The sequence below is a fragment of the Pseudomonas sp. FP1762 genome (assembly GCF_030687105.1).
Lineage (GTDB): Bacteria > Pseudomonadota > Gammaproteobacteria > Pseudomonadales > Pseudomonadaceae > Aquipseudomonas > Aquipseudomonas siliginis.
This window is the reverse complement of sequence record NZ_CP117458.1, coordinates 3,711,684-3,768,389: the sequence shown is the minus strand read 5'-3', so window position 1 is coordinate 3,768,389 and position 56,706 is coordinate 3,711,684. Positions and strand designations below refer to the sequence as shown.

Here is a 56,706-nt window from a genome sequence, read left to right as displayed (position 1 = left end):
TAGACGGCGTGGACTCTGACCCCAGTGACTTGTGCACTTTCACCGTGGAGGTGGAGGACCGGCCCGACGCCCCTCAATTCCAGCAACCGCAGGCGGGGGGCTTAACCTCACGGTATCCCTCCCTCAAGATCGCCGGCCTGCCAGGCGCGCTGCAAACCGTTCGTTTTGAGAACGGTGCGACGTTGCACGAAGAGACAGCGGGTGCAGACGGGATCCTGACATTCACAGTGGTGGAACCGTTGGATCCAGGCACCATTGTCCTTGAGGCTAAACAGGCCAGCGGTGGGACTGATTCGGATTGGAGCGCGCCGCATCGGTTTACGGTCAAGGCTGCCCCGTCAACTCCATCGATCGAAGCGCCACGGGCGAACTCCGAAACATCCCGCTATCCGAGGATTCGAGGCACAGGAGCAACGGGAGGTGAGATTGTCCTGCGTCATGCGCTTGATCCCAAGGAAGAGTTTGCCATCGTCGACGGTTCAACCCGGTGGAATTGGACCGCAGAAAAAGCGTGGCCCCTCGGAGACTACGCCGTGCAGGCCCGGCAGACATTCGACGGCGACTGGTCCGACTGGACTGAGGCTCGCTCCTTCAAGGTCAGCGAATCGCGGTATGCCATTGGCGACGCTACACCCGCCATCGGTACACCGGTGGTGGGCACCGAGCAGAGCGTGCTGTTGCGAATCCAGGTCATCTCCGGTGTCAGCGGGGAGGTAGCGGCTGGCGTGGAGGTGAAGTGGCGCGTCAATGGCGAGGAGGAATTGCTGGCGACAACGCAGACCGATGTCAACGGCTGGACCAGTTATCGCTATACACCTGAGACAGTCGGCAAGCATGACATTCTGGCGGACGTCACTCAGGATAACGCCGGTGTGATTTTGACCGAACTCTATGAAGTGAATGCCGTACTGGACGATGTCTGGGCGCAGGCAGCAGAGCTTTATCTGGACGGTGAGCGCGTCGACGCTGCAAGCGAACTCGTGCTGTTGAGAAAAAACCTGCCCTATAAGCTGGAGCTGAAGATTGCCGACGACAGTGTTTTGATTGGCTCTACCGTCACTTTGCAGAACTTCTGGGGCGCGAAGGAACGAGGCCTGACTTTCAACCCTGATCTGGGCACGCCGCTGACAATAAACAAAGGATCGTCAATCCATTGGTATATTTCTACCGAAGAGGCGAACAGTGGTTTTTATGGTTTGAGTCTGGCCAGTTCGATACTGCCCGACTGGGAGCTGCCCGGGCGAGTGGAAGCGGGGGATTTGGCTGACGCCGTGAGGTTTGATCTGGATGGGTTCCCCCAGGTGTTCGGTGGTGCCCCGGCGTACCCCTGCCTTGGGGCCACGCATACATTGACTTTGCGACCCCAGGACAGCAGTTTTTTGCTCGGCCAGGACGTGGTTCTGGAGTTGAGTGCGCAAGCGGCCGATCTAGGCGTGACCTTGAGTCCGAGCATTCCGCAAACGCTCGGCGAGGACGGGTTGAGCTGGTTGCTGAACTGCGTCGACAGTACCAGTGCCGGCGATTTCGCAGTCTGGTTGAAGGTGCCGGCGCTGGAATTCAGTTCGCTGGAGTTGCCCATGTCGCTGGCGCATAACAGTGCTGAGGTATCTGAAAGATTCGGCCCTCAGCAAATGGGAGGTTCGGCCTCGTTCTGGAGATATGGCATTCGCGCGGTTTCCACTTTCACGGGGCTGCCGGCGGGGGGAGTGCCGGTGACCGTCGCGGTGACTGGCAAGCCAACCATGGAAAATGTTACTGCTCGCGATGGCTGGATATTTATCAGCTACTACGACGGAGAGTCTGCAAGCCTGACCATTCGTAACCGCTATGGAAAGTAGTGGCTGAGCAAGCGTCGACAAGGGGAGTGAGGCGCGGTACTCGTCGAGGGTAGTTTGCTGTGCAACAAATCCCGGACAAAAAAAACGGCACCTGCGAAGGTGCCGTTTTCATGTGTAGCCAGATCAGCCGAGCAATCAGCCCGCCAGACCAGCCTGCTGTACCAGCACCAGCAATGGCTGCGGGTACACGCCCAGGAAGAAAGCGACCAGGGCGATGGCCAGCAGCATTACGCCGCCTGCCTTCTGTTCCCAGTGCAATTGGGCGTCGTGGCGACGCAGGTTTGGCTCGATCAGGTACAGGGTGACCATCACGCGCAGGTAGTAGAACACGCCGATGGCGCTGCCCAGTACCAGTGCGCCGACCAGCCACCACTGACGCGTTTCGACGCCGCTGGCGATGATGTAGAACTTGCCGATGAAGCCAGCGGTCAGCGGAATGCCGGCCAGGGACAGCATCATCACGGTGAGCACGGCGGTCAGATACGGACGGCGCCAGAACAGGCCGCGGTACTCGTACAGGGCGTCGGCGTCGCGGCCGTTGTACGGCGAGGACATCAGGGTGATCACGCCGAACGCGCCGAGGCTGGTGATGACATAAGTCACCAGATAGACGCCGATGGCTTCTACCGCCAGCCCCTTGCTCGCCACCAGTGCGATCAGCAGATAGCCGAAGTGCGCGATGGACGAGTAACCGAGCAGACGCTTGAGGTTGCTCTGGGTCAGGGCCAGCAGGTTACCGAACAGGATCGAGGCGACCGCGATAACGCTGAGCACATCGCTCAGCACACCACTGCTGGCAGCAGGGGAGAGCTGGAACAGACGCACCATCACCGCAAACACCGCGACCTTCGAAGCGGTGGCGAGGAACGCCGCCACTGGTGCCGGAGCACCTTCGTAGACGTCGGGCGTCCACAGGTGGAACGGTACCAGCGACAGCTTGAACGCCAGACCGATCAGCATCATGCCCAGGCCCAGTTGCGCCAGCGGGCTTGGCAGGCCGGTCGCGGCCAGGGCCTGACCGATGCCGACGAAGCTCAGCGAACCGGCGTCGGCGTAGAGCAGCGCCATACCGAACAGCAGGAACGCGGAACCGGCGGCCGACAGCACCATGTACTTGATGCCGGCTTCCAGCGAACGCTTGTTGAAAAAGGCGTAAGCGACCAGACCGTAGACCGGTACCGAGAGCAGTTCCAGACCGATGAACAACCCGGCCAGGTGCTGCGCGCTGACCAAAACCAGACCACCGGCGGCGGCCATCAGGATCAGCAGGTACAGTTCTTCGCGATTGCCCGGGTAGCCCGAACCGCCATCACCCAGATAGGCGTGGGCGAGGGTGACGCAGGCGAGGGTGGCGACCAGGATCATCGCCATGTACAGACAGGCAAACGCGTCGATCTGCAGCAACGGGGTCACGGCCAGAGGCGCGACTTTCAACGCAGGCAGGATCGAAAGCAGGGCCAGGTTCAGACCCGCCACCGAAATCAGGAAGGTCTGCGAGTGGTTGCGGCGCCAGGCGATTGCCAGCATCACCACGATAATGGTGAGGCTGGTGATCAACAGTGGCGCAAGCGCAATAAAGTGTTGAATCGTGAATTCCATAGCGCTCTTACCGGGCCGAAGCGAGTTGAGAGAAGGCGGTGCCGAGCCACTGCTGCACGCCATGCATGGTGGCGGCAGAGGTGTCGAGGAACGGTTGCGGGTAGACGCCGAGGTAAATCAGCAACACCGCCAGACCGAGCACCATGATCAGTTCGCGCGCGTCCATGCCGTGCAGCACCGCGTCGGATTTCGACGGTCCGAAGTAGGCACGGTGAATCATGATCAGCGAGTAGACCGAACCGAACACCAGACCGGAAGTGGCAATCGCCGTGACCCATGGAGCGCTGGCGAAGGAACCGATCAGGATCAGGAACTCGCCGACAAAGTTACCGGTGCCCGGCAAGCCCAGCGACGCCGCCGCGAAGAACAGGCTGATCGCCGGCAGGTAAGCGATACGTGACCACAGACCGCCCATCTCACGCATGTCACGCGTATGCAGACGCTCGTACAACTGACCGCTGAGGATAAACAGCGCCGCTGCCGACAGACCGTGCGCCAGCATCTGGATCACTGCGCCTTGCAGCGCCAGTTGGCTGCCGGAGTAGATGCCGATCAACACGAAGCCCATGTGGGAAACGGAAGAGAAGGCAATCAGACGCTTGATGTCGGTTTGTGCGAACGCCAGGAACGCGCCGTAGAAGATCCCGATCAGACCGAGGGTCATGGCGATCGGCGCGAACTCGGCCGAAGCGTTCGGGAACAGCGGCAGGGCGAAACGCAGCAGACCGTACGCAGCGGTTTTCAGCAGGATACCGGCGAGGTCGACGGAACCGGCAGTCGGTGCCTGGGCGTGAGCATCAGGCAGCCAGGAGTGGAACGGTACGACGGGCAGCTTGACCGCGAAAGCGATGAAGAAACCGAGCATCAGAATGTACTCGGTGGTCATCGACATCTTGGTTTTCAACAGGTCGGCGTAGTTGAAGGTGATCACGCCGGTGTTGTTGAAGTTGACCAGCACCAGACCGAGGATCGCCACCAGCATGATCAGGCCGGACGCCTGAGTGAAGATGAAGAACTTGGTCGCTGCGTAGATCCGGGTTTTCTTGCCGTCCGAAGAACTGTGACCCCAGAGCGCGATGAGGAAGTACATCGGCACCAGCATCATTTCCCAGAAGAAGAAGAACATGAACAGGTCGAGGGCGAGGAACACGCCGACGACGCCGCCCAGGATCCACATCAGGTTCAGGTGGAAGAAGCCAACGTGACGTTGAATCTCTTTCCACGAGCAGAGTACGGAGAGGATACCCAGCAGACCGGTCAGCAGGATCATCAACAGCGACAGGCCGTCGAGGGCCAGGTGCACGTTGATGCCGAAACGCTGGATCCAGACATGCTTGAACTCAAGCGCCCAGGTCGGATCGGCGCCCGGCGCCGGTGCGAATGAATAGTCACCGTGGGCCCACAGCCAGAGGCCGAGCGCGAGTTCCAGGGTCATGGTCAACAGCGCAATCCAGCGCGGGAGGGTGGCGCCGAAGCGCTCACCCATCCAGCACAGCAGGCCGCCGATGAAGGGGATCAGGATTAGCCAAGGCAGAATCATGACGGGCTCGTTTCCTTTCGCAAATTCGCAAGGTTCATATCAGACCGCTACCAGCACGATGGCGCCGATCACCAGCACGGCACCAGCAGCCATCGAGGCGGCGTACCAACGCAGTTGACCGGTCTCGGTGCGGCTCAGGGCAGTGTGACCACCCTTGGCCATACGCGGGATCAGACCGATGGTCTGGTCGAGCGGGTCTTTGCGCAGTACATGGCTGATCGCAAGGTACGGCTTGACGAACAGTTTGTCGTAGATCCAGTCGAAGCCCCAGGCAGCGAACCACCAGGCCGAAAGGAAACGGCCGATGCCGCTGTTGGCAATTGCCGTGACGAAGCGACGCTTGCCGAGGAACAGCAGCGCTGCCAGCAGGATACCGGCCAGGGCGATGGCGCCCGAGGCGATTTCCAGACTGTGCTTGGCTTCGCCACCGGCATGGCCAACGCTTTGCGGCAGTACGCCGTGCAGCGGTGGCACGATCATCGCGCCGACGAAAGTCGACAGCACGATCAGCACCGACAATGGCAGCCAGTGGGCAATGCCGTGGCCGGCGTGGGCTTCGGTCTTGGCTTCACCGTGGAACGCGATGAAGATCAGGCGGAAGGTATACAGCGACGTCATGAACGCACCGACCAGACCTGCGTAAAGCAGACCCTGGTTACCGCTGGCGAACGCTTCCCAGAGGATTTCGTCCTTGGAGTAGAAGCCTGCGGTAACCAGTGGCAGAGCGGCCAGCGCGGCACCACCGACGATGAAGCTGGCGTAGGCCAGTGGCAGTTTCTTCCACAGACCGCCCATCTTGAAGATGTTCTGCTCGTGGTGGCAGGCAACGATCACCGCACCGGAAGCAAGGAACAGCAGGGCCTTGAAGAAGGCGTGAGTCATCAGGTGGAAGATCGCGCCTTCCCATGCGCCAACGCCCAGCGCCAGGAACATGTAGCCGATCTGGCTCATGGTCGAGTAGGCGAGGATACGTTTGATGTCGGTCTGCACCAGCGCGGCGAAACCGGCCAGTACCAGAGTCACGCCACCGACGATGCCGACGAGGTGCAGGATGTCCGGCGCCAGCGCAAACAGACCGTGGGTACGGGCAATCAGGTAGACACCGGCGGTGACCATGGTCGCGGCGTGGATCAGTGCCGAAACCGGGGTTGGGCCGGCCATCGCATCCGCGAGCCAGGTTTGCAGCGGCAGTTGCGCCGATTTGCCGACAGCACCGCCGAGCAGCATCAGGGTTGCCAGAACGATCCAGAAATCGCCGACCTTGAAGTGCTCCGGCGCACGCACCAGCAGTTCCTGGACGTTCAACGTGCCCAGTTGCTGGAACAGGATGAACAGGCCGATGGCCATGAACACGTCGCCGATGCGGGTGACGATGAATGCCTTGAGTGCCGCGTTACCGTTGTTGCGGTTGCTGTAGTAGAAACCGATCAACAGGTACGAGCACAGGCCCACGCCTTCCCAGCCGAAGTAGATGAACAGCAGGTTATCGCCGAGGATCAGGAACAGCATGCTGGCGATGAACAGGTTGGTGTACGAGAAGAAGCGCGAGTAACCGTCTTCACCACGCATGTACCAGGACGCGAACAGGTGGATCAGGAAGCCGACGCCGACGACCACGCCGAGCATGGTCACCGACAGGCCATCCAGGTACAGCGCGAAGTTCGGCTGGAAACCTTCCACCGACATCCAGCGCCACAGCACCTGGGTGTACACGCCACCTTCCGGCGGCGCGACGTTGAATTGCCAGATCACGTAAGCGGTGACGATGGCCGACAGGCCGATCGAACCGACACCGATCAGCGCCGAGAGGTTTTCCGAGAAGCGGCCGCGCGAGAACGACAGCAACAGGAACCCGATCAGAGGGAATACGAAAGTCAGAAAGAGTAGGTTCATCCGCGCATCTCACTGGCAGCGTCGATATCGAGCGTGTGGAAGCGGCGATACAGTTGCAGCAGGATCGCCAGGCCAATACTGGCCTCGGCTGCGGCAAGGCTGATCACCAGGATGAACATGATCTGTCCATCCGGCTGCGCCCAGCGGGCGCCCGCAACGATGAAGGCCAGGGCAGAGGCGTTCATCATCACTTCCAGACTCATCAACACGAACAAAATGTTGCGGCGGACCATCAGGCCGACCAGACCAAGGCAGAACAGGATGCCGGCAACGGCTAAACCATGTTCGAGAGGGATAGCAGGCATGTCTTACTCCTTCGCCTCGTTACGGCCCAAATGGAACGCCGTGACGGCTGCGGCGAGCAGCAGCATCGAGGCGAGTTCGACCACCAGCAGGTACGGGCCGAACAGGCTGATGCCCACGGCTTTCGCGTCTACGGTGGTGTGGCCGATGGCCTGGCCGCTCTGGTGAGCGAACAGCACATACAGCAGTTCGGCCAGCAGCAGCGCGGCGAGGATCACCGGTCCTGCCCAGATGCCGGGCTTGAGCCAGGTGCGTTCCTGCTGCACCGAGGCGGGACCGAGGTTGAGCATCATCACCACGAACACGAACAGCACCATGATGGCACCGGCGTAGGCGATCACTTCCAGCACACCGGCGAACGGCGCGCCGAGGGCGAAGAAGGTCATGGCCACGGCAATCAACGAGATGATCAGGTAGAGCAGGGCGTGCACAGGGTTGGTGTTGGTGACCACACGCAGCGTGGACACCACAGCAATACCCGATGCGAAATAGAAAGCGAATTCCATCGTTCTTCCTTAAGGCAGCAAGCTCTTCACGTTGATCGGTTCGGCTTCGTTCTGCGCAGCGCCTTTCGGCTTGCCAGCGATTGCCATACCTGCAACACGATAGAAGTTGTAATCAGGGTTTTTGCCGGGGCCGGAGATCAGCAAATCTTCTTTCTCGTACACCAGGTCCTGACGTTTGAACTCGGCCATCTCGAAATCCGGGGTCAGCTGGATCGCGGTGGTCGGGCAGGCTTCCTCGCAGAGACCGCAGAAAATGCAGCGCGAGAAGTTGATCCGGAAGAAGTCCGGGTACCAGCGACCGTCTTCGGTTTCAGCTTTCTGCAGCGAGATGCAACCCACCGGGCAGGCCACGGCGCACAGGTTGCAGGCTACGCAGCGTTCTTCGCCATCGGGGTCGCGGGTCAGGACGATGCGGCCACGGTAGCGCGGCGGCAGATAGACCTGCTCTTCGGGGTATTGCAGGGTGTCGCGTTTGCGAAAGCCATGGCCGAAGACCATGACCAGGCTGCGCAACTGGGTACCGGTACCCTTAACGATGTCGCCAATATATTTGAACATGGGTCAAATCCTCACTGAACCGCAACCGCAGGCGTGTTCAACAACACAACCGCAGCGGTCACCAGCAAATTGATCAGGGTCAGTGGCAGGCAGAATTTCCAGCTGAAATCCATCACCTGGTCATAACGCGGACGCGGGATGGAAGCGCGCAGCAGGATGAACAGCATGATGAAGAACGCGGTCTTCAGTGCGAACCAGACGAAGGACAGTTGCGGCAGGATGCCGAACGGACCGTGCCAGCCACCGAAGAACAGGGTGACCAGCAGCGCCGAGATCAGGATGATGCCGATGTACTCACCGACGAAGAACATGCCCCATTTCATACCGGCGTATTCAATGTGGTAACCGTCGGCCAGTTCCTGTTCCGCTTCCGGCTGGTCGAACGGGTGACGGTGAGTCACGGCGACGCCAGCGATGAAGAAGGTACAGAAGCCGAAGAACTGCGGAATGATGAACCACAGGTTCTGCGCCTGGTACTCGACGATGTCGCGCATGTTGAACGAGCCGACCTGCACCACGATGCCCATCAGGGCCAGGCCCATGAACACTTCGTAGGACACGGTCTGCGCCGAGGCACGCAAGCTGCCGAGCAGGGCGAACTTGTTGTTGCTCGACCAGCCGGCGAACAGCACCGCATACACCGACAGACCGGCCATGGCGAAGAAGAACAGCAGGCCGATGTTCAGATCCGCCACGCCCCAGGTCGGGGTGATCGGGATGATCGCGAAGGCGATCAGCAGGGCGGACATGGCCACCACCGGTGCCAAAGTGAAGATCACCTTGTCGGCAAACGGCGGGGTCCAGTCTTCCTTGAAGAACATCTTCAGCATGTCGGCGGCGATCTGGAACATGCCGAACGGGCCAACGCGGTTCGGACCGTAACGGTCCTGCCACCAGCCCAGCAGGCGACGTTCGACAAAGCTGAGCAAGGCGCCCGCGACCACCACGGCCAGCAGGATCACGATGGCTTTGATGACCGTCAGGATCACATCGATCACTTCAGGGGTGAACCAGGTCATTGCGCTGCCTCCTGCAGACCGTCGACGGATACGCCGGCGAATGCCGGTGGAATGCCGGCGATGCCCGCAGGCAATGCCACCAGACCGGCGCCCAATTCTTCATTGATGCGCAGCGGCAGACGCAGGGTCTGGCCGGCAACGTTCAGGCTCAGCAGAGCACCGTCGTTGACGCCGAGGCGATCCGCTTCGGATTTCGCCAGAGCCACGTACGGAGCCGGAATGCGCTCTTGCACCGGCGCGGCTTTCGAAGAATTTTCTTCGCTGCCGAACAGGTGGTAGAACGGCACGGCCTGCCAAGTGCCCGGCGCCGGATTGAATGCGCGCGGAGCAGCAGCGAACCAGTTCAGCGAGTCGCCAGTGCTTTCGATCAGGCGCGTGCCCGGATCGCCAGCGCGCAGATGACCACCGACTTCGTCCTGGAACTTGTTCCAGGCTTGTGGCGAGTTCCAGCCCGGCGACCATGCGAATGGCACTTGTTGACGCGGTTCGGCGGAGCCCGAGTAACCTTCCATGGAGAAAGCGAACGCGGTGTCCTGGTCTTGCGGAGTGCGTGGTTCGTGAACGCTGATGTCGGCGCGCATTGCGGTGCGACCGGAGTAACGCAGCGGCTCACGGGCCAGTTTCAGACCCTTGATGCGGAAAGCAGCCGACGGTGCAGCATCAACGATGCGCGCCAGTTGCGCGGTGCTCGAGGCAACGGCAGCGGTGACGTGGTCGAGTTGCGTCCAGTCGATCGGCTGGTTCAGCAGGGTCGCGCGCAGGGCGTGCAGCCAGCGCCAGCCTTCGTGCACCAGAATGCTCGCGTCCATGTATTGCGGATCGAAAACCTGGAAGAAGCGCTGGGCGCGGCCTTCCTGGCTGACCAGCGTACCGTCGCCCTCGGCGAAGCTCGCCGCTGGCAGAACCAGGTGCGCGCGATCGGTGGTGGCGGTTTTCTGATGGTCGGCGACGATCACCACTTTCGCGGCGTTCAATGCGGCATCGACCTTGGCGTTGGCAGTGCGGGTGTACAGATCGTTTTCCAGCACGACGATCGCGTCGGCCTTGCCATCGATGACCGCTTGCAGCGCGTCGTCGACCGACTCGCCACCGAGCATGGCCAGGCCGAGGCTGTTGGCCTCCGGCACGATCAGGCTGATCGAACCGTTCTTCTCGCGCAGCTTCAGGGCCTTGGCGATGTTCGCGGCGGCTTCGATCAAGGCTTTGGAGCCCAGCGAAGTACCGGCGATGATCAGCGGGCGCTTGGCGGCGAGCAGGGCATCGGCGATGCGCTGCGCCAGTTCCAGGGCTTCGGTGTCCAGACCTTCAACGGCCGGCGCGCTGGCATCCAGCGCGTGAGCCACGGCGAAACCGATGCGCGCCAGATCGTCGGGAGCTGCGTGTACGCATTCTTCAGCGACGTCGTCGAGCTTGGTTTCGGCGAGGCTGGCGATAAACAGCGGGTTCAGCGCGTGCTGACCGATGTTCTTCACCGCCGCGTCGAGCCAAGGCTGGACGCGCATGGCTTCGGCCATGTCTTCAGCCTTGCCCTTGACCGACTGACGCAGAGCCAGCGCCATGCGCGCAGCGGTCTGGGTCAGGTCTTCACCGAGGACGAAGATCGCGTCGTGGTCTTCGATATCGCGCATGTTCGGCACTGGCAGCGGGCTGTCGTTCAGCACCTGAAGGACCAGACGAATGCGCTCCAGCTCGGAGGCTTCGATACCCGAATAGAAGTGCTCGGCGCCTACCAGTTCGCGCAACGCGTAGTTGCTCTCGAGGCTGGCGCGTGGCGAACCGATGCCGACGATGTTGCGTCCGCGCAGCAGGTCGGCGGCTTTGTCCAGCGCAGCGTCTAGGCTGAGCTTGGTGCCATCGGCCAGCAGCGGCTGACGTGGACGGTCAGTGCGGTTCACGTAGCCATAACCGAAACGGCCACGGTCGCAGAGGAAATACTGGTTCACCGAACCGTTGAAACGGTTTTCGATGCGACGCAGTTCACCGTAACGCTCGCCCGGGGAAATGTTGCAACCGCTCGAGCAGCCATGGCAGATGCTCGGGGCGAACTGCATGTCCCACTTGCGGTTGTAGCGCTCGGAGTGAGTCTTGTCGGTGAACACGCCGGTCGGGCAGACCTCGGTGAGGTTGCCGGAGAACTCGCTTTCGAGGGTGCCGTCTTCAACGCGACCGAAGTACACGTTGTCGTGGGCGCCGAATACACCGAGGTCGGTACCGCCGGCGTAGTCCTTGTAGAAACGCACGCAGCGGTAGCAGGCGATGCAGCGGTTCATTTCGTGGGAAATGAACGGGCCGAGTTGCTGGTTCTGGTGGGTGCGTTTGCTGAAGCGATAACGGCGCTCGTTGTGGCCGGTCATCACTGTCATGTCTTGCAGGTGGCAGTGACCGCCTTCCTCGCACACCGGGCAGTCGTGCGGGTGGTTGGTCATCAGCCATTCGACAACACTGGCGCGGAACGCCTTGGATTCTTCATCGTCGATGGAGATCCAGGTGTTGTCGGTGGCCGGGGTCATGCAGGACATGACGATGCGACCACGAGTGTCGTTCTCGTCGGTGTACTGCTTGACCGCGCACTGGCGGCAGGCCCCGACGCTACCAAGCGCGGGGTGCCAGCAGAAATATGGAATGTCGAGGCCCAGCGACAGACATGCCTGTAACAGGTTGTCTGCCCCGTCGACTTCGAGCGCTTTGCCGTCTACGTGGATAGTGGCCATGGTTCAAAGGTCTTCGTTGGCCCGGTGTCAGCGGGCGTGGCTAATGGAATCTTGTTATGCGTCCGAATCCAAACAGCCCCGGAGGGCGTCATCGGACGAAAGGCGAAGGGCACGGACCCTTCGCCTTTTTAAGCGTTTAAGCGCCGACTACGATCGGCCTTGCCAGAGGCGGGACGGCGGCGCTGACAGGCGCGATACCGGCTTCGAACTCTGGACGGAAGTATTTGATCGCGCTGCCCAGCGGCTCCACGGCACCCGGTGCGTGAGCACAGAAGGTCTTGCCCGGGCCGAGGAAACCGACCAGACCCAGCAGGGTCTCGATGTCGCCCGGCTGGCCCTTGCCCTGTTCGATGGCCATCAGGAGCTTGACGCTCCATGGCAGACCATCGCGGCACGGGGTGCAGAAACCGCAGGATTCGCGAGCGAAGAACTGCTCCATGTTGCGCAGCAGCGAGACCATGTTGACGCTGTCGTCCACCGCCATCGCCAGACCGGTACCCATCCGGGTGCCGACCTTGGCGATACCGCCGGCGTACATTTGCGCGTCGAGGTGCTCCGGCAGGAGGAAACCGGTACCAGCACCCCCTGGTTGCCAGGCCTTGAGCTTGAAGCCGTCGCGCATGCCGCCGGCGTAGTCTTCGAACAGTTCACGACCGGTGACGCCGAATGGCAGTTCCCACAGGCCCGGGTTCTTGACCTTGCCGGAGAAGCCCATGAGCTTGGTGCCCATGTCTTCGGAACCTTCGCGGGCCAACGATTTGTACCAGTCAACGCCGTCGGCAATGATCGCCGGCACGTTGCACAGGGTTTCGACGTTGTTCACACAGGTCGGCTTGCCCCACACGCCGACGGCGGCAGGGAAGGGCGGCTTGGAGCGCGGGTTGGCGCGGCGGCCTTCGAGGGAGTTGATCAGTGCGGTTTCTTCACCGCAGATGTAACGCCCGGCGCCGGTGTGGACGAACAGTTCGAAATCGAAACCCGAACCGAGAATGTTCTTGCCCAGCAGGCCAGCCGCCTTGGCTTCTTCCACGGCACGGTTGAGGTGCTTGGCGGCGGTGGTGTATTCGCCGCGCAGGAAGATGTAGCCACGGTAGGTTTTCAGCGCGCGGGCACTGATCAGCATGCCTTCGATCAGCAGATGGGGCAGTTGCTCCATCAGCATGCGGTCTTTCCAGGTGTTCGGCTCCATTTCATCCGCGTTGCACAGCAGGTAGCGGATGTTTATGGATTCGTCCTTGGGCATCAGGCCCCACTTCACGCCAGTGGGGAAGCCGGCACCGCCGCGACCCTTGAGGCCAGCGTCTTTGACGGTCTGGACGATGGCGTCCTGATCCATCTCGGCGAAGGCTTTGCGCGCAGCGGCGTAACCGTTCTTGGCCTGGTACTCGTCGAGCCACACGGCTTCGCCGTCATCGCGCAGACGCCAGGTCAGCGGGTGAGTCTCGGCCGAGCGCTGGATGCGGTTGGCTGGACCAAAAGATGTCAGGGTCATACGTAGCCCTCGAGCAGTTTGGCCACGCTAGCAGGCTGCACGTCGCCAAAGGTGTCGTCGTCGATCATCAGCGCCGGTGCCTTGTCGCAGTTGCCGAGGCAGCAAACAGGCAGCAGGGTGAAACGACCGTCGGCGGTGGTCTGACCCAGGCCGATGCCCAGATTGGTCTGGATTTCGCTGACCACCGACTCGTGGCCGCCGATGTAGCAGACCATGCTGTCGCAGACGCGAATGATGTGGCGGCCGACCGGCTGACGGAAGATCTGGCTGTAGAACGTCGCCACGCCTTCAACGTCGCTGGCCGGGATGCCGAGGATCTCGCCGATCGCGTAGAGGGCGCCATCCGGCACCCAGCCGCGTTCTTTCTGGACGATCTTCAGGGCTTCGATCGACGCCGCGCGCGGGTCTTCGTAGTGATGCAGCTCGTGCTCGATGGCCGAGCGCTCGGTTTCACTCAAGGTGAAACGGTCTGTCTGGATAAGCGTGCTGTTCATGCTTAGCGGTCCACGTCGGCCATAACGAAGTCGATACTACCCAGGTACGCAATCAAGTCCGCGACCATGCTGCCTTTGATCACCGAAGGGATCTGCTGCAGGTGCGGGAAGCTCGGAGTACGGATCCGGGTACGGTAGCTCATGGTGCCGCCGTCGCTCGTCAGGTAATAACTGTTGATGCCCTTGGTCGCTTCGATCATCTGGAAGGATTCGTTGGCCGGCATGACCGGGCCCCACGAAACCTGCAGGAAGTGCGTGATCAGGGTTTCGATGTGCTGCAGCGTGCGTTCTTTCGGCGGCGGCGTGGTCAGCGGGTGATCCGCCTTGTACGGGCCTTCCGGCATGTTGCGCATGCATTGATCGATGATCTTGATGCTCTGGCGCATCTCTTCGACGCGGACCATGCAGCGGTCGTAGGCATCGCCATTGACGGCCAGCGGCACTTCGAATTCGAAGTTCTCGTAGCCCGAGTACGGACGCGCTTTGCGCAGGTCGAAATCGCAACCGGTCGACCGCAGGCCGGCACCGGTGACGCCCCATTCCAGGGCCTCTTTGGTGTTGTAGGCAGCGACGCCGACGGTACGACCCTTGAGGATGCTGTTCTGCAGGGCGGCCTTGGTGTATTCGTCCAGACGCTTGGGCATCCACTCGACGAAATCCTTGACCAGTTTTTCCCAGCCGCGCGGCAGGTCGTGGGCGACGCCACCGATGCGGTACCAGGCCGGGTGCAGACGGAAACCGGTGATCGCCTCGATCACCGTGTACGCCTTCTGGCGGTCGGTGAAAGTGAAGAACACCGGGGTCATGGCGCCGACGTCCTGGATGTAGGTACCGAGGAACAGCAGGTGGCTGGTGATCCGGAAGAACTCGGCCATCATGATGCGGATGACATCGACCTTCTGCGGCACTTTGATACCGGCGAGCTTCTCGACCGAAAGCACGTACGGCAGGTTGTTCATCACACCGCCGAGGTAGTCGATACGGTCGGTGTACGGAATGTAGCTGTGCCAGGACTGACGCTCGCCCATCTTCTCGGCGCCACGGTGGTGGTATCCGATGTCCGGGACGCAGTCGACGATCTCTTCACCGTCCAGCTGCAGGATGATGCGGAACGCACCGTGCGCCGAAGGGTGGTTCGGGCCGAGGTTGAGGAACATGTAGTCCTCGTTGGCACCGGAACGCTTCATGCCCCAGTCTTCCGGACGGAAACGCGCGGCTTCTTCCTCAAGCTGCTGCTTGGCGAGGTTGAGGCTGAACGGATCGAATTCGGTGGCGCGCGCCGGGAAGTCCTTGCGCAGCGGGTGACCTTCCCAGGTCGGCGGCATCATGATGCGCGACAGGTGCGGGTGGCCTTTGAAGTCGATGCCGAACATGTCCCAGACTTCGCGCTCGTACCAGTTGGCGTTGGGCCAGATGCTGGTGACGGAAGGCATGCTGAGGTCGCCTTCGGACAAGGCCACCTTGATCATCACGTCACTATTACGCTCCAGCGACATGAGGTGATAGAACACGGTGAAATCGGCGCCGGTTGGCAGCCCTTGACGCTTGGTGCGCAGACGCTCGTCCACGCCGTGCAGGTCATAGAGCATGACGTACGGCTTGGGCAGGTTGCGCAGGAAAGTCAGGACTTCAACCAGTCTGGCACGGGCCACCCACAGCACCGGCATGCCGGTGCGGGTTGCCTGCGCGGTGAACGCTTCGGCGCCAAAACGGTTGTTCAGTTCGACGACCACATCCTGGTCGTCTGCCTTGTAAGGCGGGATGTACAGAGCACTGCCTGTAGTCATGGTTATTTTTTCGCTTTCGGTCAACGTAAAGAATGAAGCCAGCTTCTCGTTACTTGGAACAGAACTGGATCAGACTTCGTCAGGGCTGCGCAGATTGGTGACTGCGATTCGCTGTTCGCGGCGCTGTTCCTTCTGCGATGGCATGTCGGCGCGATACACGCCTTGATCACCAACGACCCAGGAAAGCGGACGACGCTCCTGTCCAATCGATTCCTGCAACAGCATCAAGCCTTGCAGAAATGCTTCCGGACGGGGCGGGCAGCCAGGTACGTAGACGTCCACGGGCAAGAACTTGTCCACCCCTTGAACCACGGAGTAGATGTCGTACATGCCGCCGGAGTTGGCGCACGAACCCATGGAGATAACCCATTTCGGTTCGAGCATTTGCTCGTAGAGACGCTGAATGATCGGCGCCATCTTGATGAAGCAGGTACCGGCGATAACCATGAAGTCGGCCTGACGCGGCGAGGCCCGGATGACTTCGGCGCCAAAGCGCGCGATGTCGTGGGGCGCCGTGAAGGCGGTGGTCATTTCCACGTAGCAGCACGACAGGCCGAAGTTGTACGGCCACAGGGAGTTCTTACGTCCCCAGTTGACCGCGCCGCTCAGCACGTCTTCCAGCTTGCCCATGAAAATGTTTTTGTGGACTTGATCTTCTAACGGATCGGCAACGGTTTCCCGCTGGCCAATCGGATACTGCTCGTTAGGAGCATCGAGGTCGATCCTGGTGAGATTGTATTGCATTGCCAAAGCCTCATTGTTTCAGCTTCGCCTGCCGCTTGCGACGAGCTTCCGGAGCCCAGTCAAGGGCGCCCACTCGGAACAGGTAGACAAGACCTGCCAACAGAATTGCTATGAAAACGAGAGCTTCGACGAATCCGGTCCAGCCGCTTTCGCGGACGGACACAGACCATGCAAAGAGAAAGAGGGCTTCGATATCGAAGATCACGAAGAGCATCGCGACCAGATAGAATTTGGCTGAGAGCCGCAAGCGGGCGCCACCGGTAGGTAGCATGCCCGACTCGAACGGTTCGTTTTTGCTGCGACCCCAGGCTTTTGACCCGAGGAGGCTGGAGACGCCAAGCATGAAGGCACACAGGCCGACGACACCCAGAAGGAAAATGGCAAAGCCCCAGTTGTGGGCCATGAGTCCTGTCGCTTCGGGCATGCTGGTAATCCTTAACAGAGAGCAAAGGTCTCTGAGCTTGATAAAGAAATAAGGCAGTGACGATATGTCGCAGCAATCAATCGGGCTGATTTTATGGCTAAACACCCGGCAAGTAAAATTCCAAAGGCGAAATTATTTACCGGATTAAGGACATAGCGTCTCCTGAAGGCGCTGCGGCCCATGCGTTGCGGGCATTAGCCGGGTTTCCGTCAATTATGTTTTGTAGGCTTTGTAACGAACATAGTTGCTGCTAAATGATAATTGATATCGTTTGGAGTGGTTTTGTAACTGTTTAACCAGTGAGTGGCTGGGAAGTTGTCTTACTTGCGCATTACTGCAAGTAGCGAAGCCTACCGTTTTAGCGGAAATTTCTGACGCTTGTAGCGCTTCAGATCAATGTTCCATCTCTCGGCTGACGGTAGCCCTGTGGGAGCGAGCCTGCTCGCGAAAGCGGTGGATCAGCCTCCAGATGTGCAAGCTGACTTATCGCCTTCGCGAGCAGGCTCGCTCCCACAGGAAATTTATGGGGGCTTTGAGATTCCAACAGGCAAAAAAACGCCCCGATCCAGTCGGGGCGTCAGTCTTGCGGCTCTGCGGTTAGCTTTTTATTCGATCCGCAAAGGCCGTTTGCTCAGGTGAAGCCGAATCAGTGGAACTGTTCTTCTTCGGTCGAACCGGTCAGCGCGGTCACCGAGGACGAGCCGCCCTGGATCACGGTGGTCATGTCGTCGAAGTAGCCAGTGCCCACTTCCTGCTGGTGCGCAACGAAGGTGTAACCCTTGGCGGCGTCAGCGAATTCCTGCTCTTGCAGCTTCACGTAGGCAGTCATGTCGTTGCGGGCGTAGTCGTGCGCCAGGTTGAACATGCTGTGCCACATGTTGTGAATGCCGGCCAGGGTGATGAACTGGTGCTTGTAGCCCATGGCGGACAATTCGCGCTGGAACTTGGCGATGGTCGCGTCGTCCAGGTTCTTCTTCCAGTTGAAGGAAGGCGAGCAGTTGTACGACAGCAGCTGGTCCGGGTATTCCTTCTTGATCGCTTCAGCGAAGCGACGGGCTTCTTCCAGATCCGGTTTGGCGGTTTCGCACCAGATCAGATCGGCATACGGCGCGTAAGCCAGGCCACGGGCGATCGCTTGATCCAGGCCGGCACGTACCTTGTAGAAACCTTCCTGAGTACGCTCGCCGGTCACGAATGGCTGATCGTACGGGTCGCAGTCGGAAGTCAGCAGGTCAGCCGCGTTGGCGTCGGTGCGGGCCAGAATGATGGTCGGCGTGCCGGCAACGTCAGCTGCCAGGCGGGCAGCGGTCAGCTTCTGCACGGCTTCCTGGGTTGGCACCAGAACCTTGCCGCCCATGTGGCCGCACTTCTTCACCGAAGCCAGTTGGTCTTCGAAGTGAACGCCAGCGGCGCCTGCTTCGATCATGCTTTTCATCAGCTCGTAGGCGTTGAGTACGCCGCCGAAGCCGGCTTCAGCGTCAGCCACGATTGGCGCGAAGTAGTCGATGTAGCCTTCATCGCCCGGGTTCTTGCCGGCTTTCCACTGGATCTGGTCAGCACGACGGAACGAGTTGTTGATGCGCTTGACCACGGTTGGCACCGAGTCCACCGGGTACAGCGACTGATCCGGGTACATCGATTCTGCGGAGTTGTTGTCCGCAGCCACCTGCCAGCCGGACAGGTAGATCGCCTGGATACCGGCCTTGACCTGCTGAACAGCCTGGCCGCCGGTCAGGGCGCCCATGCAGTTGACGAAATCTTTCTCTGGACGGAAGGACGGCTTGGCACCCTGGGTGACCAGGTTCCACAGCTTCTCGGCGCCCATCTTCGCGAAGGTGTGCTCAGGCTGAACCGAGCCACGCAGGCGGACCACGTCGGCAGCGGAGTAAGTGCGAGTCACGCCTTTCCAGCGCGGGTTCTCGGCCCAGTCTTTTTCGAGGGCTGCAATTTGCTGTTCGCGTGTCAGTGCCATGGAGATAAACCTCGTCGCGTCTTTTATGAAAAGTTGTTCTGCGGTGGAAAATTCCTGCGCTCGCTGACCAGAAGCTTAGGTGGTCAAGTCGGATTCGGCGGGGTAGGCGACGGGATGAACGATGGGCTCGAGGGGAAGTGAGCAGGTAGTGGCGGACTGCGGGGCGCATTCCGGCGTCGTGGGCCTTTATACGGTCTGCAGCGTGAAGCCGGGTTACCTAAATACGCTTCCGTCCCTCGGGACAACTTCGTTCCAGTCGGCAACCTCGTCAAACACACCTTGTGGGCGGTACAGACACGAAACGGCTCGCGGGGTAGGTGCGAGCGGCGCTTCGAAGGCCCTTGCCAGGGCCTCTGATTAGCGGGAGCGAGGCCATCATGCCTTCGCTTTTTGGCCTCGTCAAACGTTTTGTAGTGCTTTTTTCAAGGCACTACATCTTTCGTCTAATACGACTAATCAGTCAGTTTTCGGTGCTTTAGTCCAGTGTGTCGACTTTCACCCGCAAGGTCATGTCATCCCGGCCTTGAGTCGAGTAGCTGCGGGTCAGCCCCTGTTTGTCGGCCTGAGTCTGGCTGTTGACGCCCGCCAGGGTGATCCATTCGCCGAGGCGTCCGGTGACGGTTGTGTCGGTGCTTTGCACGTTCACTACATCGGGACGTTCCTGGCTCATGCGGTCACGGTTGGTACTGATCGCCAGATGAACGGTCTCGCCGGTGACGCTGGCGGTGACGTAGAAACCCTGGGTGACGTTGCGGTATTGGGTCTCGCTGCTGTAACCGCCGTAGGAGTCGCTCTGGGTGTTGGTGATCGGCACGCTTTGGCCAACCTGAATCAGCGCCGGAGTGCCTTCACTGGTCTGCACTTGCTGAGCGCCGCCGTTGCGGCTGGTGGTGCTGCGGCTGATGATCCGGGTCTGGTTCGGCTGGGCGCCGTTGACCGAATAACCTTCGTCGCCGCGGCCATTGTTTTCGTTGGTGTCGACGGTGATCAGCAAGCGCTTCGGTGCGGTATCGAGTTGCGCCAGCAGATCTTTCAGTTCCTGTATCTTGCCCGGCTCGGCTTTGACGATCAGCTGATTGCCGTAAGCGCTGACCTGACCGTCCTGGCCGATGAAATCCTGCGCCACTGGCAACATATCAGCGCTGGTGTGGTATTTGAGGGGGACGATTTCTGTGGCTGCCAGCACCGAAAAACTGCAGCCGAGCAGCAGGGTGGTGAGCAGGGTGCGTAGGGACATGTCCGTTATCTCCGCGTTCGAAAGGCTTGATATTGCCAGTTTGTCGGCCCGGGGTGGGGCAAGTTGAATCGTAGACAGCAAAACGCCCCGGCATCCGAAAATGGCGGGGCGTTTTGTGGTGTGCTTGCGGCCATTGTGGCGAGGGGATTTATCCCCGCTCGGCTGCACAGCAGTCGCCGACCCAGCGCGCTCGATTTAACTGACTCACCGAGTTTTCTGGATTTGGGGCTGCTTCGCAGCCCAGCGGGGATAAATCCCCTCGCCACAGGGGTCTAGAGGTCTCGGAATCAGGCCGAATGCCGAACCATGTCGACATGCGGAATGCCGGCCTCGAGAAACTCCTCGCTGACCAGGCTGAAGCCCAGGCGCTCATAGAACGCCGTGGCCTGCACCTGAGCGCTGAGCTTTTGTTGCTTCAAGCCGCGCGCTTCGGCTTCGGCGATGACCGCTTGCATCAGCGCGTCACCGACCTTCATTCCGCGCCAGTCTTTGAGTACCGAAACCCGACCGATATGCCCATCGGGCAGCAGTCGCGCCGTGCCGATCGGGAAGTCGCCTTCGAACGCCAGAAAATGCACGGCGGTCGCGTCATCGGCGTCCCACTCAAGCTCGGGTGGCACCGATTGTTCGGCGATGAACACCGTTTCACGAATGCGCCGGATCTCGGCGATATCCTTCTGCCAGTCTGCGACACGAACGCGAATTTTATTCATCGGCGAACCCCAGGCTTCCTTGCTTGACCAGTTCGCAGAGCAGGCTGCGGCCGTCTTCATCGCTCAGCCATTCGCCGAGGTTGTCGGCGTGCAGCGCGTCAGCGGCGCAGATCAGCTTCAACAGTTCGCGCAGCTTGCCCGGCAGGTAACGGCTCTGTCCGCTGGCGAACAGCAGCAGATCGTCATCGACTTCCGACCAGGCCAGGCGCGCGCTCGGGTTGCGGATCAGCACGGCGCCGTCCTGCAGGGCGGCGAGGAAGTCTTCTTCTTCGACGTCTTCCGGGCCGACCACCAATTCGGGGTAGCGCGGCTCGGTCATGTACTGGCCGAACCAAGTCAGCAGCAGACGCTCGTCGCTCATGTGTTCGGCGAGCAGGCTTTTCAGACGATCCAGTGCATCGTGTTGAATCTGGTGCGGATCGACCGCCGGCTTGGCGTCGGCATCGGTGTAGCGCTCTTCGTCAGTCAGGAACTGGCTGAGGAAGTCGGTGAAGTGGGTCAGCACTTCAGCGGCGCTCGGCGCGCGGAAACCGACCGAATAGGTCATGCAGTTGTCGACCGCGACGCCGCAATGGGCCAGACGCGGCGGCAGGTAGAGCATGTCGCCTGGCTCCAGCACCCATTCTTCGGTCTCGTGGAATTCAGCGAGGATGCGCAGGTCAGCGTGCTGCAGGAGCGGGCTCTCGGAATCGCACATCTGGCCGATTTTCCAGTTGCGCTTGCCATGGCCCTGCAGCAGGAACACATCGTAGTTGTCGAAATGCGGGCCGACGCTGCCACCCGGTGCGGCAAAGCTGATCATCACGTCATCGACGCGCCAGCTCGGCAGGAAGCGGAAGTTTTCCAGCAGTTCGCTGACTTCCGGCACGAACTGATCAACCGCTTGCACCAGCAGGGTCCACTCTTTTTCTGGCAATTTGCTGAACTCGTCTTCGGCGAACGGGCCGCGACGCAGTTCCCATGGACGCTCGCCATGTTCGATCACCAGGCGCGATTCGACTTCTTCTTCCAGGGCCAGGCCGGCCAGTTCGTCGGCGTCGATCGGGCTTTCGAAGTCAGGAATCGCCTGACGGATCAGCAGCGGTTTTTTCTGCCAGTAGTCACGCAGGAACTCGCGTGCTGTGAGGCCGCCCAGAAGTTGAAGAGGAATATCGGAATTCATATGTAACCTATTGAAAAAAAGCACTTTTCAGACGGGAATAAAAACGCCCGGCGCGGCCGGGCGTCTCAAACGGGGCAAACGGTCGATCAGATGCGTTTGGCTTGTGCCACAGCGTTGCCGATGTAGTTGGCCGGGGTCAGTTGCTTGAGCTCGGCTTTGGCTTCGGCTGGCATGTCCAGGCCATCGATGAAAGTCTGCAGCGCTTCAGGGCTGATGCCCTTGCCACGGGTCAGTTCTTTCAGCTTTTCGTACGGGTTTTCGATGTTGTAGCGACGCATCACGGTCTGGATCGGCTCAGCCAATACTTCCCAGCAAGCATCGAGGTCAGCGGCAATCTTCTGCTCGTTGAGCTCGAGTTTGCTGATGCCTTTGAGGCTGGCTTCGTAAGCGATCACGCTGTGGGCGAAGCCGACACCGAGGTTGCGCAGGACGGTGGAGTCGGTCAGGTCGCGCTGCCAGCGGGAGATCGGCAGCTTGCTCGCCAGGTGCTGGAACAATGCGTTGGCGATACCCAGGTTGCCTTCGGAGTTTTCGAAGTCGATCGGGTTGACCTTGTGCGGCATGGTCGACGAACCGATTTCACCAGCGATGGTGCGCTGCTTGAAATAACCCAAGGAGATATAGCCCCAGATGTCGCGGTCGAAGTCGATCAGGATGGTGTTGAAGCGTGCGATAGCGTCGAACAGCTCGGCGATGTAGTCGTGCGGTTCGATCTGCGTGGTGTACGGGTTGAAGCCCAGGCCCAGCTCGTCTTCGATGAAGGCGCGGGCGTTGGCTTCCCAGTCGATCTGCGGGTAGGCCGAGAGGTGTGCGTTGTAGTTGCCGACAGCGCCGTTGATCTTGCCCAGCAGCGGCACGGCAGCGACTTGAGCGATCTGACGCTCGAGACGGTAAACCACGTTGGCCAGTTCTTTACCCAGAGTAGTCGGCGAAGCCGGCTGGCCGTGGGTGCGCGACAGCATCGGCACGTCGGCGAAACGGATGGCCAGTTCGCGGATGGCGTTGGCGGTCTGGCGCATCAGCGGCAGCATCACGTCGTCACGACCTTCGCGCAGCATCAGGGCGTGGGACAGGTTGTTGATGTCTTCGCTGGTGCAGGCAAAGTGGATGAATTCGCTGACCTTGGCCAGCTCCGGCAGCTTGGCCGCCTGCTCTTTGAGCAGGTATTCGATCGCTTTGACGTCGTGGTTGGTGGTGCGCTCGATCTCTTTGACGCGCTCGGCGTGCTCCAGCGAGAAGTTTTCAGCCAGTTCGTTGAGAACGGCGTTGGCCTCGGCGGAGAAGGCTGGCACTTCAGGGATGCCAGCGTGGGCGGCCAGGCGCTGGAGCCAGCGCACTTCAACCAGAACGCGGGCACGGATCAGGCCGTACTCGCTGAAAATCGGGCGCAGGGCCTGGGTTTTGCCGGCGTAGCGGCCGTCAACAGGGGAAACCGCAGTGAGCGAAGAGAGCTGCATGGGGTGTTCTCGGACAGTCGGGCAACGAAATGGGGCGCGTATCATACATGAAAAAATCCGCCGGTCCGTCGCCAACTGACCGGCGTATTACGCGTTACAGACTACAAAGCCTTCATGACGCGGCGTTTACTCGCTGCGCATCAACGGATAAAGCTCTTTAAGCAACTTGCGGCGGCTGATCACCAACTGCCAGCGATGACCACCGAGCTGCCGCCACAGGCGCGCCGAGCGGATACCGGCGAGGAGCAGGGCGCGGATCTTCGAGGCATTGCTCGGCTGTTGCAGGTTGCGCATGTCGCCGTGCACCTGAATGCGCTGGCGCAGAGTGCTCAAAGTGTCCTGGTACAACGCACCGCAAGCGGCCACGACGTTTTCGTGGGCCGGGCCAAAATGCTCCACCTGCGACTGGATCTGCGGCAGGCGTTTGGCAATCGTCTCAAGCATGTCGTCACGCTTGGCCAGTTGCCGCTCCAGACCGAGCATCGACAGGGCGTAGCGCAACGGCTCGCGCTGCAAGGTGCTCGGATCGCGCTCAAGGGCGCCAATCAGCGCGCGATAACCCTCGCGCAGATTGATGTCGTCGCCGCCGTACACGTCCAGCGTATCTTTCGGGTCGCGGACCAGCAGGCTGCCGAGCATGCAACTCAGGCCGGCCTCGTTGGTCTGGCCGGTCTTGGCGATGCGATCGACCAGCACGGCGGCGAGAAACACACCGCCCAGCGCTGTCAGTTGCTCCTGAGTCGGGCTCATGCCTGGCCGCTCCACGGCTCGGCCACTTCGATCACGCCGCCACCCAAGCAGATTTCACCGTCATAGAACACCACCGATTGGCCCGGCGTCACCGCGCGTTGCGGTTCGTCGAACACGGCGCGATAACCGCTGGCGGTTTTTTCCAGGGTGCAGGCCTGATCGCTCTGGCGATAACGCACTTTCGCCGTCAGGCGCAGCGGCTGGCTCAGGTCGATCGGGTTGACCCAGTAAATTTCCGAAGCGAGCAGGGCGCTGGAGAACAGCCACGGATGGTTGTTGCCCTGGCCGACGATCAGCTCGTTGCTCTGCAGATCCTTGCGCAGCACGTACCACGGCTCGTCACCGGCATCCTTCAAGCCGCCGATGCCGAGGCCCTGACGCTGGCCGATGGTGTGGTACATCAAGCCGTGGTGACGGCCGATGACTTCGCCTTCGGTGGTCTTGATCTCGCCCGGTTGTGCCGGCAGGTATTGCTTGAGGAAATCGCTGAAACGGCGCTCGCCGATGAAGCAGATCCCGGTGGAATCCTTCTTCTTGGCGGTGGCCAGTTCGTACTTCTCGGCAATCTCGCGCACTTGCGGCTTTTCCAGTTCGCCGACCGGGAACAGGGTCTTGGCGATCTGTTCGCCGCCGACGGCGTGCAGGAAATAGCTCTGATCCTTGTTCGGATCGAGGCCTTTGAGCAGTTCGGTGCGACCATCGATATCACGGCGGCGCACGTAGTGGCCGGTGGCGATCAGGTCGGCGCCGAGCATCATCGCGTAGTCGAGGAACGCTTTGAACTTGATCTCGCGGTTGCACAGGATGTCCGGGTTCGGCGTGCGCCCGGCCTTGTATTCGGCGAGAAAGTGCTCGAACACGTTGTCCCAGTACTCGGCGGCGAAGTTGGCGGTGTGCAGCTTGATACCGATCTTGTCGCAGACAGCCTGAGCATCCGCCAGGTCGTCCATGGCGGTGCAGTATTCCGTTCCGTCGTCTTCTTCCCAGTTCTTCATGAACAGGCCTTCCACTTCGTAACCCTGCTCGATCAGCAGAAGGGCAGAAACGGAAGAGTCCACGCCGCCGGACATGCCGACAATGACGCGCTTCTTGGATGTGTCAGAAGGGGCTGGATCACGCATAGGGATTCAATGAGTGTCTTGGAAAAGGGCGCGATTCTATCAGGCTCGCGGCCGCAAGGCTAAAGAGAAGGGCGGATCAGTTCGAGGCTGAAGTGATGACCGGCCAGATAATCGTCGATGCAACGGATGATCAGTTCACTGCGCCAGTTATCGCGCTGGGCGATTAATTCGTCGCGGGTCAGCCACTTGGCGCCGACGATGCCGTCGTCAAGCTGGTAATCCGGGTGATGCTGCACGGCTTTGGCGCTGAAGCATATGCGCTGGTAAGTCACGCCGTTGCTCGGCGCTGTATACAGATAAATGCCGATCACGCCGGTAGGTTCGACGTCCCAACCGGTTTCTTCGAGGGTTTCGCGAATCGCCGCGTCGATCAGGGTTTCATCCGGATCGAGATGGCCGGCGGGCTGGTTGAGCACATTGCGCCCGCCTTTGTGCTCTTCGACCATCAGGAAGCGGCCGTTGTCCTCGACGATGGTGGCGACGGTGATGTGGGGGAGCCATTCCATAAAGCCTTCCTCAATCTATTGGTTAAACCCCAATCCCTGTGGGAGCTGGCTTGCCAGCGATAGCGGTGGTTCAGTCACCATCCATGCTGGATGATAAACCGCCATCGCTGGCAAGCCAGCTCCCACAAAGTTTTGTGGTGATCACAAAACCCGGAAACACAAACCCCGGCACAAGGCCGGGGTTTGTGATGTTCCCATTACAACCTTAAACCAGCGCAGCAATCGCCGCGTTGAAGGTTGCGCTTGGACGCATGGCCTTGCTGATCAGATCGGCGTCGGCGTGGTAGTAACCGCCGATGTCGACTGGCTTGCCCTGCACGGCGTTGAGCTCGGCAACGATGGTTGCCTCGTTCTCGGTCAGGGTTTTGGCCAGAGTCGCGAACTGCGCTTGCAGTGCAGCGTCTTCGGTCTGGGCAGCCAGGGCCTGAGCCCAGTACATCGCCAGGTAGAAGTGGCTGCCGCGGTTGTCGATGTTGCCGACCTTGCGCGATGGCGACTTGTTGTTGTCGAGGAACTGGCCGGTGGCCTGGTCCAGGGTTTTCGACAGCACCAGTGCTTTCGGGTTGTTGTAGTTCACACCCAGGTGCTCAAGGGAAGCGGCGAGGGCAAGGAACTCACCCAGCGAATCCCAGCGCAGGAAGTTTTCTTCAACCAGTTGCTGCACGTGCTTCGGAGCCGAACCGCCGGCGCCGGTTTCGAACAGACCACCGCCGTTCATCAGCGGCACGATCGACAGCATCTTGGCGCTGGTGCCCAGTTCCATGATCGGGAACAGATCGGTCAGGTAGTCGCGCAGTACGTTGCCGGTCACCGAAATGGTGTCCTTGCCTTCGCGGGTGCGCTGCAGGGTGTACTTCATCGCGTCGACCGGCGCCATGATCTGGATGTCCAGACCGCTGGTGTCGTGATCCTTCAGGTAGGCCTGAACCTTCTCGATCACCACGCCATCGTGAGCGCGCATCGGGTCGAGCCAGAAGATCGCCGGCGTGCTGCTGGCGCGAGCACGGTTGACGGCCAGTTTGACCCAGTCCTGGATCGGTGCGTCTTTGGTCTGGCACATGCGGAAGATGTCGCCGGCTTCGACAGCCTGTTCCATCAGCAGCTTGCCCTTGCTGTCGGTGACGCGAACAACGCCGTCAGCCTTGATCTGGAAGGTCTTGTCGTGCGAGCCGTACTCTTCGGCTTTCTTCGCCATCAAACCGACGTTCGGCACGCTGCCCATGGTGGTCGGGTCGAAAGCGCCGTTGGCTTTGCAATCTTCGATCACAGCCTGGTAGATGGTCGCGTAGCAACGATCCGGGATCACAGCCTTGGTGTCGTGCAGCTGACCGTCGGTGCCCCACATCTTGCCGGAGTCACGGATCATCGCTGGCATCGAGGCGTCGACGATGACGTCGCTAGGCACGTGCAGGTTGGTGATGCCTTTGTCGGAGTTGACCATCGCCAGCGACGGACGAACGGCGTAGACCGCTGCGATATCGGCTTCGATCTGCGCTTGCTGCTCGGCCGGCAGGGCCTTGATGCGCGCGTACAGATCGCCGATGCCGTTGTTCAGATTGAAGCCGATCTGGTTCAGCACGTCAGCGTGCTTGGTCAGTGCGTCTTTATAGAACTCGGCAACGATCTGGCCGAACATGATCGGGTCGGAGACCTTCATCATGGTCGCTTTCAGGTGAACCGAGAGCAGCACGCCCTGGGCCTTGGCGCTTTCGATCTCGGCAGCGATGAACGCACGCAAGGCGTTTTTGCTCATCACGGCGCAGTCGAGGATCTCGCCAGCCTGAACGGTGGTTTTTTCTTTCAGAACGGTGGCAGCACCGTCCTTGGCGATCAGTTCGATCTTCACGGCGTCAGCGGCGTCGATCAGGACAGCTTTTTCGCTGCCGTAGAAATCGCCGGTGCTCATGTGCGCGACGTGAGACTTGGAGTCCTTGGCCCAGGCGCCCATCTTGTGCGGGTGCTTGCGCGCGTAGTTCTTCACCGACAGCGGAGCGCGGCGGTCGGAGTTGCCTTCACGCAGAACCGGGTTCACGGCGCTGCCCTTGACCTTGTCGTAACGCGCCTTGGCGTCTTTGTCGGCGTCGCTGGTCACGGTTTCCGGGTAGTCCGGCAGGTTGTAGCCCTGCGCCTGCAGCTCTTTGATCGCGGCTTGCAGCTGTGGCACCGAAGCACTGATGTTCGGCAGCTTGATTATGTTGGCTTCAGGCGTAACGGCCAGGTCGCCCAGTTCGGCGAGGTGATCGGCTACGGCTTTGTCGCCCAGTTGCTCGGGGAAGCTTGCCAGGATGCGCGCTGCAAGAGAGATATCGCGGGTTTCCACGGCGATATCGGCCGAGGCGGTGTAAGCCTCGATGATCGGCAGCAGGGAATAGGTGGCGAGGGCAGGAGCTTCGTCGGTGAAGGTATAGATGATCTTCGAGCGGGTGGGCATATTCGGATTAACTCTCTCTTCTTTGCTAAAGCGTGCGCAGAAACTCGAGGGGCGCCGGGTAAGCGCGTTCGTTCAAAGTCATCCATGAACCGAATGTCGAGATTCTTCGCGGTGATGTTGGGTGCATCAGTAGAGCGTCAAGCAGTCAGGCTGCGGTAACAACCCGACCAATCAGGCGGAAAGTCTCGTGCTAGAGAGGCCAGCCGTCGTGACCCTGTGGTCAGCGGGCGGCATTATACATAGGTAGCTGGCAATCTGCCGATGGTTCATATGCAACGATTCTCGTCCATTGGTCTAAAGGTCGCAGGGCGCGACCGGGCAAAGACTCGTTACGAATGCTGGAGTTTGGCGCTTTTCCCTTTGCTTTCAGGCTTGTAGGAAACGAGATGTGCGCGGCGCAGGAACATAGGGTTTGCGTGTTGATTCAACTGGGTTACGCTCGAAGCAAGCCAGGTGTTCAATCCAAACAATGGAGTTCAGCATGGGTTACAAGAAGATTCAGGTTCCAGCCGTCGGCGACAAAATCACCGTCAATGCAGACCATTCTCTCAATGTTCCTGATAACCCGATCATCCCCTTCATCGAAGGTGACGGTATTGGTGTCGACATCAGTCCGGTGATGATCAAGGTTGTCGATGCTGCTGTTGAAAAGGCCTACGGCGGCAAGCGCAAGATTTCCTGGATGGAAGTCTACGCCGGCGAAAAGGCCACTCAGGTTTATGACCAGGACACCTGGCTGCCGCAGGAAACCCTCGACGCGGTCAAGGATTACGTGGTTTCGATCAAAGGCCCGCTGACCACTCCGGTCGGTGGCGGCATCCGCTCGCTGAACGTGGCCCTGCGTCAGCAGCTCGACCTGTACGTCTGTCTGCGCCCGGTGCGCTGGTTCGAAGGCGTGCCAAGCCCGGTGAAAAAGCCCGGCGATGTCGACATGACCATCTTTCGCGAGAACTCCGAAGACATTTACGCCGGTATCGAATGGAAGGCCGGTTCGCCGGAAGCCACCAAGGTCATCAAATTCCTTAAAGAAGAAATGGGCGTCACCAAGATCCGTTTCGACGAAAACTGCGGCATCGGCGTCAAGCCGGTCTCCCGCGAAGGCACCAGGCGTCTGGCGCGCAAGGCTCTGCAATACGTGGTCGACAATGACCGCGACTCGCTGACCATCGTGCACAAAGGCAACATCATGAAGTTCACCGAAGGTGCCTTCAAGGAGTGGGCCTACGAAGTGGCGGCCGAAGAATTCGGTGCGACGCTGCTCGATGGCGGTCCGTGGATGCAGTTCAAGAACCCGAAAACCGGCAAGAACGTTGTGGTCAAGGACGCCATCGCCGATGCCATGCTCCAGCAGATCCTGCTGCGCCCGGCCGAATACGATGTCATCGCAACGCTTAACCTCAACGGTGACTACCTGTCTGACGCCCTGGCGGCGGAAGTGGGCGGTATCGGCATCGCGCCGGGTGCCAACCTGTCCGACACCGTAGCGATGTTCGAGGCGACCCACGGTACCGCACCGAAATACGCCGGCAAGGATCAGGTCAACCCGGGCTCGCTGATTCTCTCGGCCGAGATGATGTTGCGTCACATGGGCTGGACTGAAGCGGCGGACCTGATCATCAAGGGCACCAACGGTGCGATCGGCGCGAAGACTGTTACTTATGATTTCGAGCGTTTGATGGATGGCGCGAAGCTGGTTTCGTCCTCCGGGTTCGGAGATGCGCTGATTTCGCATATGTAAAAGTTGCAGGCACGCAAAAACCGCCTGGCTCGATGGGTTGAGTCAGGCGGTTTTTTTATGACCGAATATTTTGAGGCTTCAACTGGTTGCCGTTTGTTTTTCCGTGGCAATCGCGCTCGGCGCCGAAGCGACTTCGACCGAAGTTATCTTCACGGCATGCAAGCCTTTGGGGCCTTGAACGATCTCGAAGTTCACCGCCTGACCCGCTTTCAGGGTCTTGTACCCATCCATTTCAATGGCCGAGTAGTGGGCAAAGAAATCAATGTCCTTGCCATCCTCATCGCGACCTTCCCGGGCGTCGGTATTGATAAAGCCGAATCCCTTGGCATTGTTGAACCATTTCACCTTGCCGACAGCCATGCTCAAATCCCTCTGCAACAGACTCCATCGCTGGAGTATCATCCACGACATCCGCAATCGAATTCGATAAAAGAATTGACTCCGCGGATCTTTTTTACCCACTGTGGGCTCTATTGGTTGTAACACCGTTTTCCCGATAGTCAAGGTGACCGGGCAGTCGTAGTTGAAAACGTGTGCAACCGCCCCCACCACTGTATTCGCACAACTGACGAACCTTTTTTTCCATGCATGCAATCAGCCAGATTCGACTAACATTCAATCAGGATCGCCCGCTTCTCCAAAAGGATCTTCCACAGGAGCACGACGACGATTCGGCAGGCGTTGCTGTTCAGGAAGCAAAGCCCGCGTTACAGGCGCCGCCGATGTACAAGGTGGTTTTGTTCAACGATGACTACACACCGATGGATTTCGTCGTCGAAGTGCTCGAGGTGTTTTTTAACCTGAATCGCGAGCTGGCGACCAAGGTCATGCTGGCCGTCCATACAGAAGGACGGGCAGTATGTGGAGTGTTTACCCGCGACATCGCCGAGACAAAGGCCATGCAGGTCAACCAGTACGCCAGGGAAAGCCAGCATCCGCTACTCTGTGAAATCGAGAAGGACGGTTAATCGCCGACCACTTGGGTATGAGGTGAAGCTATGTTAAACCGCGAGCTCGAAGTCACCCTCAATCTTGCCTTCAAGGAGGCTCGTTCGAAGCGTCATGAGTTCATGACCGTCGAACATCTCCTGCTGGCCCTATTGGATAATGAGGCTGCCGCCACCGTTTTGCGTGCCTGCGGCGCAAACCTCGACAAACTCAAGCATGATCTGCAGGAGTTCATCGACTCCACCACACCATTGATCCCCGTGCATGACGAGGATCGCGAAACCCAGCCAACCCTGGGCTTCCAGCGTGTCCTGCAGCGTGCTGTTTTTCACGTACAGAGCTCGGGCAAGCGCGAAGTGACCGGCGCCAACGTGCTGGTCGCCATCTTCAGTGAGCAAGAGAGTCAGGCCGTGTTCCTGCTGAAACAGCAGAGCGTGGCGCGCATCGATGTCGTCAACTACATCGCCCACGGCATTTCGAAAGTACCGGGGCACGGCGATCACTCTGAAGGTGAACAAGATATGCAGGACGACGAGGGCGGTGAGTCTTCTTCTTCAGGCAATCCTCTGGATGCTTATGCCAGCAACCTCAACGAACTCGCGCGCCAGGGTCGCATTGATCCGTTGGTTGGTCGTGAGTCGGAAGTCGAGCGTGTCGCGCAGATTCTTGCGCGCCGGCGCAAGAACAATCCGCTGCTGGTGGGTGAGGCAGGCGTGGGTAAAACCGCGATTGCCGAAGGCCTGGCCAAGCGCATCGTCGACAATCAGGTGCCGGATCTGCTGACCAATGCGGTTGTTTATTCGCTCGACCTCGGCGCTCTGCTTGCGGGTACCAAGTATCGCGGTGATTTCGAGAAGCGCTTCAAGGCGCTGCTCAATGAACTGAAGAAACGTCCGCAGGCGATCCTGTTCATCGACGAGATCCACACCATCATCGGTGCGGGTGCTGCGTCCGGTGGCGTGATGGATGCATCCAATCTGCTCAAGCCGCTGCTGTCGTCTGGCGACATTCGCTGCATCGGTTCGACCACGTTCCAGGAATTTCGCGGCATCTTCGAGAAGGACCGTGCCTTGGCGCGTCGCTTCCAGAAGGTCGATGTCGTCGAGCCGTCGGTGGAAGACACCATCGGTATCCTGCGTGGTCTGAAAGGGCGTTTCGAGCAGCATCACAATATCGAGTATAGCGATGAGTCGTTGCGTGCCGCTGCCGAACTGGCGTCGCGCTACATCAATGACCGGCACATGCCAGACAAGGCCATCGACGTGATCGATGAGGCGGGCGCCTACCAGCGTCTGCAACCGGTGGAGATGCGCGTCAAGCGTATCGAAGTGCCACAGGTCGAGGACATCGTCGCGAAGATCGCACGGATTCCGCCAAAGCACGTCACCAGTTCCGACAAGGAGCTGCTGCGTAATCTGGAGCGTGATCTGAAACTGACGGTGTTTGGTCAGGACGCGGCGATCGATTCGCTGTCCACTGCGATCAAATTGTCCCGTGCCGGGCTCAAATCGCCGGACAAGCCGGTCGGTTCGTTCCTGTTCGCCGGGCCTACCGGTGTCGGTAAAACCGAGGCCGCGCGACAACTGGCCAAGGCGCTGGGCATCGAGCTGGTGCGCTTCGACATGTCCGAGTACATGGAGCGTCACACCGTATCGCGTCTGATCGGTGCGCCTCCAGGCTATGTCGGTTTCGATCAGGGCGGTCTGCTGACCGAAGCGATCACCAAGCAGCCACATTGTGTATTGCTGCTCGATGAAATCGAGAAGGCGCATCCGGAAGTCTTCAACCTGCTGTTGCAGGTCATGGACCACGGCACGCTGACCGACAACAACGGGCGCAAAGCGGACTTCCGCAATGTGATCGTGATCATGACCACCAACGCCGGTGCCGAGACGGCAGCGCGGGCTTCGATCGGTTTCACCCATCAGGACCACTCGTCCGATGCGATGGAAGTGATCAAGAAGAGCTTCACGCCGGAATTCCGTAACCGTCTGGACACCATTATCCAGTTTGGTCGCCTCAGTCATGAGGTCATCAAGAGTGTGGTGGACAAGTTCCTCACCGAGCTTCAGGCGCAGCTGGAAGACAAGCGTGTGTTGCTTGAGGTTACTGATGCGGCACGCAGCTGGCTGGCGGCGGGTGGTTATGACTCGGCGATGGGCGCACGTCCGATGGCGCGTCTGATCCAGGACAAGATCAAGCGTCCGCTGGCGGAGGAGATTCTGTTTGGCGAACTGGCCGAGCATGGCGGTGTGGTGCACATCGACATCAAGGATGGGGAGTTGACGTTCGACTTCGAAACCACGGCTGAGATGGCCTGACGGTCGTATATCAAGAGGGCGCCTTCGGGCGCCTTTTTGTTGCTCGTTGTTTGATAGTTTTGGGTGTATATCCGTTGCTGCGGTTACGGCTGCTTAGGGTTTCGCCCTTACGGCGACTCACTTTTTTTACAAACGCCTAAAAAAAGTAAGCAAAAAAACGCTTGCTCCTGCGTTCGGCCCTCGCAGGCTCGGGTTCCTTCGCTCCGGGATCGATCCGGGCGCAGCGGCTCCGGTTTGCTTCGCTGCACCTCCTTCCGCTGTGTCTGGCTGCGCCAGACGGTCGCTGCGCTCCCACCCCCGGATCAATCCCTCCACTCAGCCTTCCGACGTCGCCGGTGAATCAAGATCAAAAGCGGTACTCGAGCTAAAGCTCATTGTGTAGGAGCTGCCGGAGGCTGCGATCTTTTGCCTTTGCCTTTGCCTTTGCCTTTGCTTTTCTGTGGGAGCGAGCCTGCTCGCGAAGGCGGCCTGCAGGTCAACCCGTTTCTATCGAATTCACGCGATCCAACCGGAGCTGCCGAAGGCTGCGATCTTTTGATCTGCTTGCTGTAGAGCGAAACCGCCAGCGGCAACACCCGCAGCAACGATTAAGTCCCCAGCCTCCAAACCTCAAAACGCAGACACAAAAACGCCCGGCATAACCCGGGCGTTCTGTATTGACTTGATTAACGAGCGCGGTAAGTGATCCGCCCTTTGCTCAAGTCATAGGGCGTCAGCTCGACGCGCACTTTGTCACCGGTAAGAATACGAATGTAGTTCTTGCGCATCTTGCCGGAAATATGCGCGGTTACGACGTGCCCATTTTCCAACTCCACACGAAACATGGTGTTGGGCAGGGTGTCGACGACAGTGCCTTCCATTTCGAAGCTGTCTTCTTTCGACATGCAGTAAAGCCCTCGGTATCCAATGAATGGCCCGGTGCAACTGCGCCAGGCAAAAGCGGCGTGCATTGTGCCCGAAAAATGGTGTTTACGCCAAGGGGTTTAGGCCGCAGCTTCAGTTCAGGATGACCCAGCGCTGATTGATCAGCAATTCGATGGGCCGATATTGCGTCTTGTAGTTCATCTTTTTGCAGTTCTTGATCCAGTAACCCAAGTACACGGCCTCAAGGCCCAGACGCTGGCTCTCGGCGATTTGCCAGAGGATTGCGTAACGGCCGAGGCTGCGGCGTTCTTCGTTCGGTTCGTAGAAGGTGTACACCGCTGACAAACCGTTGGGCAGCAGATCGGTCACCGCCACCGCGAGCAACCGTCCGTCGAGTCGAAACTCGTAGAAGCGCGAGAAGGGCAGGTCACGCACCAGGAACGTCGAGAACTGATCGCGGCTTGGCGGGTACATGTCGCCGTCGGCATGGCGCTGTTCTATGTAGCGCTGGTACAGGTCGAAATATTCTTCGCTGAAGTGCGGTTTGACCGGCTGCACCTGCAAATCCGCGTTGCGTTTGTAGATGCGCTTTTGCTGGCGATTAGTGATGAATTGTGCGGAGGGAATGCGCGCAGGCACGCACGCATTGCAATTCTGGCAATGCGGCCGGTACAAATGATCGCCGCTGCGACGAAAGCCCATTTCCGACAGGTCTGCGTAGACATGCACATCCATGGGCTGACTCGGGTCGAGAAACAGCGTCGTGGCCTGCTCCTCGGGCAGATAACTGCAAGAGTGGGGCTGAGTGGCATAAAACTTCAAACGCGCCAACTCGGTCATGAATCAACCCTCGGGATAAGCTGGTGGATTAAGTGTAAGCCACCTGCGCAAAAGTCGCTCAGCAAACCCAGGTCGCTGAATTCGGTTGATCTAAATGGCGCCGCAGATAGTCGGCGAATTCGCCGCGCGGAATCGACCGCGCACCGAGGCTGTGCAGGTGATCGGTCGGCATCTGGCAGTCGATCAGCACAAATCCGGCGGCTTTCAAATGCTGGACCAGCGTGGCAAAGCCATATTTGGACGCGTTGTCAGCGCGGCTGAACATCGACTCGCCAAAAAACAGTTGGCCCATCGCCAGGCCGTACAGGCCGCCGACCAGCTGTCCCTCGTCCCAGACCTCAACCGAATGCGCGAAACCGCGCCGATGCAATTCTACGTAAGCATCCTGCATGGCCTCGGTGATCCAGGTGCCGTCGGCGTAATCACGCGGTGCAGCGCAGGCGCGGATGACGGCGTCGAAATCCTGATCGAAGGTCACTTGATAGCGTTGCTTGCGCAGCAGCTTGCCGAGACTGCGCGAGACGTGCAGTTCGTCGGGAAACAGCACGGTGCGAGGGTCTGGCGACCACCAGAGAATCGGCTGGCCCTCGGAAAACCAGGGGAAGCAGCCATGGCGATAGGCCTGGATCAGTCGATCGGCGGAAAGATCGCCGCCGGCGGCGAGCAATCCGTTCGGCTCGCGCATGGCTTTTTCCAGTGGCGGAAAGGTCAGGGAGTTACGTTGTAACCAAGTCAGCATGGCATCCAGGCTTGCAGAAGGGGAGGGCAGTCAGGGGCGTGCAGGCCCCGCGAAAGAGTTTGCCGCGAAACGGCGCCGCTGTCCTGCACAGATGTCTGCTGCAGTGAGCATTGAGCTGCAACTTGATGTGTCGCCCGTGGTCGTAAGCGTCACCGTACCGATGCTGTCGAGCATTCCTGTGAGCCTGATCCGGCCAGGTTCGCTACGTTCATCAAATACAGCTCATAAGCCTTTGTCACAAAAGACAATGCATGCTCCAATTGCAACGCAGTGCATGTACGTTTGGCTATGCTCAAGGCTGGGGTCTCAAACATGGCATCGGACGCACAAACCCGTACAATGCCGGGTTGTGACAGGCTATACGCTGCGCACAGTGTTTATGGCTGTGTTTATAAAACCAGTGGCACAGTGTTAAAAGTAGTCCCAGTTGAGCTTTTCACCTTTTTTACCTGCCTGGATTGGGCAGTTTTTTATCGTCATTCAATAGATGGACGCGCCTCGGGCGCAGGAAAAGAAGCGTTTTGAAGAAGACCACCGAAGCACCCAAAACAGTCGTTCCGCTCTGGCGCCAGCAACTGCACTACCGGCTCAAGGAAGGTGCATTGATCGCCATTGGCGCTTTGTGCCTGTTCCTGATGATGGCTTTGCTGACCTACGGCAAGGACGATCCGGGGTGGAGCCATAACAGCAAGATCGACGATGTGCAGAACTTCGGCGGCCCGGCCGGCTCGTACAGCGCCGATATCCTGTTCATGGTGCTCGGTTACTTCGCCTATATCTTTCCGTTGCTGCTGGCGGTCAAGGCGTACCAGATCTTCCGTCAACGCCACGAACCATGGCAGTGGAGCGGCTGGCTGTTTTCCTGGCGTCTGATCGGCCTGGTATTCCTCGTGCTCTCCGGTGCTGCGCTGGCGCACATTCATTTCCATGCCGCGACCGGTCTGCCGGCCGGCGCTGGCGGTGCCCTGGGCGAAAGCCTTGGCGATCTGGCGAAGAATGCGCTGAACATTCAGGGCAGCACTTTGCTGTTCATCGCTCTGTTCCTGTTCGGCCTGACCGTATTCACCGACCTGTCGTGGTTCAAGGTGATGGACGTCACCGGCAAGATCACCCTCGATCTGTTCGAACTGTTCCAGGGCGCGCTCAACCGCTGGTGGTCGGCGCGCACAGAACGCAAGCAACTGGTTGCGCAACTGCGTGAGGTCGATGACCGCGTCCACGATGTGGTCGCGCCGACTGTCACCGACAAACGCGAACAGGCCAAGGTCAAGGAACGCCTGATCGAGCGCGAGCAAGCGTTGAGCAAGCACATGTCCGACCGCGAGAAGCAGGTGCCACCGGTGATCGCGCCGGCACCGGCCAAGGCGCCGGAGCCGAGCAAGCGCGTGCAGAAAGAGAAGCAGGCGCCGTTGTTCGTCGACAGCGCGGTCGAAGGCACCTTGCCGCCGATCTCGATTCTTGATCCTGCGGAAAAGAAACAGCTCAACTATTCGCCTGAGTCCTTGGCAGCGGTCGGCCACTTGCTGGAAATCAAGCTCAAGGAATTCGGCGTCGAAGTCACCGTTGATTCGATCCATCCGGGTCCAGTGATTACCCGATACGAAATCCAGCCTGCCGCCGGGGTAAAAGTCAGCCGCATCGCCAACCTGGCCAAAGACCTGGCGCGTTCGCTGGCGGTGACCAGTGTGCGGGTGGTCGAGGTGATTCCGGGCAAGACCACTGTCGGTATCGAGATTCCCAACGAAGACCGCCAGATCGTACGTTTCTCCGAGGTGCTGTCGACCCCCGAGTACGACAACTTCAAATCCCCGGTCACCCTGGCGCTCGGTCACGATATCGGCGGCAAGCCGGTCATCACCGACCTGGCGAAGATGCCGCACTTGCTGGTGGCCGGTACCACCGGTTCCGGTAAGTCCGTGGGCGTGAACGCGATGATCCTGTCGATCCTGTTCAAGTCCGGCCCTGACGACGCCAAGCTGATCATGATCGACCCGAAAATGCTTGAGCTGTCGATCTACGAAGGCATTCCGCACCTGCTCTGCCCGGTTGTGACCGACATGAAGGACGCTGCCAACGCCTTGCGCTGGAGCGTTGCCGAGATGGAGCGTCGCTACAAGCTGATGGCGAAAATGGGCGTGCGTAACCTGTCCGGCTTCAACGCCAAGGTCAAGGAAGCCCAGGATGCCGGCGAGCCGTTGAGCGATCCGCTTTACAAGCGCGAAAGCATTCACGACGAAGCGCCGCTGCTGCAGAAACTGCCGACCATCGTCGTAGTGGTGGACGAATTCGCCGACATGATGATGATCGTCGGCAAGAAGGTTGAAGAGCTGATCGCACGTATTGCGCAAAAGGCGCGTGCGGCGGGGATTCACTTGATTCTTGCCACCCAGCGCCCGTCGGTGGACGTGATCACTGGTCTGATCAAAGCCAACATCCCGACTCGTATGGCGTTTCAGGTATCGAGCAAGATCGACTCGCGAACCATCATCGACCAGGGTGGCGCCGAGCAACTGCTCGGTCACGGTGACATGCTCTACATGCCGCCGGGCACCGGTTTGCCGATCCGGGTTCACGGCGCGTTCGTCTCCGACGATGAGGTTCACCGCGTGGTCGAGGCCTGGAAATTGCGCGGTGCGCCTGAGTACAACGACGACATTCTCAACGGTGTCGAAGAGGCGGGCAGCGGCTTTGAAGGCAGCAGCGGTGGTGGCGACGGTGATGATCCGGAAGCCGACGCGCTGTATGACGAAGCGGTGCAGTTCGTCCTCGAAAGTCGTCGTGCGTCGATTTCCGCTGTGCAGCGCAAGCTGAAGATCGGCTACAACCGTGCCGCGCGGATGATCGAGGCGATGGAAATGGCTGGCGTCGTTACCTCAATGAACACCAACGGTTCGCGTGAAGTCCTGGCCCCAGGCCCGGTACGCGACTGAAACGCAACGACTCGAGTGGCGCAATGACGCGCCACTCGCTCTCCCACGAGTATTCAAGAGGACTCTCATGCGCCTTATCCGCATGCTGTTGCCAGTACTGGCGCTGACCACACTCACGGCCCACGCCGATGAAAAGGACGTGGCGCGTCTGACCCAATTGCTCGAAACATCGAAAACCCTGTCGGCGAACTTTTCGCAGTTGACCCTCGATGGCACCGGCACCCAGTTGCAGGAAACCACCGGCAACATGACCCTGCAGCGTCCGGGCCTGTTCTACTGGCACACCAATGCGCCGGCCGAGCAGACCATGGTCTCCGATGGCAAGAAAGTCACCCTGTGGGACCCGGATCTGGAGCAGGCAACCATCAAGAAGCTCGATGAGCGTCTGACCCAGACGCCGGCCTTGCTGTTGTCCGGCGATGTCTCGAAGATCAGCCAGAGCTTCGATATCAGCGCGAAAGAGGCGGGCGGCGTGATCGACTTCACTCTCAAGCCGAAAACCAAAGACACTCTCTTCGACAACCTGCGCCTGTCGTTCCGCAACGGCCTGCTCAATGACATGCAACTGATTGACAGCGTCGGCCAGCGCACCAATATCCTGTTTACCGGGGTCAAGGCCAACGAAGCGGTGCCTGCGTCCAAGTTCAAATTCGACATTCCCAAAGGTGCCGACGTTATCCAGGAATAAACACCGGCACTTTGTGTCAGGGCCTTTGTGGTGAGGGCCTGCTATTGAGGGGCTATTGTGGCGAGGGGATTTATCCCCGTCCGGCTGCGCAGCAGTCGTCGCTTTTGGGGCCGCTTCGCAGCCCAACGGGGATAAATCCGCTCACCACAGGTTCTTCAGCAGATTTCAGAAAATCAGAGGTTTCAACGCTACGTGATGGATCTGTTTCGCAGTGCACCGATTGCCCAACCCTTGGCCGCCCGTCTGCGTGCGGCCAATCTGGATGAGTACGTCGGTCAGGAACACGTGCTCGCTCGCGGCAAGCCTTTGCGTGAGGCGCTGGAGCAGGGCGCGCTGCATTCGATGATCTTCTGGGGACCGCCGGGCGTGGGCAAGACCACCCTGGCGCGCTTGCTCGCAGAAGTCTCCGATGCGCACTTCGAAACGGTTTCGGCGGTGCTCGCCGGGGTCAAGGAAATCCGCCAGGCCGTTGAAATCGCCAAGCAGCAGGCCGGCCAGTACGGCAAGCGCACGATCCTGTTTGTCGATGAAGTGCACCGCTTCAACAAGTCGCAGCAGGACGCGTTTCTGCCCTACGTTGAAGACGGCACGCTGATCTTCATCGGCGCCACCACCGAAAACCCTTCGTTCGAACTGAACAACGCTTTGTTATCGCGGGCCCGCGTCTACGTGCTGAAAAGCCTAGACGAAGCGGCCTTGCGCAAACTGGTCCACCGCGCACTCACCGAAGAGCGCGGCCTGGGCAAGCGCAACCTGACCCTGAGCGATGAAGGCTTCCAGATGTTGCTGTCCGCCGCTGATGGCGATGGCCGGCGCCTGCTCAATCTGCTGGAAAACGCCTCTGATCTGGCCGAAGACAACAGCGAAATCGGCACCGAGTTGCTGCAAAGCCTGCTCGGCGATACGCGCCGACGTTTCGACAAGGGCGGTGAAGCGTTTTACGACCAGATCTCGGCGCTGCACAAATCCGTGCGCGGTTCCAATCCCGACGGCGCGCTGTACTGGTTTGCGCGGATGATCGACGGCGGCTGCGATCCGCTGTATCTGGCCCGGCGCGTGGTGCGCATGGCCAGCGAAGACATTGGCAACGCCGACCCGCGTGCGCTGAGCCTGTGCCTGGCGGCGTGGGAAGTGCAGGAGCGTCTTGGCAGCCCCGAGGGCGAATTGGCAGTCGCCCAGGCCATTACTTATCTGGCCTGCGCACCGAAAAGCAATGCGGTGTACATGGGCTTCAAAACCGCGCTGCGCGCAGCGGCTGAGAACGGCTCGCTGGAAGTCCCGCTGCACCTGCGCAATGCACCGACCAAGCTGATGAAGCAATTGGGTTACGGCGACGAATACCGCTATGCCCATGATGAACCGGATGCTTATGCTGCCGGTGAAGACTATTTTCCGGAAGAACTCGAGCCGATTCCGTTCTATCAGCCCGTGCCCCGCGGCCTGGAGTTGAAGATCGGCGAAAAACTCAATCACCTCGCTCAACTCGATCGTCTGAGCCCTCGGCAGCGGAGAAAATAGTGGTTCCATTGATACTCGCAGTGTCGGTCGGCGGTGTTGCCGGCACCTTGTTGCGCTTCGCCACCGGCAATTGGGTCAGCGCCAATTGGCCGCGGCACTTCTATACCGCGACGCTGGCCGTTAATATCGTGGGCTGCCTGCTGATTGGCGTGTTGTACGGCCTGTTTCTGATACGCCCGGAGGTGCCGATCGAGGTGCGCGCCGGGTTGATGGTCGGCTTCCTCGGGGGGCTGACGACTTTTTCATCCTTTTCACTGGATACGGTTCGCCTGCTGGAAAGCGGGCAAGTGTTGCTGGCCCTGGGCTACGCGGCACTCAGCGTATTCGGCGGGCTGCTCGCAACGTGGGCCGGCCTGTCCCTGACCAAACTTTGATAACGAGAAACCGACATGCTCGATTCCAAACTGTTACGTAGCAACCTTCAGGACGTAGCGGACCGCCTGGCTTCCCGTGGCTTTGCCCTGGACACCGCGCGCATCGAAGCGCTGGAAGAACAGCGCAAGACCGTCCAGACCCGCACCGAAGCACTGCAGGCTGAGCGTAACGCGCGTTCCAAATCCATCGGGCAGGCCAAGCAGCGCGGCGAAGACATCGCACCGCTGATGGCGGACGTCGAGCGCATGGCAGGCGAGCTGAGCGCTGGCAAGGTTGAGCTGGACGCGATCCAGACCGAACTCGATTCGATCCTGCTCGGTATCCCCAACCTGCCGCACGAATCGGTTCCGGTCGGCAAGGACGAAGACGACAACGTCGAAGTACGCCGTTGGGGCACCCCGACTCAGTTCGATTTCGAAGTGAAAGACCACGTCGCCCTCGGCGAGAAGTTCGGCTGGCTGGACTTCGAAACCGCCGCCAAGCTGTCCGGCGCGCGTTTCGCCTTGCTGCGCGGCCCGATTGCCCGTCTGCATCGCGCACTGGCGCAGTTCATGATCAACCTGCATGTCACCGAACATGGCTACGAAGAGGCTTACACGCCTTATCTGGTTCAGGCTCCGGCGCTGCAAGGTACCGGCCAGCTGCCGAAGTTCGAAGAAGATCTGTTCAAGATTGCCCGCGAAGGCGAAGCCGATCTGTACCTGATTCCAACCGCCGAAGTGTCGCTGACCAACATCGTTGCCGGCGAAATCGTCGATTCGAAGTTGTTGCCGATCAAGTTTGTCGCCCACACCCCATGCTTCCGCAGCGAAGCCGGCGCGTCGGGTCGCGACACGCGTGGCATGATCCGCCAGCACCAGTTCGACAAAGTCGAAATGGTCCAGATCGTCGAGCCGTCGCAATCGATGGAAGCGCTGGAAAGCCTGACTGCCAACGCCGAAAAAGTCCTGCAGCTGCTCGGCCTGCCTTACCGCACCCTGGCGCTGTGCACTGGCGACATGGGTTTCAGCGCCGTCAAGACCTATGACCTGGAAGTGTGGATTCCGAGCCAGGACAAATACCGCGAAATCTCCTCGTGCTCCAACTGCGGCGACTTCCAGGCGCGGCGCATGCAGGCGCGTTTCCGTAACCCGGAAACCGGCAAGCCTGAGCTGGTGCACACCTTGAACGGCTCTGGTCTGGCGGTCGGTCGTACTCTGGTTGCGGTACTGGAAAACTACCAGCAGGCCGACGGTTCGATCCGCGTGCCGGACGTGCTCAAGCCGTACATGGGTGGCCTTGAGGTCATCGGCTAAATGAAATATCTGCCGCTGTTTCACAACCTGCGCGGCAGTCGTGTGTTGGTTGTCGGTGGGGGGGAAATTGCCTTGCGCAAATCCCGCCTGCTGGCCGATGCCGGTGCGCTGCTGCGGGTGGTCGCACCTGAAATCGAAACGCAACTGGCCGAACTGGTCGCTGCCAGCGGCGGTGAATGCCTGTTGCGCGGTTACGCCGAAACGGATCTGGACGGTTGCGGGCTGATCATTGCCGCTACCGACGACGAAACGCTCAACGCGCAAGTCTCCACCGACGCCCACCGCCGTTGCGTGCCGGTCAACGTGGTCGATGCGCCGGCCTTGTGCAGCGTGATCTTCCCGGCGATCGTCGATCGCTCGCCGTTGATCATCGCCGTGTCCAGCGGCGGCGATGCGCCGGTACTGGCGCGTCTGATCCGCGCGAAAATCGAAACCTGGATTCCTTCGACTTACGGCCAGTTGGCTGGATTAGCTGCGCGTTTCCGCAATCAGGTGAAAAACCTGTTTCCGGATGTTCAGCAGCGTCGCGGCTTCTGGGAAGACGTTTTCCAGGGCCCGATCGCCGATCGTCAACTGGCCGGGCAGGGCGCTGAAGCCGAGCGCCTGTTGCAGGCCAAGGTCGATGGCGAGCCAATGGTCACCACTGGCGAGGTTTATCTGGTCGGTGCCGGTCCGGGTGATCCGGATCTGTTGACCTTCCGCGCACTGCGTCTGATGCAGCAAGCCGATGTGGTGCTCTATGACCGCCTGGTGGCGCCGGCGATTCTCGAGTTGTGCCGTCGCGATGCCGAGCGGGTGTATGTCGGCAAGCGGCGCTCCGAACACGCCGTGCCGCAGGATCAGATCAACCAGCAACTGGTCGATCTGGCCAAGGCTGGCAAGCGTGTGGTGCGGTTGAAGGGCGGCGATCCGTTTATCTTCGGCCGCGGTGGCGAAGAGATCGAAGAACTGGCGGCCCACGGTATTCCATTCCAGGTGGTGCCAGGCATCACGGCGGCCAGCGGTTGCGCCGCTTATGCGGGGATCCCGCTGACCCACCGTGACCATGCGCAGTCCGTGCGGTTTGTCACTGGCCACTTGAAGGATGGTTCCACCGATCTGCCATGGGCTGACCTGGTGGCTCCGGCGCAGACGCTGGTGTTCTACATGGGCCTGGTGGGCCTGCCGATCATCTGCGAGCAGTTGATCAAGCATGGTCGCGCGGCGGATACCCCGGCGGCGTTGATTCAGCAGGGCACTACAGTCAATCAGCGGGTTTTCACCGGCACGCTGGCGGATCTGCCGCGAATGGTGGCGGAGCATGAAGTGCATGCGCCGACTCTGGTGATCGTCGGCGAAGTGGTGCAACTGCGCGAGAAGCTGGCGTGGTTTGAAGGGGCTCAAGCGCAGGTCTGAGTCAGATCAAAAGATCGCAGCCTTCGGCAGCTCCTACAGAGGAACGCATTCTCATGTAGGAGCTGCCGAAAGCTGCGATCTTTTGCTTCTGCTGTTAGCCCTTTAACCAAACCCCTTTCCCGATCAACCGCGACCGGTCATGCGCTACGCTGAAATCCTGCTGCGGCCCTTTCGGAACAACTCCCGTCGGGTTAATCGTCTTGTGGCTGCCATAGTAGTGATGCTTGATGTGCTGGAAATCCACCGTCTCGGCAATACCCGGCCATTGATACATCTCGCGCAGCCAGTTCGACAGATTCGGGTAATCGGCAATCCGCCGCAGGTTGCACTTGAAGTGCCCGTGATACACCGCGTCAAAGCGAATCATCGTGGTAAACAGGCGCACGTCGGCCTCGGTCAGGTATTCCCCGCTCAGGTAGCGATTGGCACCCAGCAGTTGCTCCAGATGATCCAGTTCGGCGAATACTTCATCGAACGCCTGTTCGTATGCCTGTTGCGAGGTGGCGAACCCGGCACGATAGACACCGTTGTTCACCGCCGGGTAGATCCGCTCGTTCAGCGCATCGATCTCGTTGCGTAGCGGCGCCGGATAAAAGTCCAGATCGTTGCCAGTGATCCCGTCGAAGGCGCTGTTGAACATGCGGATGATTTCCGCCGATTCATTGCTGACGATGCGCTTGAGTTTCTTGTCCCACAGCACTGGTACCGTCACGCGCCCGGTGTAATCAGGCGTGTCGGCGGTGTATCGCTGATGCATGAAATCGAAGCCATCGAGTTTGTCGCCTGTCGAACCCAGCGCCTTGTCGAAGGTCCAGCCGTTCTCCAGCATGAGCCAGCTGACCACCGACACGTCGATCAGACCTTCCAGCCCTTTGAGTTTGCGCAGAATCAGCGTGCGATGCGCCCAAGGGCAGGCGAGGGAAACATAGAGGTGATAGCGCCCGGCTTCAGCAGTGAAACCGCCTTCACCGCTGGGGCCTGGTTGACCGTCGGCGGTCACCCAGTTGCGGCGTTGCGCCTGTTCGCGCTGGAACGCGCCGTCCTTGCTGCTTTCGTACCACTTGTCCTGCCAGTGGCCGTCGACGAGTAAACCCATGATCAAGACTCCCAAAACCAATATTCGTTGGAGTCGAGTCTATTCCGATGAGTTCGAACAAAAAGCGCAAAGATCGGGCGCTAATGATCGGTTAGATCGATGTGTTGCGCGCCGCCCAATATTGCTCTGCGGTCGCAAAGGCCTGTTCGCGATTCTGACCGAGACCGCGCAGGGCGAGGGCCATGGTCGCAATCAAGGCCATTTGCGGGTAACTGTCGACCACATCGCCACGCCACACGGCTTTCAAGTGCTCGATTTCCAGCGAAGCGGGTTTGACGTGGCGCTGCGCTGACAGCTGCGGCCATTCTTCGTCCCAGCTCTGACCGCCGCTGGTGCCGTAAAGGTGGCTGGTGGCGTCGGGGTTGATCTCGATTTCACCGCCATCACCCTTGACCACAATTGCCGCGTCGCCGAGCAAGCCGCTGGCATCGCGATGCACCGCCTGGTAACCCGGGTGAAAAATGCTTTGCAGGCCGCAGCGTGCGCCCAACGGATTGAGAATCCGCGCCAGCGAGTGGATCGGCGACCGCAGGCCCAAGGTATTGCGCAGGTCGATCATCTTCTGCAGTTGCGGCGCCCAGTCCACCAGCGGCATAAAGGCCAGGCCGCCGTTGCCCAGTGCCGTGCCGACCTGCTGCCAATCACGGCACAGGGGAATGTTCAGTTCGCCCAGCAGTTGTTCGCTGTATAGACGCCCGGCCGTGTGCGCGCCGCCGCCGTGCATGAAGATCCGCACGCCGTTTTGCGCCAGGCATTTGGCTGCCAGCAGATACCACGGCAGATGGCGTTTTTTGCCGGCGTAGGTCGGCCAATCCAGGTCGACATTCAGCGACGGCGCCTGCAAGCGTGCGCGCAGGGCTTCGGTGAAACCGGCCATTTCCTCGGCACTTTCTTCCTTGTGGCGCAGCAACATCAGGAAGGCACCCAGTTGCGTATCTTCGACCTTGTCATCGAGCACCATGCCCATGGCCTCGCGGGCTTCCTCGCGCGTCAGGTCGCGGGCGCCGCGCTTGCCCTTGCCGAGAATGCGCACGAATTGCGCGAACGGGTGCTCGGCAGGCGTTTCGAGGGTCAATGCTGGAAAGTCGTTCATAGGCAATTCGTCGGTTTGGGCAGGCCCGCCAGTTTCGCGGCGAGTTTGGCAGGGGTGCCTTTGAACAGTCGGTTCAGGTGCAGGCTGTTGCCTTTGTCCGCGCCGAGTTTCAACGCGGTGTACTTGATCAGCGGCCGCGTGGCCGGCGATAGCTGGAATTCGGCGTAGAAGCTGCGCAGCAGCTCGAGGACTTCCCAGTGTTCAGGCGTCAACTCGATGTCTTCTGCGGCGGCGAGGGCGCTGGCGACTTCAGCCGACCAGTCGCTGAGGTCAACGAGAAAGCCGTCCTTGTCCAGTTCGATGGCGCGGGCGCCGACGGTCATTGAATTCATAGCCAGCTGTTGACCTTGGCGTGATGGATCGACAGTTCGACGAACGCCGGGTAGTCGATGGCCTCGGCCCAGTCTGGAATCTCGATCGCACGCGCCTGTGCGTCCTCAATCAATACAAACAGTCTGATTGCTCGCTCTTGAAGGGTTGAGAACGGCACAGTGTCCGGTTGCAGCGCATACACCGCATCGCCGGACAACAATACCGCATCGGCGCTGCCGAGCAGGCGCAGGCAACTGCTCAGACGATCGTCGGCGAACGGGGAATGAGACAAAACATGCAAAGTCGACATCAGAGGGTGATCACCTGATCGTAACGGTCAATAAGGGCGGTGATGTGGTCAGCAGCAAGCGGCTGCGCCTCGTCCAGCGACAGGTTGCCAAGACCGCGAGCATTGGCGCTTTCGGCGCAATAGAACAGCTCTTCGACACCAAACATCGGCAGCGCCTGCAGATTGGCGCTGAGGTCTTTCTGCTGCAAGGCCTTGGCGTTCTGCCCGGCGGCCAGTTGCAGCACGCCGTCATCGAGAAACAGCAAACCGATCGGCAGATCAAAGGCGCCACCGGCGAGCACGATATCCAGCGCTTCCCGCGCACCGGGGCCGGACCATGGCGATTGGCGGCTGATGATCAACAGCGATTTGGCCATGTTCAAGCGCCTCCGAAACAGATGAGACGGTCAGCGTCCTGCACGGCATCGTGCAATTGACCCAGACCGGACAATTCCCACGGCGCGCTGAGCGAAATCGCTTCACGCTGGTAACGCTTGGCTTCTTCTTCGTTCAACACACCACGGCGCAGAGCGGCGGCGATGCAGACCACCCCATCCAGTTGCTTTTCGTTGATGAAGGCGCGCCATTGCTTGGGCAAATCCTGTTCATCCTGCGGCGTCACCACTGCATCGGAGGCGTTGAACACGCCGTCCTGATAGAAGAACAGCCGGACAATCTCATGGCCGCCGGCCAGCGCGGCCTGGGCAAACAGCAGGGCACGGCGCGAGGAGGGCGCATGGGCGGCGGAAAACAGCGCGATGGCGAACTTCATGATGGACTCGATCAGCGAAACTGCGGCCATGATAAAGCTTTATCGCTCGTGCCGCGAAACCCGAGTTTTACGCAGATACCTTTGTAGGAGCTGCCGAAGGCTGCGATCTTTTGATCTTGAAGAGCAAAATCAAAAGATCGCAGCCTTCGGCAGCTCCTACATCGATTACGGGGTGATGCCGTAAAGATCGCAATACTCGATCCAGTCCATCCCCGCCATTTCCGCCACTTCCCGATGCACTTCCAGGCGTTGCGCCTGATAGTCCTCCGGTGAATCAGCGGTCAGCTGCAACGTCAGCTCCCAGGCAAACAACCCCTGGCTTTCTGCCTCAGCCTCGAATGCTTCATGCAAGCGTTCTTCGCGGTACTGCGCCTGGGTTTCACCCTTGGCCTGAGCCAGCAGCGGGTTGAGATGGTCGAGGGTCTCGCGCAGTTCGGGTCGCGCATCGAGAAACAGTTTCAGGGCGTGTTCATGTCGTTGGTCGCTAGGCGCCATGTAATGTCCTTGTGTGGCTGAAGATCTCAGAGTGCCGCAGCTGCTCACGCGTGTCGCGCATAAAAACAGTAAAGCAGAACGATTTGCCGCGTTGCAGTGCTACAGTCCGCTTTTTTCTCGATGAGCAAATGCAATGCGAATGCTGATGGTAGTGCTGGCGGCGGCCCTGTTGGCCGGGTGCGCCGGTTCGGTGATGAACGATGCTCGCAGCAAGAGCCCGGACAAGGTCCTGACCTCGGACAAGCCGGAGAAAGACGTCGCCCGGTGCGTGCAATTCGCCTGGCAGGATGAAGCGGTTTTCGGCGTCGACGCGGCGGCCTATCTGGAGCCGCGCGAGTCTGGCGGCACGACGGTCTACACGCGTTCAGCGGAGTCGTTTGTCGATGTGATTACCGAAGCCTCGGGTACGACTTTGAATTACTACGCACAGCAGAGTGATTTTGTCGCGATGCGGCGCATGGCGGCGATGGCGACCTGCCTCTGATTGTGTGTCGAGGCGGCTGGCGCTTTCGCGAGCAGGCTCGCTCCCACCGATTGAATGCTTTCCAGTGTGGGAGCGAGCCTGCTTGCGCAAAGAGCGACACAGTCAGTTGATCAGCCGCTTTTGGAAAAAATGCCGCTTGTGCCCCGGTGGATAGTCAACGATCTCACCGAACTGGCTGAAGCCCAGCTTCTTGTAGAACTCCGGCGCCTGAAAATCGAAGGTGTCGAGCCAGATTCCGTAGCAGTTCCTGTCTTCGGCCAACGCTTCTGCCTGTGCCATTAACCTGGAACCAATCCCCTGTCCGCGACTTTGTTCCGGTACTGACAGCAAATCGATGAACATCCAGCGCAAAGTCACTCGCCCGTACAACCCGCCCAGTATCGCGCCATACTCATCTTTTACCATCAAGGCGAACGGTTCGGTTTTCGATATGCCGGTCTTCGCATCGTTGTATTCAATCAACGGTTGGAGAATGGCCTGACGCTGTTCCTCGGTAGGATTGTCCGTCAACTCGATACGCAAATTCATGCATGACTTCCTTGTGTGATTGAACGCCCAGCCTAACCCGTCCGGGCAAACGCCTCCAAGCCCTTCGATCGAACAAGCGGAACCGTCAAACCAGCGTTGCGGTCTAGGCTTTTATCGCGTCTTTCCCTGAGCGCGATTGATGAGGAATTCCCGTGAGTATTTTTGAAGCCCTGCGCGAAAGCCACGAGCGCCAGCGCACTTACGCCAAGGCTCTGATCGCGACCAGCGGTGACAGCCCTGAGCGGGTCGAGGCCTACAAGCAGCTAAAAGCAGAACTGCAAGCGCATGAAACCGCTGAAGAGCGACACTTCTACATTCCGTTGATGGAAATCGACGAAGGCGTTGACCTGAGCCGCCACGCCATCGCCGAGCACCACGAAATGGACGAAATGATGGAAGAACTCGACGAGACCGAAATGTCCAGTCCGGCGTGGCTGGCCACGGCCAAGAAGCTTTCCGACAAGGTTCATCACCACCTTGAGGAAGAAGAGCACAAGTTCTTCCAAATGGCCGGCAAACTGCTCGACGATAAACAGAAAACGCAACTCGCCGGGCAGTACGAAAAGGAGTATCAGGCGCAACTGTCTGAATGACCAAAGGCGACTCGGCGTGTAGGTGTTCAGCTACACGTTGAGTGCGACGTGTCGACTTGAGCTGGTTATCCATCCAGTGTTTTAGGGTTTTTTACGTCCTGCAAAATCGCATTGCGACAAAAGCGCCAATGGACAAAAAATTCACCTCCGTTAGCTTGAAGGCCTCTCCTCGGGAAGGAGAGTTCTCAAATCAACGGAGTGAAGACGATGAATCAGGCAATCCCACAAACCCAACTCAAACACGGTCGTGTCATCTCGCCAGCAAGTCGCGGCGCAGTGGCCATTGACCTCGGCTTGCTCGGCGCTTGGCAAGTCAATGAAATGGAGGGCGGCAAAAACTTTCCGGCCGTGAATGCCGGGCCGTTCCCGCAACCCTTCGAGACCGACTCGGACAGCGTCGCGCCGCCGGCCGATGGCTACATTCTCAGCGGCGGCAAGACCGATGCCCGCGATTGCGTCAATTACACCGACGACGAGATGAGCAAGAAGCTCGGCCGTTCATTCAACTGGCCGCTGCTTAATGTCGATCCGGGGCAGATTCTCGAGGTCAGCTGGGCGTACACCGCGCCGCACACCACCCGTGGTTATCGCTGGCTGATCACCAAAGACGGCTGGGATCCACAGCAACGCATCAGCCGTGCGCAGCTCGAAACCCAGCCGTTCTTCGAAGACTTCTACCCGCAAGTGCCGTATTACAGCCATGCCGGCGAATTGAAGGCCAAGGTTGATCACCAAGTGCAACTGCCGACGAACAAGAAGGGTCATCACGTCATTGTGCTGATGTGGATCGTCGCCAACACCGGCAACGCCTTCTACCAGGCCTTCGACGTCGACTTCCAGTAACAACCCAGGCTGAACGAGCCCGGTAGCGCTGCCGGGCTTTTTTTGTCGGCGCAATTGTCCGACCATGGCAGTCCCCCATGAAAACAGGATCAGACGCGATGTCCAACACAGCCGAACGGGTCAACATCGTCGACACACAGGTGTTGTCCCACGACTGGTATCTGTTGAAGAAAATCACTTTTGATTACCACCGCAACAACGGCGAATGGCAGCGCCAGACCCGCGAGGTCTACGACCGGGGCAACGGCGCGGCGATTCTGCTGTTCAACCGCGAAAAGCGCACGGTGGTGCTGACCCGCCAGTTTCGTTTGCCGGTGTTCGTCAACGGCCACGATGGATTGTTGATCGAGGTGGCGGCGGGGTTGCTGGAAGGTGCCGCCCCTGAGCAACGCATTCGTGACGAAGCCGAGGAGGAAACCGGTTATCGCGTGCATGACGTGAAGAAGGTATTCGAGGCGTATATGAGCCCCGGCTCGGTGACGGAGAAGCTGCACTTTTTTATCGCCGAATACGACGCCGCGTCCAAAGTCAGCGACGGTGGTGGGCTGGAAGAGGAAACCGAAGAACTGGAAGTGCTCGAGTGGGGCTTCGATGAGGCACTGGCAGCATTTCAACGCGGCGAGATCTGTGACGCCAAGACCATCATGCTGTTGCAATACGCAGCGATGAACAACCTCTTCGCTTGATGAAAGATCGCAGCCTTCGACGCATTTTTCAGGAGCTGCCAAATGCTGCGATGGCTCAGCATACTGGCTGAACGGGGAGGCGCAATACGCAAAGCCGGCCATACTGCTTGTTGCTCCTGAAGCGCTGCCCTGCGTTTTGCGCAGTCCCCAAAAACAAAAAGAGATCGACTCATGAAGTACGAACCTTTGGCCAGATCGCTCATTGCGACCTCCCTGGCGCTCAGCTGTCTCATGGCTCACGCGGCATCAGTGGCGCCGGTTGCGGCGGAAAACGGCATGGTGGTCACCGCGCAACATCTGGCGACCCATGTCGGCGTCGATGTGTTGAAAAACGGCGGCAATGCCGTGGATGCGGCAGTGGCCGTGGGCTATGCGCTGGCGGTGGTCTATCCGGCTGCGGGCAACCTTGGCGGCGGCGGGTTCATGACTATTCAACTGGCGGACGGGCGCAAGACCTTTCTCGACTTCCGCGAGAAAGCCCCGCTGGCAGCGACCGCCAACATGTATCTGGACAAGGACGGTAACGTCATTCCGGAACTGAGCACGCGCGGCCATCTGGCCGTCGGGGTGCCGGGCACTGTGTCCGGCATGGAGCTGGCGCTGAGCAAATATGGCACCAAACAGCGCAAGGACATGATTGCCCCGGCGATCAAACTGGCCGAAGACGGTTTCGAGCTGCAGCAGGGCGATGTCGAGCTGCTCGAATACGCGACGGATGTGTTCAAGAAGGACATGCGCGATTCCGGCTCGATCTTCCTCAGCAACGGCGAGCCGATGCAGGTCGGGCAGAAACTGGTGCAGAAGGATCTGGCGAAAACCCTGCGGACGATTTCCGAGAAGGGCGCCGACGGCTTCTACAAAGGTTGGGTCGCCGATGCCATTGTCACGTCCAGCCAAGCCAACAAAGGCATCATCAGCCAGGCCGACCTGGACAAATACAAGACTCGCGAACTGGCCCCGGTGGAATGCGATTATCGCGGCTATCACGTAGTCTCGGCGCCACCGCCCAGCTCCGGCGGGGTGGTGATCTGCCAGATCATGAATATCCTCGAAGGCTATCCGATGAAGGACCTGGGCTTCCATTCCGCTCAGGGCATGCACTACCAGATCGAAGCGATGCGCCACGCGTACGTTGATCGCAACAGCTACCTCGGCGATCCGGATTTCGTGAAGAATCCGATCGAGCACCTGCTGGACAAGAACTATGCGACCAAACTGCGCAACGCCATCCAGCCGCAAAAGGCCGGCGTGTCGGCTGAGCTCAAACCCGGTGTAGCGCCGCATGAAGGCAGCAACACCACGCACTATTCGATCGTCGACAAGTGGGGCAATGCCGTTTCGGTCACCTACACCCTTAATGACTGGTTCGGCGCTGGCGTGATGGCGAGCAAGACCGGGGTGATCCTCAACGACGAAATGGACGACTTCACCTCCAAGGTCGGCGTGCCGAACATGTACGGTCTGGTTCAGGGGGAAGCCAATGCCATCGCGCCGGGCAAGGCGCCGCTGTCGTCAATGAGTCCGACCATCGTCACCAAGGATGGCAAAGTGGTGATGGTGGTCGGCACGCCGGGCGGTAGCCGGATCATCACCGCGACCTTGCTGACCATGCTCAATGTGATCGATTACGGCATGGGGCTGCAGGAAGCGGTCGACGCGCCGCGCTTCCATCAGCAGTGGATGCCGGAGGAAACCAACCTCGAAGACTTCGCCGCCAGCCCGGATACGAAAAAGCTCCTCGAGAGCTGGGGCCACAAGTTTGCCGGCCCGCAGGATCCCAACCACATCGCCGCGATTCTGGTCGGCGCGCCGTCACTGGACGGCAAACCGGTTGGCAAGAATCGCTTCTACGGCGCCAATGATCCACGGCGTAATACCGGCTTGTCACTGGGTTACTGAGCGGAGTAAAAAGGGGCGGGCTCAGGTCCGCCCCATCTCAAGGACTGATCAAGGAAGGCTCGACATGACCACCGCATTACTGATCATCGACGTCCAGCAGGCGCTGTGTGCTGGTGAATATCAGTGTTTTGAAATCGACCGCGTGATCGCCACGATCAATGATCTCAGCCAACGCGCCCGCACGGCTGGCGTTCCGGTGGTGTTGATTCAGCACGAAGAAAAGGACGGTCCGTTCGTGCATGGCGCGGACGGTTGGCAACTGGCCGAAGGTTTGCTGACTTCGACGAAAGACCTGCGTGTAGGCAAGACTACCGGGGATTCTTTCTACCAGACCGATCTCGGCAAGCTGCTGCCCAGCGAGGACTTCGAACGCCTGATCATCTGCGGCCTGCAAACCGATTACTGCGTCAACGCCACGGTGCGCAGCGCGCATAAGCTGGGCTACGACGTCGTAGTCGCGCAAGATGCACATTCGACGGTCGATAACGGCAACATGAGCGCCGAAGACATCATTGCCCAACACAACAAGGACTTCGCCGCCCTGACCAGTTCCGTGGCACGGATCGACGTCAAACCGGCAGCCCAAATCACCTTCTGAACTCACACAAACCCCCTGTGGGAGCGAGCCTGCTCGCGAAAGCGCTATGACAGCCAACATCAAACCGACTGATATACCGCCTTCGCGAGCAGGCTCGCTCCCACAGGCATTTGGTCGGTCTCAACATCAGAGAGCACCGCAGTCGGAAACGATGCACTAGGTTTGGACGCGATTCGCATCACGCAGCAACCGCTCGATCTGCGCCAGTTCCCATGTGCTGAGCAGACTCACCGGGTCCGTGCCATAACGCTGCCAAGTGTCCAGCGTCGCTTCGTCCCCGGCGCAGTTGCGCGCGTATTCACAGTGATGCAAGTGTCCCTCGGCGAAGTCCAACAGCAGATGCCAGCCCTCGATGTAAACGGCAATCAGCCCGGACTGGGACATTACCTCGCAGACTTCGAACGCAAGCACGCCCAGCGCAGCTTCGCGCAGACGCTGACACACATCCCGGGCGGACAAAAACGCTGACATGCTGCGACTCGATTCGATGGACAAGCCTGCAAGGATAAGGTCCGCGCTACTCCATGTCAGCGTTTCACTGGCCCGAGGCCGAACAATTCCGTAACATTCGCCTCCCTCTTTTTTCGCGAAAACAGCAGCCGTGCCCAGCGGCCGCTCAGTCAGGTAAGCCATGAAACCGATTCGTCTGCGCGCCGATGTCCTCGCCGGACTCACCACCTCGTTCGCCCTGTTGCCCGAATGCATTGCTTTCGCCCTGGTCGCGCATCTCAATCCGCTGATGGGCCTGTATGGCGCGTTCATCATTTGTACGCTGACGGCGCTGTTTGGCGGCCGGCCGGGCATGGTTTCCGGCGCGGCGGGCTCGATGGCGGTGGTGATCGTCGCGCTGGTGGTGCAACACGGCGTGCAATATCTGCTGGCAACGGTGCTGCTCGGCGGTCTGATCATGATGGCGTTCGGGCTGTTGCGCTTGGGCAAACTGGTGCGCATGGTGCCGCATCCGGTGATGCTCGGTTTCGTCAACGGCCTGGCGATCATCATTGCCCTGGCGCAACTGGAGCACTTCAAAAGCGGCGAGCACTGGCTCAGCGGTACGCCGCTGTATCTGATGACCGGGCTGGTGCTACTGACCATGGCCATCGTTTACATCCTGCCGCGCCTGACCAAAGCGGTACCGCCGGCCCTGGTGGCGATCCTTGGTGTCGGCCTGCTGGTCAACCTGTTCGGCCTGCCGACCCGTACCCTCGGTGACATGGCGCACATTGCCGGCGGTCTGCCGACTTTCGCCATGCCGGACATTCCGTGGAGCCTGGAAACGCTGCGCATCATCGCTCCGTACGCGATCCTGATGGCGATGGTCGGCCTGCTGGAAACCTTGCTGACACTGAACCTGACCGACGAAATCACCGAGACCCGTGGCTATCCGGATCGTGAGTGCGTGGCGCTCGGCGCGGCCAACATGGTGTCCGGTGCGTTCGGCGGCATGGGCGGTTGCGCGATGATCGGCCAGACCGTGATCAACCTCAGCTCCGGCGGGCGCGGGCGCTTGTCCGGCGTTGTTGCCGGTGTGCTGATTCTGTTGTTCATTCTGTTTCTGTCACCGCTGATCGAGCGTATTCCGCTGGCCGCACTGGTGGGGGTGATGTTTGTGGTATCGCAGCAGACGTTCGCCTGGGCGTCGTTGCGGGTGATCAACAAGGTGCCGCTGCACGATGTGCTGGTGATCATCGCCGTGACCACCATCACCGTGTTCACCGATCTGGCCACGGCCGTGCTGTGCGGGATCATCATCGCCGCGCTCAACTTCGCCTGGCAGCAGGCGCGCGAACTGTACGCCGATGAACACCTGGAGGCCGACGGCAGCAAGCTCTATCGCCTGCACGGCACGCTGTTCTTTGCCTCGACCACGCCGTTTCTCAATCAGTTCGATCCGGCCAACGATCCGGCGAAAGTCACTCTCGACTGCCGACACCTGAGCTTTGTCGATTACTCGGCGATTGCCGCGTTGAAAACCCTGCGTGAACGCTACGCCAAGGCTGGCAAGCATTTACAGGTGTTTCACCTGTCGGAACGCTGCAAGAAATTACTCAAGCGCGCCGGCGTCGATCACGACTGACGCCGCTGGTTTTGCGTCCTTGAGCCAGGTCTTGCCGAGAATCCGCGAGACCTGTTCGGCGGAATAGGGCTTGGCGAGAAACTGGAAACCTTCGTACCCGCTGCGGGCCAGTTCTTCGCTGTAGCCGGAGGTCAGAATCACCGGTAGATCGGGGCGGCGCTGGCGCAGCTCCCTGGCCAACGCGACGCCGGTGATGCCCGGCATGACCACGTCGGAAAACACCGCATCGAACGCGCTGGCATCGCCGCCCGCCAACTGCAGGGCTTCTTCAGCGTTGGTTGCCCATGCGGTTTCATAGCCCAGATCCTGGAGGATCTGGTTGGCAAAACGACCAACATCGAGATTGTCCTCGACCACCAGTACCCGGCGTTTTTCGCAGGCCGGCTGCACCTCGCCATCGTCCTCAATGTTGTCCTGTTCAGCCTCGTCCGCCGGCACTTGCGGCAAATACAAGGTGAACTCGGTGCCTTGTCCAAGGACGCTGGAGACGTCGACGTTGCCGCCCGATTGCTTGGCGAAGCCGAACACCTGCGACAGCCCCAGCCCCGTGCCTTTGCCGACAGCCTTGGTGGTAAAGAACGGTTCGAAGATGTGTTCAAGGGTGTGTGCGTCGATGCCGGCACCGGTGTCGGCCAGGGCAATCGACACGAAATGGCTGCTGGACCCGGCGTGACCGCGAATCGGCGGCAGCGCTTTGTGGCACTCCAGGCGCAATTTCAGCTCACCTTGACCATTCATGGCGTCGCGGGCGTTAAGCGCAATGTTGATCAACGCGGTTTCGAACTGACTGAGGTCGACACGGATGTAGCAGGGGTGATCCGGGCGTTCGACGCACACGTGAATCTGCGCGCCGGTGACCGATTCGAGCATCTCGCCGATGTTTGCCAAACGTTCGCCGGCGTCGACTACCTGCGGATTGAGCGGCTGGCGGCGGGCGAAGGCGAGCAACTGGCTGGTCAGCTTGGAGGCGCGCTCGACGGTGTCGGACACCGCGCGCATGTAGCGCTGACGGCGTTCTTCCGGCAGGTTGGGC

At 59.8% G+C, this 56,706-nt stretch carries 53 protein-coding genes (2 of these 53 running past the window's edge); 17 read left to right on the top strand and 36 right to left on the bottom strand.

Translation table 11 applies throughout. The features are described 5' to 3' along the window. Positions 1-1,838, top strand: partial view of a hypothetical protein gene (locus tag PSH90_RS16745; protein ID WP_305381083.1) — the end only. Its footprint begins 3,325 nt before the window's first position; only the last 1,838 of its 5,163 coding nucleotides appear in the window; its start codon lies off the left edge, out of view; its stop codon occupies positions 1,836-1,838. 135 nt (positions 1,839-1,973) lie between these two features. On the opposite strand, the gene nuoN is transcribed toward PSH90_RS16745, so the two are convergent. From nuoN to PSH90_RS16635, 22 genes are all read right to left on the bottom strand, one after another. Then, a complete protein-coding gene (gene nuoN / locus PSH90_RS16740; protein WP_024013420.1) occupies positions 1,974-3,437 on the bottom strand; it encodes an NADH-quinone oxidoreductase subunit NuoN in 1,464 nt (487 codons plus the stop codon). Positions 3,438-3,444: 7 nt separating this feature from the next. After that, on the bottom strand, positions 3,445-4,977 hold the full coding sequence (gene nuoM / locus PSH90_RS16735; RefSeq protein WP_016775285.1) for an NADH-quinone oxidoreductase subunit M: 1,533 nt from the start codon (positions 4,975-4,977) through the stop codon (positions 3,445-3,447). Positions 4,978-5,016: 39 nt separating this feature from the next. After that, positions 5,017-6,870: an NADH-quinone oxidoreductase subunit L gene (gene nuoL / locus PSH90_RS16730; protein WP_024013419.1), complete on the bottom strand. Its 1,854-nt coding sequence runs from the start codon at positions 6,868-6,870 to the stop codon at positions 5,017-5,019. Next, complete coding sequence (gene nuoK / locus PSH90_RS16725; RefSeq protein ID WP_003180046.1) at positions 6,867-7,175, bottom strand: NADH-quinone oxidoreductase subunit NuoK; 309 nt, start codon at positions 7,173-7,175, stop codon at positions 6,867-6,869. Before nuoK ends, nuoL begins: the two co-directional genes overlap by 4 nt. A gap of 3 nt (positions 7,176-7,178) precedes the next feature. Further along, entirely contained in the window at positions 7,179-7,679 is a 501-nt protein-coding gene (gene nuoJ / locus PSH90_RS16720; RefSeq protein WP_007951462.1) for an NADH-quinone oxidoreductase subunit J, read from the bottom strand. A gap of 9 nt (positions 7,680-7,688) precedes the next feature. Then, positions 7,689-8,237, bottom strand: coding sequence for an NADH-quinone oxidoreductase subunit NuoI (nuoI, locus tag PSH90_RS16715; RefSeq protein WP_016775283.1), 549 nt, complete (start codon positions 8,235-8,237; stop codon positions 7,689-7,691). Between the two features lie 11 nt (positions 8,238-8,248). Continuing rightward, complete coding sequence (gene nuoH, locus PSH90_RS16710) at positions 8,249-9,256, bottom strand: NADH-quinone oxidoreductase subunit NuoH (protein WP_039763316.1); 1,008 nt, start codon at positions 9,254-9,256, stop codon at positions 8,249-8,251. After that, the gene (gene nuoG / locus PSH90_RS16705; RefSeq protein ID WP_305381082.1) at positions 9,253-11,967 is read right to left on the bottom strand and encodes an NADH-quinone oxidoreductase subunit NuoG; all 2,715 of its coding nucleotides are present in this window, start codon (positions 11,965-11,967) and stop codon (positions 9,253-9,255) included. The genes nuoH and nuoG overlap by 4 nt, the downstream gene beginning before the upstream one ends. Before the next feature lie 136 nt (positions 11,968-12,103). Next, the gene (gene nuoF, locus PSH90_RS16700; protein WP_024013417.1) at positions 12,104-13,459 is read right to left on the bottom strand and encodes an NADH-quinone oxidoreductase subunit NuoF; all 1,356 of its coding nucleotides are present in this window, start codon (positions 13,457-13,459) and stop codon (positions 12,104-12,106) included. Beyond that, complete coding sequence (nuoE, locus tag PSH90_RS16695; RefSeq protein WP_056788883.1) at positions 13,456-13,953, bottom strand: NADH-quinone oxidoreductase subunit NuoE; 498 nt, start codon at positions 13,951-13,953, stop codon at positions 13,456-13,458. The genes nuoF and nuoE overlap by 4 nt, the downstream gene beginning before the upstream one ends. Before the next feature lie 2 nt (positions 13,954-13,955). Next, the gene (gene nuoC, locus PSH90_RS16690; protein ID WP_056788887.1) at positions 13,956-15,740 is read right to left on the bottom strand and encodes an NADH-quinone oxidoreductase subunit C/D; all 1,785 of its coding nucleotides are present in this window, start codon (positions 15,738-15,740) and stop codon (positions 13,956-13,958) included. A 69-nt stretch (positions 15,741-15,809) separates the two neighbouring features. Beyond that, a complete protein-coding gene (locus tag PSH90_RS16685) occupies positions 15,810-16,484 on the bottom strand; it encodes an NADH-quinone oxidoreductase subunit B family protein (protein WP_305381081.1) in 675 nt (224 codons plus the stop codon). A gap of 10 nt (positions 16,485-16,494) precedes the next feature. Beyond that, positions 16,495-16,908 carry an NADH-quinone oxidoreductase subunit A gene (locus PSH90_RS16680; RefSeq protein ID WP_003223812.1) on the bottom strand — a complete coding sequence of 138 codons (414 nt, stop codon included), beginning with the start codon at positions 16,906-16,908 and terminating at the stop codon, positions 16,495-16,497. A gap of 646 nt (positions 16,909-17,554) precedes the next feature. Next, positions 17,555-18,880, bottom strand: a complete 1,326-nt coding sequence (gene aceA, locus PSH90_RS16675) for an isocitrate lyase (protein WP_003223815.1) — start codon at positions 18,878-18,880, stop codon at positions 17,555-17,557. A gap of 475 nt (positions 18,881-19,355) precedes the next feature. Continuing rightward, on the bottom strand, positions 19,356-20,117 hold the full coding sequence (locus PSH90_RS16670; protein WP_305381079.1) for a secretin N-terminal domain-containing protein: 762 nt from the start codon (positions 20,115-20,117) through the stop codon (positions 19,356-19,358). A 287-nt stretch (positions 20,118-20,404) separates the two neighbouring features. Then, on the bottom strand, positions 20,405-20,830 hold the full coding sequence (locus tag PSH90_RS16665) for a GNAT family N-acetyltransferase (protein ID WP_016775275.1): 426 nt from the start codon (positions 20,828-20,830) through the stop codon (positions 20,405-20,407). Then, complete coding sequence (locus tag PSH90_RS16660; protein ID WP_016775274.1) at positions 20,823-21,992, bottom strand: cupin domain-containing protein; 1,170 nt, start codon at positions 21,990-21,992, stop codon at positions 20,823-20,825. Before PSH90_RS16660 ends, PSH90_RS16665 begins: the two co-directional genes overlap by 8 nt. An 86-nt stretch (positions 21,993-22,078) precedes the next feature. Next, positions 22,079-23,449, bottom strand: a complete 1,371-nt coding sequence (gene purB, locus PSH90_RS16655; protein ID WP_003223822.1) for an adenylosuccinate lyase — start codon at positions 23,447-23,449, stop codon at positions 22,079-22,081. A 126-nt stretch (positions 23,450-23,575) separates the two neighbouring features. Continuing rightward, entirely contained in the window at positions 23,576-24,199 is a 624-nt protein-coding gene (gene hflD / locus PSH90_RS16650; protein ID WP_039763308.1) for a high frequency lysogenization protein HflD, read from the bottom strand. Further along, positions 24,196-25,320, bottom strand: coding sequence for a tRNA 2-thiouridine(34) synthase MnmA (mnmA, locus tag PSH90_RS16645; RefSeq protein WP_252878511.1), 1,125 nt, complete (start codon positions 25,318-25,320; stop codon positions 24,196-24,198). Before mnmA ends, hflD begins: the two co-directional genes overlap by 4 nt. A gap of 59 nt (positions 25,321-25,379) precedes the next feature. Further along, positions 25,380-25,826, bottom strand: a complete 447-nt coding sequence (locus tag PSH90_RS16640; protein ID WP_016775271.1) for an NUDIX hydrolase — start codon at positions 25,824-25,826, stop codon at positions 25,380-25,382. Positions 25,827-26,031: 205 nt separating this feature from the next. Further along, the gene (locus PSH90_RS16635) at positions 26,032-28,257 is read right to left on the bottom strand and encodes an NADP-dependent isocitrate dehydrogenase (RefSeq protein WP_305381078.1); all 2,226 of its coding nucleotides are present in this window, start codon (positions 28,255-28,257) and stop codon (positions 26,032-26,034) included. Positions 28,258-28,738: 481 nt separating this feature from the next. Here PSH90_RS16635 and icd point away from each other — a divergent pair, with 481 nt between their 5' ends. Beyond that, the gene (icd, locus tag PSH90_RS16630) at positions 28,739-29,995 is read left to right on the top strand and encodes an NADP-dependent isocitrate dehydrogenase (protein WP_056788899.1); all 1,257 of its coding nucleotides are present in this window, start codon (positions 28,739-28,741) and stop codon (positions 29,993-29,995) included. Positions 29,996-30,073: 78 nt separating this feature from the next. On the opposite strand, the gene PSH90_RS16625 is transcribed toward icd, so the two are convergent. Then, entirely contained in the window at positions 30,074-30,355 is a 282-nt protein-coding gene (locus PSH90_RS16625) for a cold shock domain-containing protein (protein WP_236168574.1), read from the bottom strand. A gap of 224 nt (positions 30,356-30,579) precedes the next feature. On the opposite strand from PSH90_RS16625, the gene clpS reads away from it, so the two are divergent. Next, positions 30,580-30,963, top strand: coding sequence for an ATP-dependent Clp protease adapter ClpS (gene clpS, locus PSH90_RS16620; RefSeq protein ID WP_011334948.1), 384 nt, complete (start codon positions 30,580-30,582; stop codon positions 30,961-30,963). Between the two features lie 30 nt (positions 30,964-30,993). Continuing rightward, the gene (gene clpA / locus PSH90_RS16615) at positions 30,994-33,264 is read left to right on the top strand and encodes an ATP-dependent Clp protease ATP-binding subunit ClpA (protein WP_305381077.1); all 2,271 of its coding nucleotides are present in this window, start codon (positions 30,994-30,996) and stop codon (positions 33,262-33,264) included. 665 nt (positions 33,265-33,929) lie between these two features. Here clpA and infA read toward each other — a convergent pair. The 3 genes from infA to aat all read right to left on the bottom strand — a co-directional run bounded on the left by infA (position 33,930) and on the right by aat (position 35,707). Then, positions 33,930-34,148: a translation initiation factor IF-1 gene (gene infA, locus PSH90_RS16610; RefSeq protein WP_002553999.1), complete on the bottom strand. Its 219-nt coding sequence runs from the start codon at positions 34,146-34,148 to the stop codon at positions 33,930-33,932. Between the two features lie 112 nt (positions 34,149-34,260). Beyond that, positions 34,261-34,968: an arginyltransferase gene (locus PSH90_RS16605; protein WP_041477071.1), complete on the bottom strand. Its 708-nt coding sequence runs from the start codon at positions 34,966-34,968 to the stop codon at positions 34,261-34,263. 58 nt (positions 34,969-35,026) lie between these two features. Further along, positions 35,027-35,707, bottom strand: a complete 681-nt coding sequence (gene aat / locus PSH90_RS16600; RefSeq protein WP_095182060.1) for a leucyl/phenylalanyl-tRNA--protein transferase — start codon at positions 35,705-35,707, stop codon at positions 35,027-35,029. 521 nt (positions 35,708-36,228) lie between these two features. On the opposite strand from aat, the gene ftsK reads away from it, so the two are divergent. From ftsK to cysG, 6 genes are all read left to right on the top strand, one after another. After that, positions 36,229-38,637, top strand: a complete 2,409-nt coding sequence (gene ftsK, locus PSH90_RS16595; protein ID WP_305381076.1) for a DNA translocase FtsK — start codon at positions 36,229-36,231, stop codon at positions 38,635-38,637. Positions 38,638-38,704: 67 nt separating this feature from the next. Then, positions 38,705-39,325 carry an outer membrane lipoprotein chaperone LolA gene (gene lolA, locus PSH90_RS16590; protein WP_016775262.1) on the top strand — a complete coding sequence of 207 codons (621 nt, stop codon included), beginning with the start codon at positions 38,705-38,707 and terminating at the stop codon, positions 39,323-39,325. 195 nt (positions 39,326-39,520) lie between these two features. After that, positions 39,521-40,843 (top strand): replication-associated recombination protein A, encoded by a 1,323-nt coding sequence (locus PSH90_RS16585; RefSeq protein WP_042609225.1) that lies wholly within the window; start codon positions 39,521-39,523, stop codon positions 40,841-40,843. Beyond that, positions 40,843-41,217, top strand: a complete 375-nt coding sequence (gene crcB / locus PSH90_RS16580; protein WP_016775261.1) for a fluoride efflux transporter CrcB — start codon at positions 40,843-40,845, stop codon at positions 41,215-41,217. Before PSH90_RS16585 ends, crcB begins: the two co-directional genes overlap by 1 nt. 15 nt (positions 41,218-41,232) lie before the next feature. Next, positions 41,233-42,513, top strand: a complete 1,281-nt coding sequence (gene serS, locus PSH90_RS16575; protein ID WP_041477066.1) for a serine--tRNA ligase — start codon at positions 41,233-41,235, stop codon at positions 42,511-42,513. Then, positions 42,514-43,908, top strand: a complete 1,395-nt coding sequence (gene cysG / locus PSH90_RS16570; protein ID WP_041477064.1) for a siroheme synthase CysG — start codon at positions 42,514-42,516, stop codon at positions 43,906-43,908. A gap of 94 nt (positions 43,909-44,002) precedes the next feature. Here cysG and PSH90_RS16565 read toward each other — a convergent pair whose 3' ends face one another. The 7 genes from PSH90_RS16565 to PSH90_RS16535 all read right to left on the bottom strand — a co-directional run bounded on the left by PSH90_RS16565 (position 44,003) and on the right by PSH90_RS16535 (position 47,965). Continuing rightward, positions 44,003-45,004 carry a glutathione S-transferase family protein gene (locus tag PSH90_RS16565; protein ID WP_150634945.1) on the bottom strand — a complete coding sequence of 334 codons (1,002 nt, stop codon included), beginning with the start codon at positions 45,002-45,004 and terminating at the stop codon, positions 44,003-44,005. 91 nt (positions 45,005-45,095) lie between these two features. Beyond that, complete coding sequence (locus PSH90_RS16560; RefSeq protein ID WP_256809120.1) at positions 45,096-46,097, bottom strand: glycosyl transferase family protein; 1,002 nt, start codon at positions 46,095-46,097, stop codon at positions 45,096-45,098. Then, positions 46,094-46,429 (bottom strand): TusE/DsrC/DsvC family sulfur relay protein, encoded by a 336-nt coding sequence (locus tag PSH90_RS16555; protein WP_016770652.1) that lies wholly within the window; start codon positions 46,427-46,429, stop codon positions 46,094-46,096. The genes PSH90_RS16560 and PSH90_RS16555 overlap by 4 nt, the downstream gene beginning before the upstream one ends. Next, positions 46,426-46,719 carry a sulfurtransferase complex subunit TusB gene (gene tusB / locus PSH90_RS16550; RefSeq protein ID WP_041477059.1) on the bottom strand — a complete coding sequence of 98 codons (294 nt, stop codon included), beginning with the start codon at positions 46,717-46,719 and terminating at the stop codon, positions 46,426-46,428. The genes PSH90_RS16555 and tusB overlap by 4 nt, the downstream gene beginning before the upstream one ends. After that, positions 46,719-47,075, bottom strand: a complete 357-nt coding sequence (tusC, locus tag PSH90_RS16545) for a sulfurtransferase complex subunit TusC (protein ID WP_095182056.1) — start codon at positions 47,073-47,075, stop codon at positions 46,719-46,721. Before tusC ends, tusB begins: the two co-directional genes overlap by 1 nt. 2 nt (positions 47,076-47,077) lie before the next feature. Further along, complete coding sequence (gene tusD / locus PSH90_RS16540) at positions 47,078-47,470, bottom strand: sulfurtransferase complex subunit TusD (protein WP_041477377.1); 393 nt, start codon at positions 47,468-47,470, stop codon at positions 47,078-47,080. A gap of 165 nt (positions 47,471-47,635) precedes the next feature. Further along, positions 47,636-47,965 (bottom strand): DUF6388 family protein, encoded by a 330-nt coding sequence (locus PSH90_RS16535; protein WP_041477057.1) that lies wholly within the window; start codon positions 47,963-47,965, stop codon positions 47,636-47,638. 133 nt (positions 47,966-48,098) lie between these two features. On the opposite strand from PSH90_RS16535, the gene PSH90_RS16530 reads away from it, so the two are divergent. Continuing rightward, entirely contained in the window at positions 48,099-48,449 is a 351-nt protein-coding gene (locus tag PSH90_RS16530) for a hypothetical protein (RefSeq protein WP_041477055.1), read from the top strand. A gap of 102 nt (positions 48,450-48,551) precedes the next feature. Here PSH90_RS16530 and PSH90_RS16525 read toward each other — a convergent pair whose 3' ends face one another. Further along, the gene (locus tag PSH90_RS16525) at positions 48,552-48,977 is read right to left on the bottom strand and encodes an N-acetyltransferase (RefSeq protein WP_041477053.1); all 426 of its coding nucleotides are present in this window, start codon (positions 48,975-48,977) and stop codon (positions 48,552-48,554) included. A 152-nt stretch (positions 48,978-49,129) separates the two neighbouring features. Between PSH90_RS16525 and PSH90_RS16520 the strand changes: the two genes are divergently transcribed. The 5 genes from PSH90_RS16520 to PSH90_RS16500 all read left to right on the top strand — a co-directional run bounded on the left by PSH90_RS16520 (position 49,130) and on the right by PSH90_RS16500 (position 53,596). Beyond that, complete coding sequence (locus PSH90_RS16520; protein ID WP_305381075.1) at positions 49,130-49,570, top strand: hemerythrin domain-containing protein; 441 nt, start codon at positions 49,130-49,132, stop codon at positions 49,568-49,570. A 207-nt stretch (positions 49,571-49,777) separates the two neighbouring features. Further along, positions 49,778-50,413 (top strand): lytic polysaccharide monooxygenase auxiliary activity family 9 protein, encoded by a 636-nt coding sequence (locus PSH90_RS16515; protein WP_095182054.1) that lies wholly within the window; start codon positions 49,778-49,780, stop codon positions 50,411-50,413. Between the two features lie 98 nt (positions 50,414-50,511). After that, a complete protein-coding gene (locus tag PSH90_RS16510) occupies positions 50,512-51,099 on the top strand; it encodes an NUDIX domain-containing protein (protein ID WP_024013397.1) in 588 nt (195 codons plus the stop codon). Between the two features lie 171 nt (positions 51,100-51,270). Then, complete coding sequence (gene ggt / locus PSH90_RS16505) at positions 51,271-52,998, top strand: gamma-glutamyltransferase (protein WP_095182053.1); 1,728 nt, start codon at positions 51,271-51,273, stop codon at positions 52,996-52,998. A 64-nt stretch (positions 52,999-53,062) separates the two neighbouring features. Beyond that, positions 53,063-53,596, top strand: coding sequence for a cysteine hydrolase family protein (locus PSH90_RS16500; protein WP_095182052.1), 534 nt, complete (start codon positions 53,063-53,065; stop codon positions 53,594-53,596). A gap of 156 nt (positions 53,597-53,752) precedes the next feature. On the opposite strand, the gene PSH90_RS16495 is transcribed toward PSH90_RS16500, so the two are convergent. Then, positions 53,753-54,067 carry a hypothetical protein gene (locus PSH90_RS16495; protein WP_150741133.1) on the bottom strand — a complete coding sequence of 105 codons (315 nt, stop codon included), beginning with the start codon at positions 54,065-54,067 and terminating at the stop codon, positions 53,753-53,755. A 160-nt stretch (positions 54,068-54,227) separates the two neighbouring features. On the opposite strand from PSH90_RS16495, the gene PSH90_RS16490 reads away from it, so the two are divergent. Next, positions 54,228-55,673, top strand: a complete 1,446-nt coding sequence (locus tag PSH90_RS16490; protein WP_305381073.1) for a SulP family inorganic anion transporter — start codon at positions 54,228-54,230, stop codon at positions 55,671-55,673. Here the strand turns inward: PSH90_RS16490 and PSH90_RS16485 are convergent. Beyond that, positions 55,641-56,706, bottom strand: the final stretch of a protein-coding gene (locus tag PSH90_RS16485) for a response regulator (protein WP_305381071.1). It continues 1,166 nt past the right edge of the window; only the last 1,066 of its 2,232 coding nucleotides appear in the window; its start codon lies beyond the right edge, outside the window; it ends in the stop codon at positions 55,641-55,643. The two genes, PSH90_RS16490 and PSH90_RS16485, sit on opposite strands and share 33 nt — an antisense overlap.

Excerpts from the sequence above, each read along its gene's own strand:
- nuoN (WP_024013420.1), bottom strand. The coding sequence starts at position 3,437 with ATGGAATTCACGATTCAACACTTTATTGCGCTTGCGCCACTGTTGATC.
- nuoM (WP_016775285.1), bottom strand. The coding sequence starts at position 4,977 with ATGATTCTGCCTTGGCTAATCCTGATCCCCTTCATCGGCGGCCTGCTG.
- nuoL (WP_024013419.1), bottom strand. The coding sequence starts at position 6,870 with ATGAACCTACTCTTTCTGACTTTCGTATTCCCTCTGATCGGGTTCCTG.
- nuoK (WP_003180046.1), bottom strand. The coding sequence starts at position 7,175 with ATGCCTGCTATCCCTCTCGAACATGGTTTAGCCGTTGCCGGCATCCTG.
- nuoJ (WP_007951462.1), bottom strand. The coding sequence starts at position 7,679 with ATGGAATTCGCTTTCTATTTCGCATCGGGTATTGCTGTGGTGTCCACG.
- nuoI (WP_016775283.1), bottom strand. The coding sequence starts at position 8,237 with ATGTTCAAATATATTGGCGACATCGTTAAGGGTACCGGTACCCAGTTG.
- nuoH (WP_039763316.1), bottom strand. The coding sequence starts at position 9,256 with ATGACCTGGTTCACCCCTGAAGTGATCGATGTGATCCTGACGGTCATC.
- nuoG (WP_305381082.1), bottom strand. The coding sequence starts at position 11,967 with ATGGCCACTATCCACGTAGACGGCAAAGCGCTCGAAGTCGACGGGGCA.
- nuoF (WP_024013417.1), bottom strand. The coding sequence starts at position 13,459 with ATGACCCTGACATCTTTTGGTCCAGCCAACCGCATCCAGCGCTCGGCC.
- nuoE (WP_056788883.1), bottom strand. The coding sequence starts at position 13,953 with ATGAACAGCACGCTTATCCAGACAGACCGTTTCACCTTGAGTGAAACC.
- nuoC (WP_056788887.1), bottom strand. The coding sequence starts at position 15,740 with ATGACTACAGGCAGTGCTCTGTACATCCCGCCTTACAAGGCAGACGAC.
- PSH90_RS16685 (WP_305381081.1), bottom strand. The coding sequence starts at position 16,484 with ATGCAATACAATCTCACCAGGATCGACCTCGATGCTCCTAACGAGCAG.
- PSH90_RS16680 (WP_003223812.1), bottom strand. The coding sequence starts at position 16,908 with ATGCCCGAAGCGACAGGACTCATGGCCCACAACTGGGGCTTTGCCATT.
- aceA (WP_003223815.1), bottom strand. The coding sequence starts at position 18,880 with ATGGCACTGACACGCGAACAGCAAATTGCAGCCCTCGAAAAAGACTGG.
- PSH90_RS16670 (WP_305381079.1), bottom strand. The coding sequence starts at position 20,117 with ATGTCCCTACGCACCCTGCTCACCACCCTGCTGCTCGGCTGCAGTTTT.
- PSH90_RS16665 (WP_016775275.1), bottom strand. The coding sequence starts at position 20,830 with ATGAATAAAATTCGCGTTCGTGTCGCAGACTGGCAGAAGGATATCGCC.
- PSH90_RS16660 (WP_016775274.1), bottom strand. The coding sequence starts at position 21,992 with ATGAATTCCGATATTCCTCTTCAACTTCTGGGCGGCCTCACAGCACGC.
- purB (WP_003223822.1), bottom strand. The coding sequence starts at position 23,449 with ATGCAGCTCTCTTCGCTCACTGCGGTTTCCCCTGTTGACGGCCGCTAC.
- hflD (WP_039763308.1), bottom strand. The coding sequence starts at position 24,199 with ATGAGCCCGACTCAGGAGCAACTGACAGCGCTGGGCGGTGTGTTTCTC.
- mnmA (WP_252878511.1), bottom strand. The coding sequence starts at position 25,320 with ATGCGTGATCCAGCCCCTTCTGACACATCCAAGAAGCGCGTCATTGTC.
- PSH90_RS16640 (WP_016775271.1), bottom strand. The coding sequence starts at position 25,826 with ATGGAATGGCTCCCCCACATCACCGTCGCCACCATCGTCGAGGACAAC.
- PSH90_RS16635 (WP_305381078.1), bottom strand. The coding sequence starts at position 28,257 with ATGCCCACCCGCTCGAAGATCATCTATACCTTCACCGACGAAGCTCCT.
- icd (WP_056788899.1), top strand. The coding sequence starts at position 28,739 with ATGGGTTACAAGAAGATTCAGGTTCCAGCCGTCGGCGACAAAATCACC.
- PSH90_RS16625 (WP_236168574.1), bottom strand. The coding sequence starts at position 30,355 with ATGGCTGTCGGCAAGGTGAAATGGTTCAACAATGCCAAGGGATTCGGC.
- clpS (WP_011334948.1), top strand. The coding sequence starts at position 30,580 with ATGCATGCAATCAGCCAGATTCGACTAACATTCAATCAGGATCGCCCG.
- clpA (WP_305381077.1), top strand. The coding sequence starts at position 30,994 with ATGTTAAACCGCGAGCTCGAAGTCACCCTCAATCTTGCCTTCAAGGAG.
- infA (WP_002553999.1), bottom strand. The coding sequence starts at position 34,148 with ATGTCGAAAGAAGACAGCTTCGAAATGGAAGGCACTGTCGTCGACACC.
- PSH90_RS16605 (WP_041477071.1), bottom strand. The coding sequence starts at position 34,968 with ATGACCGAGTTGGCGCGTTTGAAGTTTTATGCCACTCAGCCCCACTCT.
- aat (WP_095182060.1), bottom strand. The coding sequence starts at position 35,707 with ATGCTGACTTGGTTACAACGTAACTCCCTGACCTTTCCGCCACTGGAA.
- lolA (WP_016775262.1), top strand. The coding sequence starts at position 38,705 with ATGCGCCTTATCCGCATGCTGTTGCCAGTACTGGCGCTGACCACACTC.
- PSH90_RS16585 (WP_042609225.1), top strand. The coding sequence starts at position 39,521 with ATGGATCTGTTTCGCAGTGCACCGATTGCCCAACCCTTGGCCGCCCGT.
- serS (WP_041477066.1), top strand. The coding sequence starts at position 41,233 with ATGCTCGATTCCAAACTGTTACGTAGCAACCTTCAGGACGTAGCGGAC.
- cysG (WP_041477064.1), top strand. The coding sequence starts at position 42,514 with ATGAAATATCTGCCGCTGTTTCACAACCTGCGCGGCAGTCGTGTGTTG.
- PSH90_RS16565 (WP_150634945.1), bottom strand. The coding sequence starts at position 45,004 with ATGGGTTTACTCGTCGACGGCCACTGGCAGGACAAGTGGTACGAAAGC.
- PSH90_RS16560 (WP_256809120.1), bottom strand. The coding sequence starts at position 46,097 with ATGAACGACTTTCCAGCATTGACCCTCGAAACGCCTGCCGAGCACCCG.
- PSH90_RS16555 (WP_016770652.1), bottom strand. The coding sequence starts at position 46,429 with ATGAATTCAATGACCGTCGGCGCCCGCGCCATCGAACTGGACAAGGAC.
- tusB (WP_041477059.1), bottom strand. The coding sequence starts at position 46,719 with ATGTCGACTTTGCATGTTTTGTCTCATTCCCCGTTCGCCGACGATCGT.
- tusC (WP_095182056.1), bottom strand. The coding sequence starts at position 47,075 with ATGGCCAAATCGCTGTTGATCATCAGCCGCCAATCGCCATGGTCCGGC.
- tusD (WP_041477377.1), bottom strand. The coding sequence starts at position 47,470 with ATGAAGTTCGCCATCGCGCTGTTTTCCGCCGCCCATGCGCCCTCCTCG.
- PSH90_RS16535 (WP_041477057.1), bottom strand. The coding sequence starts at position 47,965 with ATGGCGCCTAGCGACCAACGACATGAACACGCCCTGAAACTGTTTCTC.
- PSH90_RS16530 (WP_041477055.1), top strand. The coding sequence starts at position 48,099 with ATGCGAATGCTGATGGTAGTGCTGGCGGCGGCCCTGTTGGCCGGGTGC.
- PSH90_RS16525 (WP_041477053.1), bottom strand. The coding sequence starts at position 48,977 with ATGAATTTGCGTATCGAGTTGACGGACAATCCTACCGAGGAACAGCGT.
- PSH90_RS16515 (WP_095182054.1), top strand. The coding sequence starts at position 49,778 with ATGAATCAGGCAATCCCACAAACCCAACTCAAACACGGTCGTGTCATC.
- PSH90_RS16510 (WP_024013397.1), top strand. The coding sequence starts at position 50,512 with ATGTCCAACACAGCCGAACGGGTCAACATCGTCGACACACAGGTGTTG.
- ggt (WP_095182053.1), top strand. The coding sequence starts at position 51,271 with ATGAAGTACGAACCTTTGGCCAGATCGCTCATTGCGACCTCCCTGGCG.
- PSH90_RS16500 (WP_095182052.1), top strand. The coding sequence starts at position 53,063 with ATGACCACCGCATTACTGATCATCGACGTCCAGCAGGCGCTGTGTGCT.
- PSH90_RS16495 (WP_150741133.1), bottom strand. The coding sequence starts at position 54,067 with ATGTCAGCGTTTTTGTCCGCCCGGGATGTGTGTCAGCGTCTGCGCGAA.
- PSH90_RS16490 (WP_305381073.1), top strand. The coding sequence starts at position 54,228 with ATGAAACCGATTCGTCTGCGCGCCGATGTCCTCGCCGGACTCACCACC.